Raw genomic sequence first — 57,671 nt, 5'->3', positions numbered from 1 at the left:
ATGCCATCAATATGGTACGCCGTCGGGCTGCGTGGCCAGGCAAAGCAACGGCAATGGAGATAACGCCTGCTCAGCTGGACATGGAGATGATTATGCAGGAACGGGCTCGCGAGTTAGCTGGCGAACAAACACGCTGGATGGATCTGAAACGCTGGGGTAACCTGGTCCAACGGGTTAAGTTGTATAATCCGGATGCATCAGCGAATATCAAAGAATACCACAACCTGCGCCCAATTCCACAAACACAGATTGACCGAACGGAGAAAGGGGCCGATGGCAGTCCAGGGTTTACTCAGAATACAGGGTTTTAGTGCGTGATGAAGGGTAATTAAGGGAAATGACAGTATAAGTACGCTTCCCTTAATTACCCTTCCTAGTAGAAATGACGTCCTTCATGCTTATTCCGGCGACATTGAATCGATCTTTATCCGTTTTAATCAACCCTAAAACAACACTTAACTCCTCTGGAACTTAACGCAGGCTTCCGGAACATTGTCGCGAAAACGTATATGAAAAAATCGTTCATTTTGGGTCTATTGGCCCTTAGCCTGGTCGCTGCCGAAAAGCCACAGGCGCCTAACACGCTGAGTGCGCAGGAGAAGAAAGACGGCTGGAAATTATTATTCGACGGCAAAACAACCAACGGCTGGCGGGGGGCCTACAAAGACGCATTTCCTGCCAAAGGCTGGAACGTTGCCGATGGACTGCTCACCATTCAGAAATCGGACGGATCGGAATCACAAAGCTTTGGCGATATCGTTACCGTTGGCGAATACAGCGATTTCGACCTGATGTTTGATTTTAAGCTGACTGAAGGAGCCAACAGTGGAGTTAAGTATTTTGTGGCAGAGCAAAGTCCAAAACCAAAAGGCTCGGCCTTTGGCCTTGAGTTTCAAGTATTGGACGACGATAAACACCCTGATGCCAAACTGGGTCGGGACGGCAACCGAACCGTTGGGTCATTGTATGATCTGATTCCGGCAAGCGGCAAAAGAGCTAATCCTATTGGCGAATGGAATACAGGACGTGTTATCTCGAAAGGTAAACATGTAGAGCATTGGCTCAATGGGAAGAAAGTAGTAGACTACGAGCGTGGCAGCGAAAAATTCAGGGAATTAGTGGCGATGAGCAAATACAAAGCCCCCGAATACAATGCCAATGGCCGTTTTGGTGAAGCACCCAAGGGACATATCCTCCTGCAAGATCACGGCAATCAGGTATCATTTAGAAATATCAAAATAAAAACTCTTTAACTCAGAAGCGGGCTAACAGCCATTAGACGATCAGGTGAAGCGCCTTTTAATAGTCTAATGTTTCTGCCGCCAGCTTATCATATCGTATGGAAAATCGTCGTGAATTTATAAAAAAATCGGCCCTTGCCGGACTTGGCATGAGCTTTTCAGCGGGTAGCTACGCCCGTATTCTTGGCTCGAACGACCGTGTTCGGGTGGGTATCATCGGTTTTTCCGACCGATTTCGTCAGTCGCTGGCGCCCGCCTTTATGGAGCACGCCAAGGCTCAGAATTTTGCCTTCGTCGGCGTATCGGACATCTGGAGCCGCCGTCGTGATGAAGCCGAACAGTATTTGAAGGGTAAAGGTTGGAACGACGATTCGTTCTTCAAAGCCCGCAACAACGACGAACTCCTCGACCGGAAGGATGTCGATGCTGTTATCATCAGCACCGCCGATTTCCAGCACGCGCTGCATTGTGTAGCCGCCGTTGAATCGGGCCGCGACGCCTATTGCGAAAAGCCCTTTGCCGAATCGCTGGATGATGCCCGGAAAGCCGTTAAAGCCGTCGAAAGCTCAAAGCGGATTGTGCAGGTTGGCTCCCAACGCCGGTCGGCCCCGAACTACCATTCGGCTAACGACTTTATCAAATCAGGAAAGTTTGGGGACATCACCATGGTTGAAATGACCTGGAATGTTAACCAGCCCGGTCGCTGGCGTCGGCCCAAGTTGGTCTCTGAAATCAAGAAGGAAGATACCGACTGGGATCGCTACCAAATGAACCGGCCAAAAACAGCGTGGGACCCACGTAAATACCTGGAGTTCCGGTTGTTTTACCCCTACTCGTCGGGGATTCCAGGTCAGTGGATGTCGCACCAGATTGACACCGTTCACTGGTTCAGTGGATTAGATCATCCCCGCTCTGTTGTCGCGAACGGTGGTATATATAGTTGGAAAGATGGGCGCGTTAATGCGGACACGTTCACCGCTGTATTTGACTATGGCCCGGATAATGACAAAACGAAAGGCTTCCAGGTGCTGTATTCTTCCCGGATGAATAATGAAGCGGGTGGCGTGAAGGAATACTACTACTCGAACGGGGGGATGATTAACCTCGATACGAACAAAATCTCGCCCGAAGGTGGTCTGGAAGCTAAATATGCCAAAGATATGAATATGCAGGCCAACCTTCTGCCAACCATGTCGCTCGGTGAAAGCGCGAAAATGGAAACCTCGGCTAATACCGGTGGTGACCCGATGACCTCGCTCCACATGCTGAATTGGATGAGTTGTGTCCGCAGCCGTAAAGAGCCGAATGCCCCAGCGCGGGTTGGTTTCAACCACTCGGTTGCCAACATCATGGCCACTACGGCCCTGCATACCGGCAAGCGTGTAACCTGGGATTCGACAAAACAGGATATGGTGACTAGCTAGGTTTATGATGTAAGATGTATGATATAGGATGTATTTTGGCACATACATCCTATATCATACATCTTATCTTACCAGCGCTGCACCGACCTGACAACTCAGGCATTTTTTAACGGCGCAGAACTCGTTGTACAGTTCAATAGCCGCCTGCGAATCGAACGCTGTGCGAATCCCTAGCCCAAGGGTTTCCCAGTTTTCGGTCAGGTGGTTTTTTTCTGGAGGCAATTGTTCAAGTAGCGTTATAGCCCGGTCGATGTAAGCGGGTTGCCCCCGGTGATGCGCATAGGCCGCCAGCAATGGAACAACCGTGTTGATTACAATATTTTCAGCCGCCAGTTGACCCAGCGCTGGCGCCCCCTTTTCCGTCTCCTTGCCAAATCGGTAGTGCGTTTGCCAATAATCGGAGGGCGTAATCTGTAAAGATTTAACTAACCGATCCACCTCCGTTGTTCCCACAAAAAGCGAAAACAAACTACCCTGTTTGGTTAATAGACGAGCAAACTGGGCTAACCGGAGCGTCGGAAAATTAGCAGGTCGTAACCGGCCCCATTTCCAGGCATGAGGCATTACTTGCTTGTCGGCAAGGAGGTATTTAGCCGATAGAAACCGGTATTCTCGATGCAAAGCCTCTCCATAATCGTCGGGCTCATCGTCAGGTAACAAACCAGCCGTTCCAAATAGCATCGCTTCGGCTTGCAGCAGTACATCCCGGTGTTTAAGAATGGCTTTCAAGGGCAACGCCCGGCTCAGTTGCGCCATGGGATCTGTATTAATTTTGAAACCCATGTTGGCGGCCAGTACTCGATAAGCCGTCTCCTCCCAATCCCCGTTTGTTTCTTTAACGATTTCCTGAACCCCGACGGCCTTCCGTTCCAATCGCTGCATCATGGCTTTATCCAGCATTGATGTAAGCCGTAGTGGTGATGCAGACTTAAACTGGCTTGCGCAGGGAATAACGTCCGTCGATTCGTTAAGCGCCTGATAGCGAGTCAGTATGGCAGGGTCAGTCAGCGGACCAAGCTCCAGTGTAGGCAATGGCATTCCATCGACCCGATCCACCCGACGGCTATTTATTGCCCGATCATCCTGCCAGACGACGTGTAGGATAACGTTATCGTATGCCCGGTCGTGCTGGTGGCGATGTGCCAACCAATCGGATGTTCGGATATGCATTTCTACAGTACCGACCCATTCTACGTTGGCAATGAGTATGCGGGCATTTATAAAATCCGGTCCGGCATTATGATTTCGAAAGCCCGTGTGTAATACCTGCACCACATCACCATCGGTAGTTGTCAGGTTGGTTTTGGCGAAATACTGGTATTGCCAGATGAAATACAGAAAAGCTTCAGGCACAGAACAATAGCTAATAAGTAACAACAGACACTGATTGGACAAGCAATATAAACACAATCAGCAAAAATGCTACCTAATATCCACATTCATTAGTGATCACCCATACTGGCTATCGTATACTGGACAGGTGTTGAGCCATTTCCTGCTGCAACTGTTTCGCTTCGTCTTTGGCCCGCTCGGCAAAATCGGTTCCACTTGAGGCATACAGAATACTTCTCGACGCATTTACCAGTAACCCACCCGACTTTGTTAACCCCAGACGTGACACATCGTCCAGACTGCCTCCCTGGGCACCCACTCCCGGCACAAGCAGGAAATTATCGGGCGCCAGCTTCCGGATTTGCTCCAGTTCATTCGTCTGAGTGGCCCCTACAACAAACATTAACTGATCGGGGGTTGCCCAGGTCTGGGCCGTACGGATGACCGCTTCAAATAACGCCTGATGACCTAATGGCCCGCGTTGTAGTTGCTGACGCTGGAAATCGGCGCTTCCCGGGTTTGATGTTAGTGCCAGTAAAATAACCCATTTCCCGTCGTAGGCTAAAAAAGGAAGTACAGAATCACTGCCCATATACGGCGCTACCGTAACCGAATCGAAGGATAGGCCAGCCGCTGTTAGATCAAAAAATGTGCGGGCATACAAATCGGATGTATTGCCAATATCGCCCCGTTTGGCATCGGCTATGGTAAAGCAGTTTTCAGGGATGTAGTCCAGTGTTTTTTGAAGACTCTCCCACCCGGCTGGCCCCTGCGCTTCGTAGAACGCAATGTTCGGTTTGTAGGCAACAGCAAGGTCAGCGGTTGCGTCGATGATGGCTTTATTAAAGGTAAAAACGGGATCGGTTTCTGTTCGTAAATGCGAAGGAAGTTTACGAGGGTCAGTATCCAACCCAACACACAAATAAGACTGTTTTTGAAAAATCTGATCGCTTAATTCCGAATAGGTCATGCTCATACGCCCGGCCAGACGCTAAAATGATTCTGCTCAAAAGTACAACTTATGGACCAGTTTCATAAATTTGTCCATAAGAGAACTACCATTACGTAACACACCTGGATTATGCACGTTCGGCAAACAGCCATTGAGGGTTTAATTGAATTAACTCCACGCGTATTTGAAGACGAGCGCGGCCATTTTTTTGAGTCATACAACAAGCCGCTTTTCGTGTCGCTGGGCTTACCAATGGATTTTGTGCAGGACAATCAATCCTTTTCCGTTAAGGGCGTTCTGAGGGGGCTGCATATGCAAAACGAGCCATTTGCACAAGGTAAATTAGTTCGGGTCATTACGGGGCAAGTCCTCGATGTGGCCGTGGATTTACGGCCCGACTCCCCCACCTTTGGGCAGTATGAGGCCTTTTTGCTGGATGCTAAAATTGGCAATATGGCCTACATACCAGAAGGCTTTGCCCATGGCTTCGTTGCCTTAGAAGACAGTATTTTCAGCTATAAATGCACGAATATTTACAATAAAGGAGCCGAGTCAGGCATTATCTGGAATGACCCCGACCTGAATATAAACTGGGGTGTTACCAACCCTATTGTTTCCGAGAAAGATCAGGATTTGAAGCCGCTTCGGGATGTATTTCCACACGTGGTGGTTTAATAAAATGGCGCACAAAGGCTATTGATCAGACAGCCTTTGTGCGTTACTTCTCATACATCTCCTCCAGCACTTTTCGGCCAACCTTCCGGGCCGAAAGCGGATTTTGCCCGGTTACCAGTCGCTCATCAACTTCTATATAAGGCAGAAAGGGAATTAAGCTTTTACTATAGATCGCTTTTTTCTGCCGAAGTAAGTCTTCCAGTAGAAAGGGCACTTCTTCATCCAGCCGGACAAGTTTCTCCTCCATGTTCGAAAAGCCCGTTAGTTGCTTGCTATCAATCAGCAGTGAGCCATCTGATAGTGTTACATTCAGCAAGGCGCTCACTCCGTGACACACAGCAGCCACCATACCTCCCTTTTCATAGATTTGGCGTGTAATCGTCTGTAAAGCCGGATTATTAGGAAAATCCCACATAGTGCCATGGCCGCCAGTGAAGTATATAATCTGGTATGAAGCCGGATTTACGTCGTCGATGCGGATTGAGCTCTCTAGCTTAGCCCGAAAGGTGGGATCATGATACCATTTTTCATTTATAGCATCACGGCGATCAATGCTTTTCTCATCAATAGGCACAGGTCCACCGTTTGGGCTGGCGATGTCGTAGGGCAGGTTGCGGCCTGCCAACTCATCATAAAAATGCGTCGCTTCACTTAACCATAGCCCCGTTTTATGCGGCTTTGTCGGATAATCTGTATGATTCGTGCAAACGATGAGTGCACGGTAGATAGGGTCCATAGCATAAAATGACGTTCGGGCCCATAAGTTCGAGGTTTACCGGCAAACTTCAAACCTTAAGCCATAAACGACATTCGCCAATGCAGAATAGACCCGGCTTGCCAAGCCGCAATCTGATCCGGGCATGAGACCTGTTTTTCATTAATACATAGTGAATAGTTGGCCAGATAATAAAAAGCATACTATTTGTTTGCCAAAATCAGTTATTTACTGGTGAAACCGAATGTATCCTTAGTATATTTGTTAATAAACCGTATACGTACTTAATTTATATGAAAACTATTACTTATAATTCGCTTCAAGCGGAACAAGCCTGGATGATAGTGTCGGATCAGCTTCAGCAACGGAATAATATGTTAGCGAAGAGCATTTCGCATATGGAGCGAAATCCCAGCGATTTGCCGATGGCCAGCCGACTGATTATGTTGCGCTACCATCTTAAAATGAGTTTACGACAACTCACCCAGGAAGCCCGTCAACAGAAGAAAACGACAAAGCAGGATAATCGGCTGGCCGAGCAATGGATGCATGTGCATCAGTTATTTTTTCTGTTGCGGCAAATTGATAGCGAACTTGGCCGGGCCACTATGGAGAATACAATACTCCGCTCATGGCTGGAATCACTTGAAGGACGTGTTTACCGGTCAGCACTGGTGCATTTGAATTAATATAGTTGAGACACATAAAGACAAAAACAAAGCCAGTGGAAATTTCCACTGGCTTTGTTTTTGTCCGGTGCCTATAGCGTTCTATTTCGCACGAACATACGTCAATCGTTTCACCGCAATGGGTGCGCAGCCCGGCACACAGGGCGCAACAGGTTCCTGAATAACTACCGGTTTGTCAACAATCGGTGGATCGATCGTAGGCTTGTCGGTTGGTCCATCCTTGGAAGTTGACAGCCATTCAAACTCTGCCCAGCCATCTATCTTTGGCCCTTCAGGAATCGTTGCAAACACAATTTGTCCGATGCTATGTTCCAGCCAGTTATCATTTCCGCTAAGGTTTATTTCATACGTATGAAACTCCCCGTCATTGATAATTGGAAAATCCATAAACCTATCGCCCGTACCATATATGGTTTGATCTTCGCTTCGGCGCCATCTAAACCGGATTTTGTCATTCTGTGTTTTGAACGCTGCCCGCAGATATAGTTTAGGGTTTGCCCGAGCATTCCAGAAGCCATAAGGTGACGATATAGCGATATTATTCTCCACATCGTTCAGATAAATATGAAGCTTACCGTTGATGGGCAAGCCGGTATCCTGCGCATGACCATAGTACCAGCCTTTCCGGGAAGTGTCGAACCTGTAATTAATATTGGCGGCCAAACGGGGCTTATTATATACATACGAGCGAATCTCGTTCAGGTGCCCGACAATTAACTCATAGTCCCATTCATAAACCATATTGTAATCCAGGATTACCCGATTCGTAGCTGCAATGTAGGAGGCAACCGTGCTGAATTCGTCACCGCCCAGATCACTTCCAAAGTATCCTCTCTTCCACTCGTAGTTATCTTTTACATATAAACCGACCCCATACCCATTGTCATTGACAGAGGCCATCCAGGGCTCTGTTGGAAATACATCGCCAAAGATTGTCGTACTCGGAGGCTGTATACGTTCCAGATGCAGGGATCCATTTGTATATGGCGAATTATCCTTATAAAACCACATATTGTGGTAATCACCATTCAGATAAGCACAGGGAAACTCCTGCTGACGAGCCTCATACTGCGTTTTGTCGGAACGGTTCATGACTACTTTAGCATGAACCTTCACTACATTCCCCTCCAAACGAATCCAGTGTTCAATGGTGGCTTCACCTGGTTCATTGTTTAAGGCGAACTGTTTGGGGATCGTTTTTACGTATAATTGATTCTGCTGCTTTTCGAGCGTGACGACTTGGGATACATTTCCATGCGAATCGCCAGCCTGAATAGGGTCCCAACCAAGATTGGACCAGCCTGTCGTTGATTTCTCTGAATAATTAGCAGGCCCACTATAAAGCGCAATCTGCACTTGACGACCAAGATCGGGATTATTGACCATGTTGTTGGTGCTTACCAGCCCGCCATGATTGTCGAGAAAGGCCAGGTACGTAATAGCACCACCATAGTTAGCGTTGACCCCCACTCTAATCTGTCCGTTCTCTATGGTCTGAAGTCCATCTACCGCTCTTCTTAGCGGGGAATAAACTTTTAAGCCGCTCGTAGTTGGCGTATGAGGCTGCGCATTGAGCAAGCCTGATAAAAGGATACCAGCAACAAAAAATGTATATTTTGACGCAATAAAGTTACAAAACAGGATTCGGGTCATACGAGCAGTACGATTTGGTGTACTTGGTTACCCTCAATCAAATAATATGCCAAAGATAAGTAACGCATTATAAGAGGGCCAATTACGTTGTCAACTGCTTCAGTTATTTCATCAACTGCTTCAAAGCGACATCCGACAAGTTACCGGATTGAATCAGCAATCGATAGCGAAAGGTAACCGATTGTCTCGCCGGTAGCGTGTAGTTCATGGCAGCGGCTTTTCCATTGCTGAAGATAGACGGCCCTAGCGGATTGGCCGCAAATAAGCCATATCCTCTGGCATGCCAGTAGGTCGGATAGCCAATATTATTGGGATTGTCCATTAACACCAGGGATACCGCTTCAGTACCAACCGTGCCGGTGAGCTTCGTCCATGGAGCACGGGTTCCCCAGACCGCATCACCTTCTACTCCCTCGCTGGTGCGGTACATGCCCGTTACCCCGGCATTGTCCAGAACTGGTACTTTCGTAGCAACTCCCTGTGCATCGGTAAAGACTTCTGGTTTGGTAGATGGCTGTTCGAGCTGGCGGGCAAGGCGCAAGGCAATCAGCCCTTCTTTGTTGTCTTTGAAAACTACTTCTTTGTCAGCGGCTTTTAAAGTGGTAATCCGGTCAATAATCCGCTTGTCGGCACCTGCGCCAAACTGATAAGTGGTTGTTTCCTGAAGCATGACCTTGCCGTCTTTGTCGAGCCAGTCGGCGGTAACCACCAGTTCAGCTTTGTCTTTACCACTTTTCATGGATTTTACCCCCGTATGTACAATGGTGCCAAAAGGACCTTTGTGCTCGGGACCTACTTCGATGGAGTTGTTCCAGAAATCATGCCCGTTTACGTCGCCATAGTTGAACCACATACCCACATGGTGCGGGTGGTCAATGCGCTCACCGGGCCGGGGGTCCAGCGGCCAGCCACGGGTTATAAAATTCCCACCAGCAGAAAGAATTGGGTACAGAACGGGTTTCTTCAGAACCGTTGGGCCCGGATAAATATAGGCGGTAAAGGGCTTCCCATCTACGGTGACAGTTACCTTCTTCTGGGCTTCATTGTGTGTAAGCTGAATTTGGTTTGATTGAGCCCAACTCGTCAGCATAGCGCCAACGAATAAACAGGAGAGGAAGAAATAGCGCATTGGATCGTTCGTTAGTCAATTGTATAAACTACGGTCAAAAAGAGGCATCTAATAAAAACAGCCCCAGCCTGAAAAGCCGGGGCTACCTAAATGCTACTGAGTAAAGCAAGACAAAAGCGTACGCCCTTAATTTCCCAGCAAAATTTTGTTCGTTACGTCCTGATCGATCGTTATATATCCCGGATAGTTAACTTGCTTACCCAGCAAATCCAGCGTTGGTTTAATCCGGATTGTCAGTTTAGACGGTTGCGTACCACTGGCGCCCGATAAATTCTGCACCAGTTGCGTAAACGCATCGCGCGTTTTGCTATCCGTCAATAACTGATAAGCGTTGGTGTTCAGGCGAACGGGTACGCGTGTTCGTCCGCCACCGGGCTGCACCTCTATTCGCTGATTCAGAAATCCATTGAACAACTCCTGCCCGGCAAGCAAAATCCGGTATTCCAACTGGTTGATACCAGCCAATTTATTGGTTGGGTTGGTAATATCAATATTCAGACGAGCATCCAGCGGCACATTGCGGGTGAGCAGCCCCGTGGCCAATCGCGGATAACGTGCGGGATTTATGTCTTCCAGCTTCTTCAACTGCCGAACATCGATACCAGCCAGATAAATACTATCGGCTGAAGCAATTGTGTACCGGCAATCACCGAGGGTTTTGGCCTGGGAAATCTGTTTATTAACACTGCACTGGCTGAACAGTAAGGGGAGTGCTACTACGATGAAAGCAAGGCTTTTTTTCATGTCTACCATTTAAATCGTTTACCTATAAACCTTCGACAATGGGTAAAGGGTTTGGTTTAATTAAGTTTAACGAACACCATTTGTGCCCGGTCGGCTTTAGCCACCTTCTTCCGGAAGTCGACCCAGTCGCTATAAGCGGCAGGTAAAAAACGGCCTCCATGCATCGTTATTTGACGAACATAGGTCATCCGGTCACCATTTACCGTCAGTTGCGCCGTATATCGACCGAATTTCGAGTCGATCTCAACTGGCGGTATGGTATATTCGGGGGCGTATCCCTTTGGAATCTGGTACGTAATGGTATCGCTGTCCTCATAATTGTAGTTCGCCCCTAACTCGATAGCCGCCCGACGAGGTTGCAGTTGTGGCGTTGCCTGCGACAAAGCAGACATTAGATTCAAAGGTAGGAAAAGCCTCGTTCCGCTAGCTGTTGCTAAACGGCGAACGGTTAGTCCCAACGTTTCAATAACAACCGGTACGTCCCCGCTCTGTTCCTGATACGTAAACGTATTTAGCTCGAAGGCCGGAATGCGGATGCGTTTAAGAAGCCAGGTACGCTGATCGTCATGACTCAGCCGATGCAGTACGCTGGCATAGTCATCTTGCTGAAGCCCCGTATAGCGTGTTCTCACATCGGCCGTAGCATCGCCCTGTTCGGTCAGGGTAATCGCAATTCGTCGCTGTTGAAGGTTATTTGCTGAATGGTATGCGGGTGTTTTTATCAATTGGCCGCCATCAGGCTGAATAAGGAGTACGTGCCTATTGCCGGTAAAATCGCCAACATAGCCCGCCGGGCTGTGCCCATCGGTACATTCCAGAAAGAGCGTATCACGCTTATCGGGCACACATAGAATGACGTGGTTAAACTGAAAACTCGGAAAATCGACCAGCAAGTCAGGCTCACTATCGCCCGCTCGTACCAGTGCCGGATAAGCCGTAACCCCAATAGCCTTCAGCAAAGCCTGCGTATAGTTCGTGAGCGCTTTACAGTCGCCGTATTTACTGGCAGCTACCTTATCGGCTTCAATGGTTTGCCAGCCACCAATGCCAAGCTGAATGCTGATGTACCGCGTCTGATCCTGTACATATTTATATACTTTTTGCACTTTCCCCAAGGTACTCTTCTCGTTTTTCGTCAATTCCAGCACGCGCTGTCGCAATTCTTCGGGAATACGATCACGACCGGTATTCAGTGTGTGGTAGAATTGGCCCAACTCCTTCCAGGTCGTTAAATGCCCTTTGTAGTCCTGAACATCAAAATCGATGGGAGCCGTATACACAATCGGCAGCTGTTCCCGCGCCGGGGGCGACAATGGTTCAAATTCGACCGCTGGTCGATCCGCCACTTTCCAGACATACGTTTTTCCGCCGTCGGCTAACGAGGTCAACGCAACCGGCGTTGGTATATTCATTTCCTTGTAGCGCAGTGCCAAACCAGGCGGCATAATGATCGTGAACATAGCCTGTTCAACGGCCAGATGCTCCTCGTTCTGTGGTATCCAGGTCGGATAAAACATCAGGTTTCGCTCCGTCGTTTCCACCAGAAAGTCAACGGTGTAAGGGTAAGAAGGCTGTTTCGGAAACGACGCGACTTTGATTCGCTGATCATCGAAGAGATTATAGTCCGTATAGGTGCTATTATCGTCGATATCTCCTTTCTTTAGTTTCTTGATCAATTTGCCATCAGCATCATATAAAGTACCTTCCAGACTGGTCACTTTCGAGAGTTTATCATAGCCGACTACTTTTTTAGCCTGATCGTCGCCCCGCTCATCCAGGATGGTCACTACAGTATGAATCCGTTGAGTAGCCTCCCCCACGGACTTTACCGTAAACGTTGTTTCATGCCTGCGCACTACAGCATGGGCATTTTCTTTCAGGGCAGACGGCAGCGATCCAGACTGGTATTCGATCTGTGCCTGTGCCACCTGGTTTATGAACAGAAGCAGTAAAAGATGTTTTTTCATCACGCGTTTATTTCTTCTCCGCTATATCGATCCGTTTCAAAACAACCTGCTCGGCGTGTTTTGCCACAATCCGGCTGAACAGCTCCCGCAGTGGACCATATTCGTTGGCCAAAAACTGTGTTTTACGTAGTAAAATACGGCTCATCACTTGCAGCTGATTATCCGCATTAACCGCTACCTGATATAAAAAACGGCCGCCGTTTTCGGGTAAAACCATGGAGATCGATTTAGGCATTTCTTTTACCTGAAATCCTTTTGGCAGCGTGTACGTGGCAGAAAACGTCTCATCGATCAGTACTGCAAAGTCAACCGGATAAAGTCGATCAACTTCCTTAAATGGGTTATTGCCATGGGCTTCGGTTAGCATCGGCCGAAAATAAAGGCGATCTCCGGCTCTGCCACAAGCTTCGGGAATGGTAATTGTATACGTTTCATTAAAGGAGCGACTCGTTTCATCGGTCCCCGAAAAGTCTGCTTTTTCAATCTGCCAAGCCGTCCGTTTTTTCTGCACACTCTCCAAATAGTTCGTTTTTCCCTCCACGTTGAACAGCTTCCGACTACGCAACGCACTGTAGCCACCATGCGAAAGAACAAGCGTGCCAGACACGTCGCCATCGCTAGCGAGCGTGTACGAACCGGTATGAACATCAATGTCGCGTTCTACGGGCATCAGTGATATAAAGCGGGACTTCGTTGGATGCACAAGCCGACCGGTTCCGTTCAGACAGTGGACGGGCAACACACCAGGTGCCAGATAAACATCGGTGGCATCAAGCAGCATGTCTTTTCCGCCAACGGACACGTGGGCAACTACATAATTGAATTTCTTCAGTAAAGCATACAGTTCGCTGATGCGGCCGTGGGAGCGAGTGCTGAGAATGACTGGATTAGCGTCAATATCCATCTCCCGAAGCAAGGCGATCAGCATCAGGTTAATATCGGCCGCATCACCTTTCTTTTCATCAAATACTTTTTTGATATTGCGCGACCAAAGCGCAGCTTCCTGATTCCACTTTATGGTCTGACGGATATAGTCATAAGCGGCAGTAATGCGGCCCAGCGTGTCCGGATACTGACTAACCAGCGCTTTTGCTTTGTCGCGCAGGAAAGACGCCCGTTTAAACTGCCCGCCAAAGTCCGCATCGCCAAGCAGGGTTTTATCCATGGCCTCCCAACCCACAGAAATATTAGTGGTTATGGGGACAAGAGCCCCCGGCAACTGATAACTGGCCAGTTCAAACTCAATCTTGGCCATGTAATCGTCGTCAGTGGTAATATATGCTTCGTTGCGAAACGCCGGAACGTTGCCCATTGCAAATCGATAGGCGGATGCTCCTACGGCCCCCTGACCTGGTAACAGGTCTACGGTGGTTGGTTTACGGGTATTGACCGTCATGGGCACATACCCAGTTTGCATTATTTTATAGTAGAAATAATCAGGTATGGTAATGCGGTATTCGCTCCAGTTAACGGGTATACGCTGCTGAAACCGCCACGTTTTAGGATTGTAACTGACACTGAATGGTGTACGCACCGTGTACCGATAGTCAATAATAGAACCCTCCCGCACATTGGGCAGGGTGTACTTTTCTATCCAGAACTGATCCGATGCCCGTTCGGTAAAATGGCCCGTTTTATTCAGTTGGTCAATCGACACATTCCCATCGACAAGATTGTAGGTATAGCCCTCGAAATCGGTAATCATTTCGTGCTGTCCCGTTTTGCCACGGCGGGCTACCAGTTCGATGGTGGCCCGATCATAGGCTGATTTTTTTCGTATCTGCAGCCTGACGTGGTAATGAGATACCAGCCATAAATTGCCGCTGTTATTATCAAAGGTGACCTCACCATAATCGTACAGCGCTACGGCTTCAGCGGTAGAATCTGTGGTGACGTTCAGAAACTGATCGGGGATAATCTGACCGAATTTAATGGCCGGGGCAGGGTCTTTTTCTTTCGCTTTTTGGGCAAACCCAGTGGATAGCCCCATAAAGGCAATGACAACCGTCAGCAGGACGTGCCGGTTAAACAGGAAGGTGAACATATGTGGTGGGTAAATGTACGCTAACAGGGAAGCAATATATTAGTTAAATGATCAATTCACACTATATCATGGACGTATATACATTTTGTGGTAGGCATGCAGACTATCCCCGGATGATTCAGCTACCCATTGGCCTTCTGCTAGGGCTATCAAAATAGTCCCTGAATGTTTTATCTTTGCTCAGTATACACCCACAAGTTTAATGGATAAGCTCACCGCCGACGATCTCGTTTACGGCTACATAAATGGTATTTTCCCTATGGCCGACGCCGACGGTACGCTTTACTGGTACGCGCCAGATCCCCGTGCGATTATTCCGCTGGCTACTTACAAACCAGCCAAATCGCTTCGTCCGGTTCTTAATCGCAATCAATTCGAAGTTCGTATTAATACCGCCTTTAAGGAAGTGATGCATTTCTGTGCGATTCCCCGCTCTGACGATGACAGTGTCTGGATTTCGGAAGAAATTATTGATGCCTACACCGAATTGCACCAGATGGGCCTCGCACACAGCGTAGAAACGTATATAGACGACAGGTTAGTGGGTGGCCTCTATGGCGTGGCGCTGGGCAGTGCTTTTTTTGGTGAATCCATGTTCAATAGGGTGAGTAATGCCTCCAAAGTAGCCTTCCATCACCTGATTCTGATTCTCCGCCAGCAACACTTTACCCTGCTTGATACCCAGTTTATCAACGACAATGTTCGGCGGTACGGGGCCATTGAAATTCCCAAAGCCGACTACCTGAAGCAACTTAAAGCCGCCCTACGCCAAAAAGCTCGTTTTGTGGAACCAGTACCCACGATTAAAAAGAACCCATCCAGGTGAGTAGCGCGGTGATGCGGCATTGGTCCGTATCTTTGCCGCCATGACAAAGCCCGTTCTTGTACTTAAATTTGGTACGGCGTCCATCACTAAACCCAATGGCGAGCCAAACGAACCCGTAATGGTTGACATTGCGCGACAGGTGGCCGCCTTGCATCCCTATTATCGCATTGTGCTGGTATCGTCGGGGGCCGTTGGTGCTGGCAAATCCTTAATTCGCGAATATCGGGGGGATATTACGCAACGAAAAGCCGCAGCCGCGGTTGGCAACTTGCTATTGCTCAATCAGTATTCCCGTTTTTTTTCTATTTATGGCATTTCTATTGCCCAAAGCCTGTGCGAACGGCATCACTTTGCCAATCGGGATCAGTTTCTGCAACTAAAGCAGACGTATGAAGAGCTCTGGGCCAATGACTTGATTCCGATTGCCAACGAAAACGACGTGGTCAGTAACCGCGAACTCAAATTTTCGGATAACGACGAACTGGCCACGCTCATTGCAGTTGGTTTTGGGGCCGAAGCCTTGATGCTTTGTACCTCCGTAGGTGGCTTGCTGGATGCCAACAATCAGATAATCAGGCAGGTTTCCGACTTTGATGAACGTGTATTCGGTGTTGTCCGGACCGATAAATCATCACTGGGATTAGGCGGCATGGCCTCGAAACTAACATTTGCCAAACTGGCAACCCGGATGGGTATTCGGGTCGTTATTTTCGGATTGAGCGAACCGGATAGCATTAGCCGGGCGTTACGCCATGAACTTGGTACTGAATTTACCCCACAGGCTACAGCCCTCTCGGCCCGCAACCGGTGGCTTGGCAGTGGCAGTCTGGCCGTTGGTCGTATTCAGATCGATGCGGGTGCTGTTCGGGCCTTGCAGCAACGACGCAGCCTGCTGGCCGTAGGGGTCAGAACCATCGTTGGCGAATTTGCAACGGGCGAAATGATCGAAATCATTGCCGAAGATCAAACAACGGTGGCCGTAGCCCGCGCCCGGATTTCGTCTGAAACACTGGCGCAACAGCTTAACCAGCAAAACGTTGAGGTTGCCAATGCAAATGATATTGTACTTTTGTAATCATGACACCTATTACACCCCTTCTCCAGGCCACTCAACAGGCCGCAGCCATCGTTCGGCGGCTGAGCCCAGCTCAAAAGACCGACATGCTCAACCGGCTGGCCGATGTACTGGCCGAAAACACCACTGCGATTCTGGCCGAAAATCAGAAAGACCTCGACCGAATGCCGACGTCTGATCCAAAGTATGACCGACTGAAGCTAACGGCAGCCCGCGTGGCCGATCTGTCATCAAGTCTGCGTCAGGTAGCTGTTTTGCCCGACCCAGCGAATGAAGTGCTGTTGGAACGTGGCATTGAGCAGGGTCTTCAGCTTAAGAAAATTACCGTACCACTGGGTGTTGTGGGTGTTATCTATGAAGCGCGTCCGAACGTAACCGTCGATGTGGCATCGGTCTGTTTGCGGTCGGGGAATGCCTGTGTCCTGAAAGGCGGCAAAGAAGCCGACTTTTCCAATCGGTATCTGATTAGCCTTATTCAGGGCGTATTGGTTGAATTTGGCGTACCGAAAGCCGCCGTGACGCTGCTCCCCCCCGATCGTGCGGTTGTCAATGAACTACTGACGGCTACACGCTACGTGGATATTATTATTCCGCGCGGTTCGGAGTCGCTGATCCAGTTCGTCCGCAAAAACTCGCTGGTGCCCACCATCGAAACCGGTGCCGGTGTTTGCCACACCTACGTTGAAGAAAGTGCCGATCTGGATAAAGCCGTTGCCATTGTTGTCAATGCCCGCGTTTCCCGGCCGTCGGTCTGTAACTCACTCGATTGTGTGCTGGTCGATGAAACCATCGCCGACCAGTTTCTGCCCATGCTAACCGCCGACTTTGCCAAATGGAATGTTGAAGTCTTCGCCGATGAAACGGCGTACCCAATCTTTGAAAAAGCGGGTTACACGAATCTACAGCACGCCCAACAGGAAGATTTCGGCCGTGAGTTTTTAGACTATAAATGTGCCGTAAAAGTGGTAACTGGTCTGGACGAAGCGCTTTCCCACCTTCAAACGTATTCTTCGCGCCATTCAGAAGCCATCCTGTCGCAGAATCAGGCACTGATTAATCGGTTTCTGTTCGAAGTGGATGCAGCTGCGGTTTACGCGAATGCCTCCACTCGGTTTACCGACGGCGGGGTATTTGGCCTCGGTGCCGAAATTGGCATCTCTACCCAGAAGCTCCACGCCCGTGGTCCGTTTGCCCTCGAAAAGCTGGTAACCGAAAAATGGATTGTTGTGGGCGACGGTCAAGTACGGTGGTGATTTCCGGTTTATCGCAGCTTTAGTTTGTTAAAGGCAGCCAATAAATACGCATTACTTTGTTGGCTGCCTACTGTCTGCACACTCAAATGTATACTATCCCAATACCAGATAAAAGATATTAACACTATTTATATACCATAGTTATAGTTTACTTAATAGATCATTTACTTTTATCAGAATTTACAACCGACCATTCTGGCTTCATGATAGACACCTTTACCGCCATTTTTGGCGATTTAGCGGATGCGTACGTGAAAGTACACAATCTAATTCCAGATGATAATACGCATCTCTTCAGGATATCTTCGGTAGGACCTTATCTTGATCTACTACCCATGTTATCCATTTTCCAGACTCACGGCGTCACCCTTGATCGTTTCATTGTTGAAGCTACTCCGGAGGGTGTTACCGTAGCGGTGCTGGTTCGCGATAGCTCTCTCACTTAATCGCCCACCAACTTTCGGTCAAGGTGATGTAGCTGAAAAGAAAACCCTTAGTTTAACTCTATGCGCCCCATCACTGTCCAGATTCCGCTCCCCTGTCCCGAACGCTGGGACGATATGCAACCAACCCAACAAGGCCGGTTTTGTGCCAGTTGCCAGAAAACAGTCGTCGATTACACGGCGCTTTCTGACCAGGAATTGGTTAGACGTCTTAGCCGATCTTCCGAAGTAGGCTGCGGGCGTTTTCGGGATGACCAGTTAAACCGGCCATTGGTTCCGTCAACGGTGGGCACTGCTCAGGCCTGGCGTCGGTGGATAGGCCTATTGACAATGAGTTTATTGGGCTGGCAAACGGCCAAAGCGCAACTAAGCCAAAGCAGCAATTCCGCACATGCTGCTTCGGCTCGCTCAACTTCCGTTCAAACTGACTCCAGCACAATCCCAGGGCCTAGTCAAAAGGTCACCGATTCAGATAAAAAATGGACGATCCGTGGACGAGTGATGAGCCTCGATTCGAGTGGAAACCTTGTTCCTGTTCAGGGAGCTAACGTTGCCATTGGACGACTGGCGGATTATCAGCAAACAGAAACAGATAGTGCTGGCCTGTTTGAACTGGACATTCCCTCTCAACTGTTTGTTTCGGAGATGACGGCCAGGGCTTATGCGCCCGACCATATTCCAAAGTCAATTTCATTTAACGCATCACCGTCAATCACGAGCTATGTTCTTGACGATATCATCGTACGTAGGCTAAGCCGATTAAAGTTCGCGTCAATCAGCGGAGGTGTAGTCTGTGTTATCAAGTCACCTTCCCGCTGGCAAAGATTCAAGCGTAGCTTATTTCACTAGCTTTTCTTGCTCCTAATATCCGTACCAGTCTCCCCACCATTTTTGTAAACTCCGCCGAATCTCGGCTTCACGGGCGTTATGGCCGGGATCGTAAAGTCTGCGCCCTTTCAACTCATCAGGCAGAAAGTTTTGGAGCGCAAAGTTGCCTTCGTAGCCGTGCGCATACTGATACTCCTTTCCGTAGCCAATCTCTTTCATCAGCTTCGTAGGGGCGTTTCGTAAGTGCAGGGGAACGGGCAAATGCGCCGTTTGCTCCGCCAGCGCAATGGCTTCATCAATAGCCACATAACTCGCGTTACTCTTAGGCGACGTTGCCAGGTACACCGCCACCTGCGACAGAATAATCCGGCCTTCCGGCATGCCAATCGACCGAATGGCCTGTACGGCTTCCGATGCCATAATCATGGCCGTAGGGTTGGCGTTGCCAATATCTTCCGAAGCCATGATCAGCATACGGCGGGCAATAAAGACCGGATCTTCACCGGCCACGATCATGCGCGCCATCCAGTACAAGGCTGCGTTTGGGTCGGAGCCACGCAGGGACTTAATAAAGGCCGAAATTATGTCATAATGCTGCTCGCCTGATTTATCGTAGCGCGCAATATTCTGTTGGGCAACGGCGGTTACACCCTCGTCGGTAATAATTAACGGATCAGCAGACACGTGCGCCGAAGCCACCAGTTCAAGCAGATTAAGTAATTTACGTCCATCGCCACCAGACAGTCGCAATAACGCATCGTATGATTCGACGGTAATTCGTTTCGACTGGAGGAAGGTATCCTGCGCAATGGCCCGGTCGATAAGCTGAATCAACTCCTCCCGATTAAGCCCTTCCAGCACGTAAACCTGGCAACGGGATAGCAGGGCGCTGTTTACTTCAAAAGAGGGATTTTCTGTCGTAGCGCCGATGAGTGTAATCTGACCTTTTTCGACCGCCCCGAGCAGAGCGTCTTGCTGGCTTTTATTGAATCGGTGGATTTCATCGATGAACACTACCGGCGAAAACAGGCCGCCCGGACGACTTAACACCTCCCGAATTTCCTTAACGCCTGAATTGATAGCGCTTAAGGCAATAAAAGGGCGCTTAACAGCCTCGGCCAGTAACAACGCCAAGGTTGTTTTGCCAACGCCCGGTGGCCCCCACAAAATCATGGATGGTAAACGTCCTGATTCTACGGCTCGCCGGAGGGCACCCGACGGGCCAATGAGTTTGCGCTGTCCAATTACATCATCCAAAACGCGGGGACGAACCCGCTCAGGTAAGGGCGTTGAGTCTGTATTCATTCAGCGAAGTTACCCGAACCACGGAGTCTTTACAAGACATAAACTGGTTATCCATCCGCTACACCGACCTACTGTACAGAAGTGCTTGAGCGGTAATTGGCAGGGTTAAGTTGGACACCGGACAGCGCCCGGAAAATGACAAATAAAAATCCCGATAATTGGCTGGCAGCTATCGGGATTAGAAAAGTCGAGGGTTATACAGCGTCAGAGTGACACATTTTCAAGCGTGACATACCGCTTGAGGTTGCTCATAGCGCCGAAGATCAGGTTATAAACGGATTGGATATTGATTTCCATGAGTGAAGAAATTTCCTCATTACTCATGTTTTGGAAGTACCGCAGGTGAACGGCTTCACGCTGACGGCGGGGAAGTTTGTCGAGCGCCTGATGCAGACAATCCGTCATGTACGAATCTTCTTCATGAGCAATCAACAGGTTTTCGTGCGATGGGTCAGCCCCAGGCAACGTATCGCCAACGCGCCGACCATTGATCATGTCGTCCTGACTAACTAATTTCTGCTCAGCCGTTAAGTGCCGAACCAGCTTGCGTTTGATGGATGCCATCAGGTAAAAACGTACGGAGGTTGTTGGCCCGATGGTCGTACGGTGTTTCCACAATTCAACAAATAGGTCGTGGATGCAATCTTTAATTAAGGCGCGGTCAGTAGCAAAGTGAGCGCAGTAGTGGTAGAGGGTTTGAACATAATTTTGGTACAATCGGGCAAACGCATTTTCATCGCCACCGCGAAACTGATTCCAGAGGGTTTCGTCGTCGGGGCCGGTTTGGGAGCGTGAGCGAGCCATAGTCGGGATGTGAAAGATTAAGGTTAGGAATAGCCTTGAGGAGTGTAAACCTACCCATAAAAAATAGAATTTAAAATAGTTAGCAAATAAAATTTTTTAGTGGGGTCATTTCACTATTTGAAGAGGGGTAAATTCAAACGTTTGCCCATCGAATAATCCTTTATCACTCAACTTTAGCGAAGGAATAACAAGTAACGCCATGAAGGATAGGGTCATAAAAGGAGCCGTCAGGGTACTCGCTAACACGTGCTTGGCAAACTGGTCCAGAGCCGCATATTGATCGGCGACCTCATACCCATCTGCATCGGTCATTAGCCCCGCCACCGGCAGCGGCAGCAACATGGACACGGGCGCCTGTGTGTTATGGCTCGCCCCCACGGCCGACAAGCCACCTTTCGCTTCGATGACCAGATTAACGGCCCGGCAGATACTTTCGTCATCGCAGCCAACGGCTGTAATATTATGCGAATCGTGCCCAACAGACGAGGCAATGGCACCCTGTTTCAGTCCCACATTTTTAATAAAGGCGACGGCCGGGGGCGCATTCTGGTACCGATTAACCACAACCAGTTTCAGGATATCGCGGTCCGTGTCGGGTACTATTTCTCCATTTTCGATTCGGGCCTCCTCCTGTAACTCGTTCGTAATGAGCTGCCCATCCAGCGCTTCTATAACCCGAATAAGTGGCTTGCCTGCCGAAAGATCGACTTCTACGGCAAAGTCAGTCGGTGTTTTGGGCGAGCAGCTAAATTGATTAACGTGTTCACTTCGCCAATCCGGTATAGCCGACTGGCCATTCTGAGCGACGATTTCCCCATTGATTACGGTTTGCTCTACACGTAGTTCCGTCAAATCAGTGACCACAATGTAATCAGCGGGATCGCCCTCACGCAACAGCCCAACCGGCAACCGGTAATGAAGTACCGGATTCAGGCAGGCCGCCCGTAGGGTTTGCCAAAGCGAATGGCCTTTCTTCAACGCTCGTACCACCAACTGATTGATGTGCCCTTGGGCCAGGGTATCGGGGTGTTTATCGTCGGAACAGAACATGATCTGCGTTGGAAACTCGGCCAGCAGCGGGATCAGCGCTTCGAAATTACGGGCCGCGCTCCCCTCCCGAATCAGGATATTCATACCTCGTTGAGCCTTGTCCAAGCCTTCTTCGTACGTAAAACATTCATGGTCGGTGCTGATACCGGCATCCATATACCGCTGTGCGTCGTTGCCGGTCAGGCCGGGGGCATGGCCATCGACAGGCTTGTTGAACGCTTTGGCCAGGGCAATTTTAGCCATCATATCGGGGTCTTCGTGCAACACACCCGGAAAGTTCATGACCTCGGCCAGGTAGCCAATTTCCTTCATGGCCAGTAAAGCTCGCACATCCTGGGCGCTGATCGTCGCGCCGGCAGTCTCGAAGGGAGTGGCCGGAACGCAGGAAGGTGCCCCGAACATAAATTTGAACGGTACCCGACGGGCTTCGTCAACCATGTACTTGACGCCTGCAACGCCTAACACATTTCCAATTTCGTGCGGGTCCGATACGGTTGCTACTGTACCATGAACAACCGCCAGACGCGCAAACTGCGGAGGTGTCAGCAAGGAGCTTTCTACATGGACGTGCGCGTCCACGAATCCGGGCAACACATACGGCTCGCCGGGACGTTCGGCACCCAACCGATCGATCTGGGCGATGCGGCCATTTTCGACCGAAATCGTACCGTAAAAAATTGTCTGATCGAACAGATTCAGGATATTGGCGCTGAGCATGTATTAGATACGAATAAAGAGTTTCCGACGGTACATCCACCGAAGAATAAGGTAAAACAGGCCTAACGTAACCAGACCAACCAACAGTTGCTCGTAGGCAGGCCCGAGCAGCAGAAAGGGCCCTTGTCCCAGATGCGTGTAAAGCGACGTAATTATGAACCGGTCAATCAGATGCACCAGGCAGTAAATGGCAATTGAGTTCATGCCAACAACAATGAGGGGAAAGGCCCAGTCCCGCTTGTTGGCCACATCAATAAGGCTGTAGAAAAGAGCAAGCAACCAGAAACACCAGCCTCCACTGAACAACACCCAGGCGGGGGTCCAGATACGCTTCACGATCGGACAAATACCCGAAATGTGCAGAATCAGGCCAGCGGCTAGGCCAACGCCCCCAGCGATCAGAAATCGCTTTACAATCTCCCGTTGCGTCAGCCCCGACCGTAGCCACCGTCCAGCCACCAGGCCCAGCAACATCGTGCCCAGGGTTGGTATAAAACTGAGTGTGGCATACCCGCCCCCGTTGAAGAGGAACGGTTTTTCCCGGGGAAAAAGATTGAGAAACCAGGTATCAAACGCCCAGGCCAGATTGCTGTTTTTGTTAAAATGAGCCATCAGCCCGCTGTAATGCTCCGGCCAGTCTGCCGGAACGCCAACAGCAGCATACGGAAAATCAGGGCCGGGAGCAGGATAGAGAATAAAGGCCAGCCAATACCCAACCAGAATAGCAGCCAGCGCCATCCAGATGGTTCGGACGTTTGCTTTTCCCAGTAAAAACAGGAAGGGATAGCCAAGGCCAATTTGCGTCAGGGTGTCTTCAAAAGTAAAATTGGTTTGACTGGCGTGCGTTGACCGCAAAAAAATCCCCAGTAGGATCAGGATCAGCGACCGGCGTAATGCCCGCCCAAATTGCGCGGCTGGCGATTGGCCCAATCCGGCCCGGCTGGCCATTGAATACGGCAGCGCCACCCCGACCAGAAACGAGAACGACGGCTGGATCAGGTCGTGCAACGAGCAACCCGCCCAGGCAACATGACTTTGATGATGAGCCAGAAAAGCCCAGAAACCACTCGCAGGAAACGCTTCGTGCAGTTGCTCGAATTGCAGCATCTCGGCTGCCATTAATGTCATCACAAAGCCCCGATAGGCATCCATGGACATCAAACGGTTGGCTGTAAAGCCAGTTTGGGTAGTAGACAACGGTGGGGGCATGATTAAGGTAGGAATTCAAGTATCAAAACTTGGCATTGGCCGTCACATTCGCAATAGAGTTGAACAAAGTTTTTCGTGGAGGTGGTATATTTATGTCCGTTTCGACTTACCGATTTATACCTTATTCATTTTCAGATGCCTGCCCGTGTATTAAAAGTTCATCCTGCCGATAACGTCATTGTTGCGTTGCGTAATCTGGACGCCGGAGAACGAATTGAGTTTGATCATACAACCTACGACTTACCTTATGCCGTTGGCGCCAAGCACAAATTTGTAACCGAAGATCGGCAGCCCGGCGATCCAATTACCATGTATGGCGTGTTAGTTGGCAAAGCTACCCAGGCCATTCGCCGGGGCGAGCCCATCACGACGTTCAACCTGAAACATGACGCCGACCCATACGGCCTTGATAAAAAGCAACCTTATGCCTGGCAGCCACCCAACATTTCGGCCTGGGCGGACCGGACGTTTATGGGGTATCACCGGGCCGATGGCAGCGTCGGGACGCGCAACTATTGGCTGGTTGTGCCCCTGGTGTTCTGCGAAAACCGTAACGTTCTCATTCTGAAAGATGCCTTTGAGCGCGAGTTGGGCTATGCACAACCCGAAACGTACCGGACGCAGGTGCATGAATTACTGAGCCTGTACAAAGCCGGCGAAATGGATATTGCCAAAAAAATGCAGCCTTTCGTCGACGAATCCCAGATTCGCACCATTAACCACCATCCAGACCGGCCTTTCAAACACATCGATGGTATCAAATTTTTGACCCACGAAATGGGTTGTGGTGGCACCCGGCAGGATTCCGGCTATTTGTGTTCGTTATTGGCCGGGTTCATTAACAATCCCAATGTGGCCGGGGCAACAGTGCTTAGCCTGGGTTGTCAGCATTTGCAGGTCGATATGATTTCGGCCGAGATCAAGCGGCAGAATCCGAAGTTTAACAAACCCCTGCTTTTGTTTGAGCAACAGGCGGGTACCGAATATGCGCTGATGTCGCAGGCTGTAAAAGAAACGTTTCTTGGCCTGGTAGAAGTCAATAAACTCGAACGGCAACCCGCCCCGCTCAGCGCCTTGACCGTTGGGTTAAAATGTGGTGGTTCCGACGGCTTTTCCGGCATTTCGGCCAATCCAGCCCTTGGACAATTGTCGGATATTCTGGTGACTCTGGGCGGCAAAACGGTTCTGGCTGAATTTCCAGAGCTCAACGGAGTGGAACAGGAATTGATTAACCGCACCGATGATTCTGCCAAAGCGCAAAAATTCATTACGCTGATGGGCGATTACTCGGCGCAGGCCGAAGCCGCCGGATCGGGCTTTGATATGAACCCCTCGCCGGGTAATATCAAAGACGGCCTCATCACGGATGCCATTAAATCGGCAGGGGCGGCAAAAAAAGGAGGCACCGCACCCGTTGCGGATGTGCTGGACTATGCCGAACCTGCCACAACACCCGGCCTTAATTTACTCTGCACACCGGGCAACGACGTTGAGGCAACAACGGGTATGGCCGGGTCAGGCACCAATGTTATTGTCTTTACAACCGGGCTTGGCACACCGACGGGCAACCCCGTTTGCCCCGTCGTGAAGGTTTCGACCAACACCATTCTCAAAAACCGGATGCCCGATGTGATCGACTTCGACAGCGGTCCCATCATCGATGGCGAACAAAGCATCGAACAAAATGCCCACGCCATGCTGGAGTACATTATCCGGTTGGCATCGGGTGAGGAAATTACCCAGGCCGAACGGCTTGGTCAGGATGATTTCATTCCCTGGAAACGGGGCGTTTCACTATAAATAGGTGAAAGGGCGAATGAGTGAATGAGCGAAAGCCTGATGGCTGTTGCGCGCTCATTCACTCATTCGCTCTTTCACTCATTCACTCTTTTGCTATGTTTTCACTCAAAAATAAAACGGCGCTTGTTACAGGCGGAGCCAGTGGTATTGGGCTGGCAATTTCTCAGGCGTTTGCCCAGGCTGGCGCCAGTGTTCATATTCTGGAAATCAACGGCGATCTGGCCCAACAGGTCGCCAATGACATCACAGCAACCGGCGGTCAGGCGCAGGCGCATACAATTGATGTATCGAACCAGGCGCAGGTAGTTGAACTGATCGGGACAATTGCCCAACAATCGCCCATTCACATTCTGGTCAATAACGCGGGTGTCGCCCACATTGGCAAAGCCGATACGACGGAGGAGGCTGACTTCGACCGGATTTTCCGCATCAACATCAAGGGCGTTTACAATTGCCTGTATGCCACGATTCCTCACTTGAAAGCCAATGGCGGTGGAGTAATTCTGAATATGGCGTCGGTAGCGGCCTCGGTCGGTATTCCTGATCGGTTCGCTTATTCGATGAGCAAAGGGGCCGTGCTGACCATGACATTGTCGGTGGCTAAGGATTATCTAAATGATAATATCCGCTGTAACTGCATTTCGCCCGCGCGGGTCCACACGCCGTTTGTGGATGGTTTTCTGGCAAAAACCTATCCGGGTCAGGAAGCCGAAATGTTTGAGAAACTATCGAAAACCCAGCCCATTGGCCGGATGGCCGAACCCAAGGAAGTTGGCGCATTAGCCCTGTATCTATGCTCCGATGAAGCTGGTTTTACCACCGGCTGCGATTATCCACTGGATGGAGGATTTATTCGGCTGAATAATTAATACGAGTCCAGTTTACTTTTTTGCGGATAGGCCAGGTTTTAGCCAGAATGGTTAAACTTGCGGCTTAATCTGCTTTCCGTTCAAAGAATCCTCTCTCCTGCATGAAACTCTTCCGCTTCGGCTCGCCCGATCACGAACATCCTGGTGTTGTATTACCCACCGGCCAGCATATTGACGTCACCCACTTTGGCGAAGATTATGACGAATCGTTCTTTGCCACCAACGGCCCCGAACGGCTCACCCACTGGCTTTCGGCGCACGCTCCTACTTGCCCTGAAGTGTCGGCCGGCGAACGCTTCGGTCCTTGTGTCAAGCGCCCGTCAAAAATCGTTTGCGTTGGGCTGAACTACGCTAAACATGCAGCAGAAACAAACGCGCCTAGTCCGGCAGAACCTATTTTGTTCTTTAAGTCAACAACAGCGCTTTGCGGACCCAATGACAATGTGGTGATCCCGAAACGGTCCGAAAAAACGGACTGGGAAGTGGAACTGGCCATCATTATTGGCAAACGCGCCAGCTGTGTCGAGCTGGATGATGCGATGGACTACATCGCGGGCTATGCCCTGCACAACGACTACAGCGAACGGGCCTGGCAACTGGAACGGGGCGGCCAATGGGTGAAAGGCAAAAGCGCCGATACCTTCGCGCCCCTGGGGCCTTACCTGGTGACGAAAGAGGACGTACCGAATCCAAACGCGCTGAATCTGTGGCTCAAAATCAATGGAGAAGAGTTGCAGAACTCCAATACGGATGACATGATTTTCAACGTGCCCACGCTGGTCAGTTATATCAGCCAGTTTATGACGCTGCTACCCGGTGATGTTATTTCGACGGGCACACCAGCGGGCGTTGGCCTGGGGCTAAACCCCCAACGCTACCTGAAACCCGGCGATGTGGTTGAGTTAGGGATCGAAGGGCTGGGTGAGCAGAAACAAACAGCCGTTTCTTTTAATTAGGAGTGAAGCATTAAAAAGAAGAATAACTAACCGGCCGTTTTACGCTTCATTTTTAATTCTCCACGCTTCACTCAACAAGTATGACAATCGATGCTCACCAACATTTCTGGCATTTTGATCCGGTGCGGGATAGCTGGATTACGGATGACATGGCTTCCCTTCGGCGGGATTTTCTGCCTGCCGACCTGGAGCCGATTCTGGCTCAAAATGGCATAGACGGCTGTGTGGCTGTTCAGGCGTCGCAATCGGAGGACGAAACGATCTTTCTGGTTCGGATGGCGCAAGCTTACGACATCATTAAGGGTGTAGTTGGCTGGGTCGATTTGCAATCAGCGCAGCTGCCCGAACGCTTACAGGACTTGTCGCAATACAAAGAGATCAAAGGATTTCGGCACGTAGCCCAGGCCGAACCGGATGATTTTCTGACGCGGCCAGCGGTGGTTGAAGGTATTCGCCAGCTTGCCAGTTTTGGCCTGACCTACGACATTCTGATCTACCCAACGCAACTGAAGGCCGCGCTGCATCTGGTGCGATCGGTTCCCAACGTCTCTTTTGTGGTCGACCATTTGGCAAAGCCTTATATCAAGAAACAAGAGATTAGCCGCTGGTCTAATTTTATGGCGGAGATTGCCAAAAACAAACACGTTTCCTGCAAACTCTCGGGCATGGTTACCGAAGGTGACTGGCAGAACTGGAGCAAAAAAGATTTCTTCCCGTATATGGATGTCATCTTCGAGACCTTTGGCCCCGACCGGATTATGTTCGGTTCCGATTGGCCCGTGTGTTTAGTGGCCGCCAATTATACACAAGTTAAAACGCTGGTAGACGAATACGTCAGTAACTGGGGTGAAGAGGTACGGGCAAAAGTTTTCGGCGCGAATGCGGTATCTTTTTACAAATTGACACCATGAAGGGTTGTTACACAGAGACACGTAGGGAGTAAAGGAAATTCAAAGAGGGACAATAAACAATCTCTGTGCATCTCCTTTACTCTCTGTGTAACAACCTTTTCCAATCTCTAATTTATGAATTGTTTCGTTGGCGTTGATGTCGGCACTACCAATATCAAGGCACTGGCTATGCCATCAGACCTAAGCGAGATTCTGGCCCATGCCTCTGCCCCACTTACAACCCTCAGCCCCGAACACGGCTATGCCGAACAGGACCCCGCCGAGATTTGGAGTGCCTTCATTCAGGTCATTACCGAAGTAACCAAAGAACTAACGCAGGGCGGCCATGCCATTACACACGTCGCCTTCTGCACAGCTATGCACAGTTTGCTACCCATGGATGCGGATGGGTCGCCACTAGGCAATGCCATTCTCTGGTCCGACAACCGGGCCGAAGCCCAGGCCACTACCTTACGGAGCACCCAGGCCGATCTCGGAAAAGCGATTTACGCCGAAACGGGGACGCCCCTTCACCCCATGATTCCGCTTTGTAAATTAGCCTGGATGCGCGAAAATGACCCACGGTTATTGCGTCGGACAGCCCATTTCGGGTCCATCAAAGAGTTTTTATGGCATAAATTGACAGGACAATTCGAAGTCGATTTTTCGATAGCTACCGCCACGGGACTTTTCAATGAGAGTAAGCGTGAATGGAGCGAACTGGCCATGAAATTTGCCGGTGTTCGGGCCGATCAGTTATCGACGCCCGTCCCCACAACCCACCAGCGACCTTACCAGCCCCGCCCCGAAACGACCGATACGGGCTTGCCAGCGGACGTTTCGCTGCTCATTGGCGCGTCGGACGGGTGCCTGGCGAACCTCGGTGCGGGCGCCATTAAAAAGGGAACGGCTACCCTCACCATTGGTACCAGTGGGGCCATTCGCCAGACCGTCCGGAAGCCACTTCGCGATCCCGAAGTACGCCTGTTCTGCTACTATCTCGACGAAGGGTATTACGTGGTTGGCGGGCCTACTAACAACGGTGGCAACGTGCTCGAATGGGTAACCGAAAAACTTACTCAGCAGGATACCGAGGCCGTTCTGGCCGAAGCAGCAACGGTGCCTCCCGGCTCTGATGGCCTGTTATTTCTTCCCTACCTTCAGGGCGAACGGGCACCTCTGTGGGACGCTTCGGTTCGGGGTGCTTACCTACACGTAGACTGGCTGCATACGCGGGCTCATTTTGTTCGGGCAGCCCTGGAAGGGGTCTTATTTAACCTTCTCAGCATAAATGAGTTGTTGACCAGCCATACCGGCCCCGCCCGGGTTATCCACGCCAATGGCGGCTTTGCTCAATCGGATTTGTGGGTGCAAATGCTGGCTGATATGGCCGGTATTCCGGTTCGGCTCAACGCCAGTAATGAAAGTGGTTCCATGGGCGCTATTCTGCTCACGATGAAAGCAACCGGCGTGGTAAAAACACTGGATGAAGCTGCCGAGCGCGTGGCTTTTGGCCATACGTTCCAACCCGATCTAGACCGGCACACGACCTACCGAAAAGCTTTTGCTAAGTGGGAGGAAGCCCTCAAAAAGCTATAGTCCATCAGGTGGCGCGGTAAAGAGCATACTCTCTTCGCCATTAGCTCCTAAGCTGATCATACGATCAAAGCGAAGGCCTACTTTTTCGAGCAGGCGAATCGAATACTCATTGGCGGGCAGCGTGATGCCAACGATATGCGTTATTCCCAATACCTCCCGTGCGTAATTCATGACAGCCGTGGCGGCTTCGAATCCGTAACCTTTACCGGCGTAGTCGGGCAGAAAAGCAAACCCAATGTCAGGGTCATTCAGTGTATCGCGCTTAAACAAACCACACAGACCGACAGGCACCCCATTGGTCTTTAGTTTTACCTGGTATGGCCCGAAACCATGCTGCTCATAGCTTCTCAGGGCACCTCCTACAATATAATTTTCTGCATCAGCTAGCGTTCGCACCCTCCGATCACCAATAAACCGAATCCACGAAGGCATATTGAGCAGTTCCAAAATAAATGGAGCATCATCAATAGAAAATTTATCAAGTAGTAACCGCTCCGTCTCAATCATAGTAACCCTCAAGTCATAACAAGAACATATAAGAGACTAGCCCCACTATACATTTACTCTTTATATCTACGAATGCACATATAGTAAATACAGGAAACACACATATAAAAATCAGGCTTTAAGATCAAAAAACAAAAAACTGACTAAAGAGAAAGTATAGAGTCTAATAAATAAACCATTCCGTGTATCAGTCGATTAGCAAACGAATCAGTCCCGTTCTACCATCGGTCTTGGCGCACAGAGCTACCCATAAATATGATCACCAAAATAAAAGTTCTACTAGCCATTCGCCAGGGGCAAATTGGCGGAGGAGAAAGTCATGTGCTCAATTTGGTACATTTTTTAGACAAGGAGCAATTCGAACCCATAGTTCTGTCGTTTACACCCGGCCCGATGGTTGACAGGCTTAGAGAAAGCGGGATAGTCACCTACGTGATCGACAGCAAAAGCCCGGTCAATTTCCAGATGTGGAAACAGGTAAAAGCGTTGTTGCAAAAAGAGAAAATCGACCTGGTACATGCCCATGGCACTCGGGCAAACATGAACATTATCTGGGCAGCCAAACAGTGTAAAATTCCCGTTATCTACACCGTACACGGATGGTCATTTCATTCGGATCAGTCATTTCTGGTACAAACGGCCCGGATCATAGCCGAACGCAAGTTGACCCGCTGGTCTCACTTAACCATCACCGTATCGGATTCGAACCACAAGACGGGCCAGCAACTGATCAAAGGCTTTCAGTCGAGGGTAATTTTTAATGGAATCGATATGACGCGATTTCGTCGGGATCAACCGTTCAACGATATTCGGACGCCCTACAACATACCCGCCAACCATACCGTGGTTGTTTTTATAGCCCGCATGACGTTGCAGAAAGATCCAATTACGATGATTCAGGCGTTCAAGTACGTAGCCGATCGTTATCCGGACATGACGCTACTGATGATTGGCCAGGGTGATCTGGATCAGGCTGTTTCGGATGCTATTGCACAAAATGGGCTTCAAAAACGTGTAGTCCGCGATGATTTCCGACTGGATGTCGCCGATGTACTCAATGCCAGTGATATTTATTGTCTGCCCTCTCACTGGGAAGGCCAGCCCATCGGATTAATTGAAGCCATGGCCATGGGAAAAGCGGTCATTGCTACGCATGTAGATGGATCAAAGGAGTTAGTGCAGGACGGCGTCAATGGGCTTTTGATCGACCCGCAACAACCAAAGCAATTAGCCAGCGCTATAGAACGGCTCCACACGGATCGTAAACTGCATAAAAGACTAGCCGAACAGGCCTATCACCTGAGCCGGGAGCGCTATGATGCCGCCTTCATGGCCGACTATATTGAAGATGCCTACAGAACAACACTATCCGAAACCAAACCCGGCTATTCACGACCATCTCTGTCCCAGACCAGTCCGTTGAAAAAAAAGGATATTTCCCGTTTAGAAACGCAGGAGAGAGCTTTTTGACCGAATCATAGTTGCCGAAACAACGGTGATGGGCTATAGCATAACCTGTTTAAGTTAACCAAAACGACAGTTACCCTTCTGATCAAAAGAGTTATCTTTCCATCCTCAGGAACTAACTTGCTTGAATGAAATCACTAGGGTTATGGCTGTCACTAGGCCTCATTATGTTTTTGAACGTTGGCGCGTTGGTTCGGGCTACAGCGGCCCCGACCGACGAGCCAACAGGCGTTACGTTTTTTAAAGGGTCCTGGAAAGAAGCGCTGGCCGAAGCTAAACGCCAGAACAAACCCATCTTTCTGGATGTCTTTACAAGTTGGTGCCCACCCTGCAAACGCATGGCAAAGGAGGCCTTTCCCAATGCCAAAGTAGGCGCCAAATTCAATGTGCATTTTATAAACTATCAGTTGGATGCCGAAAAGGGGGAAGGCATCGCCATTGCGAAACAATACGCGGTTGCCAGCTACCCAACGGCGTTGTATCTAACGCCAGACGGCGGTCTCATTCACCGGTCGGTAGGCTATGGTGGGGTGAATGCGATGATTGATCAGGCTGATCTCGTCTTAGCCATCCCTCAGCTGAAAATAACCCTCGCCAAAGGAGATAAAGACTTCGCCAATGGCAAACGAGATCCAGACTTCCTGAAACGATACCTGAAAGCCCGGCAAGCGCTCCACCGGCCCACGGCTGATGTGCTGGATGCTTACCTGGACGCCCTGCCGGAATCCGAACGCACAACACCCGAAACCCTATCGTTCGTCGCCGATGCGCTTCAATCATCCGACACAAAGGCGTTTAGCTACCTGATCAAAAACCGACCCTCCCTGTCAACATCCGACCTCACGAAGCAAAGCCTGGCCAGGGCGATCCTAGCGACAACCTACCGTGTTCTGAATAACGAGTTTCAGCAAGCCTGCGCCACCAATGATGAAGCTCTGCTGGAAAAGGTCATTACCAACAGTGAGCGAAATACAGCGTCGGCAAACCCATTCCTTGTACGACAGGATGCCCAAAAACAGGAAGCCGCAAACGACTACCGACTCAGATTCTATAGACAGACCAAAAACTTTGTAAAATATCGGGCAATCGCAGGGCCCATAGCGCAGAATCAACTGATGAGCCAGTCAATCGATACGTTGCAGAGACTCGACTCAATAACCGCTATTCGGATGAAGAGTGCACTGGTTTTCCTGCCCGACTCGCTCAAAAAGATCATACCGATCGCACCGGACAACAAGCCAATGACCAACAGACTTATATCGTGGAAAGTAGCGTATTCGCTTCACGAAATTGCCAGTACGTATTTGGTGATGGGCGCATCCCCCACTGACTGGAATCCGGCCCTAACGTGGGCCGAACGAGCCATCGCTTTGTATCGCACGCCGGAATACGTAACTACCTACGCTGATCTGCTCAAAAAACTCGGTCGGACGGAAGACGCCCTCAACGTACAGAAATAAAGCCAGCGAATTGTTTGTTATACCAGCATACACAGTCAAACTTGTGGCCAGGTTTCGGGCGTAAGACCTGAACAAAACCGCTTAAAACACTCTCAAAGGTCATGAACAACCATTCATTCACCCGTTTCTTCGAGAAGTTCGCTTCCAAAGCCACACAGGCCACAGGCTCCTCCACTGCTTTCCTGCTGGCCCTGGTAACGATTGTTATCTGGGTTGTCACAGGGCCTATTTTTGGTTATTCGGACACATGGCAACTCGTGATCAATACGGGTACGACCATCATCACGTTTCTGATGGTTTTCCTGATTCAGAAATCGCAGAATAAAGATTCCCTGGCGATGCAGATCAAACTCAACGAACTCATTGCAGTAAATACCAAAGCCAGCAATCGCCTGTTGAATGTTGAAGATCTGACGGAAGCCGAACTCCATGCACTTCACCAGTTTTTCGGAAAACTGGCCGCAAGGGCAAAAACGGAAGCGAATTTATTCGAGTCGCACTCGGTCGAAGAAGCAGAAGACATCCACGAAGACAAAATAGAAGCCCTGAAACAAAGGCAGGCTGCCCGCCGTAAAGTGCGGCCCGGCCGGCAACCAGCTTCGGCACATACCCAACAGCAAGCCGGACAACCACGACCCGGCCGAAAAAAGACAGATGGCAAGCACCCGTAGACTGGTAGTTTACCCCTTTCTAAAACAATTTTAACCTCTTTGGCTTTATTATTGTTTTAGTAAGAGAACTACTATTTACCTTACGCAAAAAGCAGGCCTCCGCTATAGCATCGTTAACAGGGCGTTGGCACCCCTCTTTTGCTAGTCTTAACGCATGAATCAGCCCGTTGCTGCTCAATCCACACCGTTAGTACCCACTGAAGAAACGTTACTTCGACGTTCATACGACCAGTTGCAAACCGCCCTAAGCATCGGTATGATTGCTACCTGGTTCTGGGACATCGGCACCGATAAAGTATCCGGTGATTTGAATCTTCTGCGTCTGTTTGGTGTCAATGAACATGACAACGTTGACGGCCTTCCGTTGCGTGCGTTCACAACGTTGATTCACCCGGAGGATCAACAACGTGTGACGAGCCTCATTAACGAAGCTATTCGTTCGGGCAATACTTACGAAGCCGAGTATCGCATCAGCCTCCAGGGCCAGACAAAATGGGTACTTGCCCGTGGCCGTGGCAGTTATTCCACTGATAATCAGCCCATTACTTTATCAGGCGTACTGGTTGATGTTACGGATAGAAAGCAGATTGAGCTACACTCTCAGATCGTTGAAACCAGTTTCCGCTTATCACTTGATGCCGCCCGAATGGGCACCTGGGAGTACCGGCCACTGACTGACGAGTTAATCTGGTCTGATCGGACCAAAGAATTATTCGGTCTCCCGGCATCAGCCTCTGTTGACTACCGTGTTTTTTTGCAGGGAATCCATCCCGACGACCGGGAGGCAACCAACCGGGCCATTCAGGCCGTTCTTCAACCGGATAGTTCGGGGCGCTTTGATTATGAGTATCGTACAATCGGTATAAACGACGGCCAGCTGCGCTGGATTCGGACCAATGGGCAGACGTTCCTTAATGACCAGGGCGTTGTTTATCAGTTCGTCGGTACGGTCATCGACATTACTGCCGACAAAGAAGCCGAAACCCTTCTGAAACAACGCGTTGACGAACAAACGCACACACTAGAGCAACAGGCCCATCAGTTACGCACCACGCTGGATGCCTCGATCAACAGCATCATTGCCATGACCGCCCTGCGTGACGAGACCCATACGATCGTTGATTTTATGATGGATACCGCCAACGCAGCGGTCATAAAAAGCAATTTTATGGCACCCGATCAAATCATTAATCGAAAATTGCTCACGGTCTTTCCCGGCAATAAGGAAAATGGTTTTTTTGATCTGTATGTGCGGGTTGTCGAAACGGGCGAGCCAGAACAAAGCAGCCAGTACTATCGCGATGAGTTTGGTCTTGAAGGATGGTTCGAAGTGTCGGCAGTTAAACAGGACGCTGATGGTGTGGTCGTAACCTACAACAACATTACCGAACGGAAGCAGGCCGAATTAGCCGCCAAACAACAGGAGAAGGAGCTCGAGGAAGCCAACGAAGAGCTTCATCGCTCCAATGAAAGTCTCCAGCAGTTTGCCCATATCGCGTCGCACGACCTGCAGGAGCCCCTCCGACGCATTCAGGCGTTCAGCGACATTCTGCAAAACCAGTTTATGGATAGCCTGTCTGATGGCGAGCGTGATATGGTCCGGCGGATTCAAAAATCGGCCCAGCGAATGCAACTGCTCATTAAAGACTTGCTGTTGTACTCTCAGCTTAGTACGCAACGAGACTCCTTTACGGTTATTTCGCTTACCGATGTGCTGCAGGATGTCACAACCGATCTGGAAATGACCATTGCCGAGAAGCACGCCACTGTCGATTTCTCCTCGCTCCCCAGCGTCTACGGCAATGTATCGCGGCTGCGCCAGCTTTTCCAAAATTTGATTACCAATGCGCTCAAGTTTGGCCGGTCCGATGTACTGCCGCTCATCCAGATTCGTTCTCGTCCGGCAGCCCCCGATGAGCTTCCTCCACGACTAGCCGATCAGGCCGAACAGCCGTTCTGGCTGATTACGGTCGCCGACAATGGCATTGGGTTCGATGAGCGCTACAAAGACCGCATTTTCACGCCATTCCAGCGGCTGCACAATCCGGCGACCTACAGCGGTACCGGTATTGGCCTGGCTATTTGCCAGCGGGTAGCCGAAAGTCATGGAGGGGCCATTGACGTAAGCAGTCAGGACGGGCTGGGCTCAACGTTTAAAGTCTTCCTGCCAGTTATTGTTGGTTAACGTACGGAATGGATAGTCAGCAGGTGTTGGGATGACAAAAGCGAACACTTACCACTCACGTCAATTAAACAACCCGGCTCAATACCGCTGCCCTGTTCGCCAGAAAAATGGATTGATAGACGCTGAATGTTTCGTCAGCCGCAGCCACCACGGCATCGGCGTAGGGGGTACCCTGTTGAGTCAGGAAAGCGCCGAACTTCTTCCAATTGTTCCCTAAAGCCGAACCATACCCCTGGTAAAATCGCCCCTGAGCCACTAAGGGTTTGATCGCTTCATTTTGCTGCAACATTCGTCCGATTACCGATCCGCCCAGCATAGAGCCTTCGCCTACGTAAGCAGCGCCCAACAACGAAACGGGCGACCAGTCTGCAAAAAGTTCGGGCATCGGTACGGGCAGTGCTTGCGGGAGGTGGGCCAGATCGGCCAGCAGCCAGGGTGTTTTCCGACGAACTTCCGGTTCGTAATCGCGAAAAAATTCTTCATTACGATCAATGGCGCTTTCCAGCGCCTGATGAAAAACCAGATGAGTTTGTAAGAGGTGGCTGTATTCGGCAACTGAGAGCGTCCCATTTTTCAGCGCTTTTGTATAAAAAAGTTGCTCAGTCTGCTCATGCAAGGGCCGGGTTTCCTGCCTCAGTCGCTCCAGTAAATTCGTCATTTATAATCGGTTCGAGTATTATTTCCCAGCCAAAAATCACACAGTTTTTCGAGCACGTCGCCCGTTTCCTGGTAGCTTCCGGGTTTCACAACATACGCATTGATACCCGCGTCGTACGCTGATTTAATATCATTTGGGTTGTCGGATGTGCTAAACGCAACGATAGGTATGTGGCGCGTTCGTTCGAGTGCCCGCGCTTGTTCAACGACGTCAAACCCACTGACCCCATCCAGGTTTAGGTCCATCAATACGAGTTTGGGTAAAACAGTCCTCTGCTGCTCATACCGCCCTTTGCCCGTCAAATACTCAATGGCTTCTGATCCACTGCTGATAACGGTGTAGGTGATGGGCCGGTTTAGTTTCCGTATCAGACGGCTGAATATATCCGCGTCGTTCGGATTATCTTCAACATACAGTACATCCACCATGAGCTGTTATTTAGTAGGGTTGACTGGAAACGAAACAAAAAACGTAGTGCCTTGGTTTGGCTCGCTGTGAAACCAGACCTTCCCCTGATGCCGGTTGATGATCCGCTTGACAATAGCCAGCCCGACCCCGGAACCTTCGAAGGTACGGGCATTTTCCAGCCGTTTGAACAAGTCAAACATTTTACCCGCCTGCTTCATATCGAAGCCAATCCCGTTGTCTTCAATAGAATAAATGACTTCGCTGTCGGTTTGCGTACCCTTTATCTGCACCCATCCTTCGACAGCCAGTTGCGTGTATTTAGCCGCGTTGCTAATCAGATTGGTAAACAATTGCAAAGCCATCGTCGGGTCAGCCATGATCGGGGGCGTATCGCCGATGTCGATGCGTAGCGAACGATCTTTCGACGTGACCAGAATTTCCTCCCGGATACCATTCAGCAACTGCCGCATATCGATCGGTTGCGTATCCAGTTCGGAACGGCCCATTCGTGAGTAAAACAGAATGTGGCGAATCAGTCGGCGCATCCGATCGGTGGAATCGATGACTTTCTGAAACAGCGCCTGTGCATCGGGCGAAAAATCTTCGCCATATTCTTCGAGCAGGATTTCGGCATAGCACCGGATAGACGACAAGGGCGTACGCAAATCGTGCGATACGGTATAGCTGAAGGCATCCAATTCTTCGTAAGCCACTTGCAGCCGCTGATTGAGCAGGCGAATTTCATTGGCCTGCCGGGTTACGATCTGCAAAATATCTTCCCGTAGCTTCACCACAACAGACAGTTCCGCTTCGCTCCACGGTTCAGACGTGTTACGTACAATTTCAGTCCAGGCAGCAAAGCTTTTACGCGGGCTAAGTCGGCGTTGCCCCTCCTCATTGACGGTAACGGGCTTGTCGGGGTTGCCAGCCCAGGTAACCTGCTCAACGCGCTCGGGCTTGAACCAGAACAGGTATTCGTTCAATTCGCGCGACAGCACAATGCTCAACAGCCCGGCTCCTACGGCGCGGAACGCTTCGGCAGGTGGATACAGCACTGGCAGTTGGTTGGTTTGCAGAAATGATTCGGTGCCGGTTGTGCCCATCCAGTCGGCCAAGGCCCGAATTTGTTTATCGTCGGGCGTTTTGCCGAGCTGATGTATTTTGTTGTTGAAGATGAGTGCCGCTCCGGTAGCCCCCGTAATATCCAGGGCCGTTATGGGCAGTTTGGTGAGTGCCCGTACCACATCATCGTTAAGAAGCAACTGTTGGTGCAACTCCCGGCCTGTTTGCTGATATTGCTGCAGGTTCGTCAGGTCTTCTTTATCTTTCCGAAACTCCAGGGCCGCCGATAGCAGTTGGCTAACAAACTTGGCGGCCTGCCGGGCCTGGTAATCCACAAAATGTGGCGTGCGGTTATGGCACGAAATGAGCCCCCATAGCTCGCCCCGATAGAGGAGCGACATACTCATGGATGCCTGCACACCCATGTTTTTGAGGTACTCAATATGTACCGGCGATACGGCCCGAAGGACCGAATGCGTTAAGTCGAGCGGCTGGCTGGCGGGCCAGCCAGGCTTGGACAGAATAGGCGACGGCACGCTGCCTGCATCGGCAATTAGCCGGACTAGATTGACTTTATACAACTCTCTGGCCTGCTTCGGAATATCCGACGCCGGGTAATGCAATCCCAGGAAAGGCTCCAGATCGTCTTCCTTTTCTTCAGCGACAACCTGCCCATGCCAGTCATCTCCGAATTGGTAGACCATGACACGGTCGAAACCGATAATCGTTTTAACCCGACGAGCGGTATTCTGAAGCAATTCATCCAGCGTACGACTGGATTGTACTTCTGTGAGTGCCTGCGAAATCAACTGCTGGTTGATTAGCTGGTTCTGATCGTTACCTATCGGCTCCCACTCCAGTATAACGAGTCCTTTATGCTGGTGAACAATCAGGTTCCAGACTTTCCCGTTCAGGATTAAGCGGTGTGGATTCATGGTTTCCCACGAATCATTTCGCTGGCCTACGTTCAGAATTTCAGTTAGGGTGCTGATGGGTAGATGCGTACCAACCAATACCTTATCTATTGACTGGCCCAGCAGTTGGGCAGCGTCGGTACCAACCAGATCGACAATGTTGTCGCTGGCATGAACAACCGAGTAGGTATCGGGCTCAATAGCGATCAGGTAGCCGTAAGACTGAATATGACCAAGTATGTGGATTGGCTCCTGCTCGCAATTTATAAGATCAATCGTTGATGGAATCATTGAAGAACAGCCCGTTGCTATAGCACGTAATCGACAGGGCAGTCAAACGAAAACGCAGAATTGTTAACACTAAATTACACTATAATCATACGTGTTGTTTATAGGGCATAGCTATTCTACCCATTTATATCAGATAGTGTCTAAATAAAAACGATACAACTCGTAAATGTTTATCCAGAAACGCATTTATTTAACTAAATACGCAAAGTAGTTAAGGATGTATAGTTCCACCGACATAGAGGCTATGGGGCGAACAAAGATATAGTGAATGGCAACCGCGTTCCTAATCGCTTTGCGTCCATTGGATTTTATGGTAAACGAGCGCACTGATGTTAGCCAAAACCTATCTGCTTTTCTTCTTTCTGACGGTATCCGCTTCGGCGCAGAAACCAGTGCCGCCCAGTCTGCATGCAAACCCAACGGGCGAATTAGACGCCTACCGCCAGCAACTGGCATTACTTCGGCAGCAGCGTCCGAACCACCACGAACTCCCTAATCTAAACTTTTTTTTGTTCGGAATGGGCGATCGGCTTAAGCTGATTTACCGCAACGGGCGACTACTGAATGCCCTGACCGGCAATATTGAGGAGCAGTGGAAGGTGAAGCAGGAAATCATTGTCCCGCCAGCTTATCTGGTTCACCTGGTGCTGACCGACGGTCAAACGATTCAGATTCTGGAAGATGAAGCGGGCGTATGGCTTCTGCAGTCAAACAAGCGCCCCAAACTAATTCCCGGTACGCGCAGTCGGTTGAACCTACCGCTCTTCTCGACCAACCGGTTTGGTTCAGTGCTGCGGGTATTACATCAGGAAATTCTTATCAATGTCATTCATGGCCGGCCGGTGCCCAATTTTCTGGTTTATCAAAAACCCTCATACCGCGACGCTGCCCTGATGGCGATGGTGTTGCGACAGACCAATAACCTCTCCCTGATTCAGGACTGGATCATGGCCATCCGCGACCCGTTTGACCGGAACAACCACGGCACAGCAGAGGCTGATAATCCGGGCGAGGTGCTGTTTCTGGTTTCCCTGGTATCCGATAGAACGCACCCGGTGGTACAAATGGCGCTGGATTCAGTGAAGCGCTTTGAAAAAGAAGATTATATTATGGGCAAGTCCGATTATGCCGACCACCCTGTTTATCAGACCAAATGGCTCAAATACGGCCTCAAGTCGCTCAACTTACCCGACCCATATCATATTCCCAGACAGTACGACAGCTACTCGTCGTTGTTCTGGTGGGCCTACACGCATGAACATGTAGCGGGCAAGAAATTTGCCGAGAACTTAAACCAGAATTACCCGTGTCTGGTCTGGGCAGAAGACCACTTCTATACCGAGAAACACGGCATGGTCGGTACAATTGACTATCCGTTAAGCTGGGAACAGCAAGCCAGCGACGCCCACTACCCCGGCTTAACGGTGCTTGACAAGGACCTGATCAAGAAAAAAATTGCTTTCCCACACACCTGGCACGCAGCCGAACAGTTTTTACTCTTGATGGATCAGTAAGGCTGATTCGGCGCTTATTTACGTTAAATCAATAAAACTGGGGCTACCTAGATCCAGACAAATCATCCGTTTAGCGGGAACCGCCGATGGTGATGCCCGCTTTAACGCTGAAGTAGGAGTTATTAGCCGTTAACGTGAGCCGGCTGGCCGCGTTAGTGATGTTGGTATCGCTGATTAAGTTGTAGTTCGCTTCAACGTGTACAATCCCGTATTTAACGCCTATTCTACCTAGTCCACCAAAAGCTGTGGTCGCTGGTAACGGGTACGATACAACAGAGCTGGTGCCTGATAATTGGTAGGACTGCTGGCTGGATTGGGCATAGTAAAAACCTGCACCAAGGCCTACATAAGGCTTTAGACCTGTACTTGTATTGAGAACGTAATTTGCCGTTAAAGACGCGGACAGAATAGATTTTGCCTTCGTAGCCAGAGAGATGTTGTTGTCGAGAACCTCCGGACGCTGGATAAGGGCCTGCTCCAAGCGAACGCCAACTTCCAGATTTCTGGATAGCTCATATTGCGGCTCAAGGCTGTAGACAAACCCGGCCTTACTAAGATCGGCATTTGTATTGCCCGGTACATTGGCAGGGGCGGCATAGCCCCCGGCAATGCTCACTTTAAATGGTTTGGCAGGCTTAGTCGACTTAACGGGTGGTTTGGCTTTGGTCAGCGTGTCAGGTTGAGCGGTTTGAGCACTTGCGGCAAACGATACCAGTACGAACAAAAGAGCGAATAACTTACGCATAAGGAAATAAAATTGGGTACTTGTTAATTGGTTTTGCTACGAGTAGACTTCTTACGGCGCAAAGATGGCCATTTTATCCAGGAGCTGTTCTACGAGTCAACAGTTGCTTTCGCTGAGGTTTTTTATCGCGCCAGCGTTTTTTACGAGCAGCAGCCGCCTTTACCCTATACACGACTTCCCCTCGTTCTGTTGCAGTAACCGTTATTCATCCAAGAAAATAATACCCGTTTTGGTTATCCAGGCCCGTGTTGTCGATTCATATTTATCGATCTGATCGCCACCACCCTGCCGACGCGGATCGTTTTCCTGCTGCATCCACTGATCAAGCCGATTTCGTAATTGCCTAATTGTGGACGTATAAGCGGCTTCATTCACCCGATTGCGGATATTGTATGGATCATTCTTCAACACATAAAACTCTTCATCGGGGCGCTTGCCAAAACCCAGGGCAAACAGATTTTTCACAGGCCCTTCCCGCCGATGGTCCATCATGTACACTTTCGTAGGACCACCATCCACATCACCAAAAACAGATGGTGTATTCGGGATGGTTTCGTCACCGGCGGGCATACGGCTCGGGCGAAAATTACGGATGTAGAGATAGTCTTTGGTTCGTATCGCCCGCATCGGGTAGCCAGCGCCATAGTTGAATTCGGGGCGGCACAAACAATGGCGCTCCCGTTCCAGAAATACCTCAGTCCGGTGGCTCGTTTTCTGCCCGCTCAACACAGGAACTAAGCTCATACCATCCAGTTCGGGTCGTTGTTTCACGCCGGCCCAATCCAGAAACGTGGGCATTAAATCGATCAGGTTCACAAATGAATCGTTTCGCTTCGGCCGGAGATCTTTTTTCGAAAAAGAACTTACCAGCAACGGAACGCGCGTACCATAATCATACAGATTAGCCTTGGCATGAGGAAAGGGCATTCCGTTGTCAGAGGCCACCACAATAATTGTGTTTTCCAGCTGCCCTGAGCGTTCAAGCTTTTGAAGTAAATCGCCAATTTCCCTATCCAGGCGTTCTACCTCAGACAGGTAATCGGCCACATCGCCCCGGACGTCAGGTACATCCGGCAGAAACGCAGGCAACCGAATCTTCTGCGGATCAATACCCGACTTCTTACCCGCATCCAGATCAAACGGGCGGTGCGGATCATTGGTACCAAACCAGAAAAAGAACGGCTGATTAGCAGGAAGCTTATCGATAAACGCGTTGAACTCAGCCGTTTTTCCGGCTGGATTTTCCGTATATCCCATTTTACGAAAATCGCCGGGAGCCCACCCTTTTCGATCGAAGGCAACTGCATAGCCTTCTTTTTCCAGTAGTTGCACATAGGTCGGGACACGGTGGTCGAGTCGTCCGCACAGGTTAACGCCTTCACCGAGATTATGCGGGTAGCGACCCGTCAGGATGGCCGCCCGCGACGGTGTGCAGGACGGCGACGCACAATAAGCATTCGTAAAAACGGTGCCATGCTGCGCCAGTTTGGTCAGGTTAGGCGTCCGAATAGTCTGGTCGCCGTAAATGCTGGCATAAGGGTAACTCCAGTCGTCGGCCAGAATGAATAAAATGTTTGGGCGCTGGGCTTTCTGGTTTACCGAAAGTAGACTGGCCGCACCAAGTATTAGCGAACCAATGATCCATAGACTATATTTCATCTTATCGACGTATTATTCAGTCAGCACGGTGCTAACAGGTGTAACCACTCATTTTGCGTAAATAATCAAGGCGAGTCCCAACACGTAAAACAGGCCCATCAGCGTCAGGTAACGACTGGAAGCAGCGGGTGCCCCCCGAAACTCATTCCAGATAAACACACCCCACAAGACGGCCACAATGGTAGCGCCCTGACCCAGTCCATAGCTAATGGCGTAGCCAGCCTCGCCTGAAGCTAACAGGCTCGATGCTAAACCCAGACACCAAACCATGCCCCCCAGCATACCAATTCTATGATTTCGGCGGCTCACATCCCTATAATCAATTTCGCCATCGGCCGGCTTGCTGGCAAACCGACGCAGCACCGGCAAAAACAACGGTGTGCTACTGACAACTCCAATCGCAAACAGAACCAACGCGGTATAGGGCGTTAGCAGGCCCCGCCCTGGCTGGGCAAAATCAGGGGCCATGGCCCGTGCCACGAAGTAGAAAAAGAAACTCATCAGAAAACCACCGACCAGCGAAGCCACAATTCCTCTTGTATTAACAGATGCATCTGTTGTGGCTTTAGATCGGTAGGCTAGGGCACTAAATACAATAGCTAAGAAAATGGCAAAAACGCCCGCCAGCAACAAGCTTAAATTACCTATTGGTGACAAAATATAATTAACGATTACGCCCAGAATCAACGCCAGCCCAATACCAACTGGCATGGCCACCGATAAGCCAGCCAATTCAATACCGACCACAATGAGCATATTGGCAATGTTAAAAACAAACCCTCCGACTAAAGCATAGAGTATGCTTTGCCTATCCGCCTGCTTGACGTCCACCAGAAAAGATCGGCCTTGCGTACCGAAGCTCCCCAATGTAAAAGCCAGTAATAGGCTCAGAATCAGAATACCATATGTATAATCCCGATAAAAAATTGTAGTCGGAACAGATTGGGTCGTCAATTTTTGTGTATTCGCCCAGGAGCCCCAACAGAGCATAGTCACAAAGCAGACGACAACCGCCAGCGGATAGTGGGAGATGATAAACATATATAACTGAGTCTGTTTAGGTTAGGAATAGCTGGCAATCTACAAAATGCTTCTTTGCCGACAAAGGCCGGATTCATTAGAAAACTTGATCAGGGAAAAGGCTACGCGTCATCATTGGTTACCTTTACAACATGAATTACATCTATATCCTCTTTGCGTTTCTGGTTGGGCTAGCCATTACCGTACAGGCCGGTGTGAATGCCAATTTGCGACAGGCCATGGCCAGTCCTATTCTGGCAGCCGCCATTTCATTCGGTTCCGGTTTTGTGGCCCTGCTCCTTCTGTTTGCCGCATCCGGCTCATCGACACCCTCATTCGATGCCATCAAACAGGTAAGCTGGTGGAAATGGATGGGTGGTGTGATGGGAGCCGTCTACATGATCACCGTCATTGTGAGTGTGCAAAAGATTGGAACCGCTAACCTGGTCAGCCTGAGTGTAGCCGGACAGTTGGTAGCCGCTATCATCCTTGACCATTACGGATTGCTTGGTTTTGCCATACACCCGGCCAATGGCTGGCGCCTGCTTGGTGTCATGCTGATTATAACGGGTGTATTGCTGGTGGTAAAAAACTAAGTATCCGGTTTATGGTTTACAGTTTTCGGGCGGCTGGTCAGTTAAACCCGTAGTGACGGACCACCGTAATGACGGACCACCGTAATGACGGACCACCGTAATGACGGACCACCGTAATGACGGACCACCGTAATGACGGACCACCGTAAACGACAAACCGAAAACCAATGATCAATTACCGTTTTTACCCTTCTTTGCTGAATGTCTTCGCCCGGTATGTACGTGGGGGAAACCTATCTGCACAGGAACTGATTGACTCGATTAATCGGGTACCGACACCCACTACCGCAGCGCAGGAACGGGGGGTTTCGTTTGAAGAAGCCGTGGTTAAAGGCACCAACGAAGACCGATTTGACCCGGACGTCATAAAAAAAGTCCGCAAGTTGCTCCCCCGTCCCATTGTCGATACGCAGGTGTATTGCCAATGGGAGATTGATGACGTGCTCTTTTATGGGTACGTCGATCTGATCGGAAAATTCAAGGCGGTCGATTTAAAGACGACGGCTTCTTATCAGGCTGGCCGCTTCCTGCACAACCACCAAAACCTCTATCTGCATGCCCTCAAGCGCAAGGGAATCAAGCTGATGGAATACGTCATAACGGAATTTCAGCCGGGCGGCCCAACCGAAGTGCATGTCGAAAGTTATACACTGACGCACCCAATCGACAGGCAACTGGAAGAAATCCGGTTACTTAAGACCTTTCTGGAAGAACACCGCCCCCTCATTACGGATAAGAAAATCTTTGTCGCACCGGGCGAAGCGGCCGACGCCCGCCGAAAAACGGGATAACTTATGTAGTTTCCGATAAAGCTGGCGCTATTTCGGGCCTGGTTTCGTGTACCTTCGCGCTATGCTTCAGCGCACTCTCCACCTGTATCAACGTGCTTACAAGGGCCTGTCGCCCTCCGTCTGGCTATTGGCGGGTGTGATGCTCATCAACCGTTGTGGCACAATGGTTTTGCCGTTCATGACGCTTTACCTGACGCAGCACCTCCATTATTCCGTTCAGGATGCGGGGATTGTGATGGCCATTTATGGATTGGGTGCTTTTGTCGGAACCTTCCTCGGTGGCCGGCTCACCGACCGATTCGGGTTCTATTACGTTCAGTTATTCAGCCTTTTATTCGGCGGAATGGCGTTACTCGGGCTCCAGTTCGTCACCAATTTTACGGCGCTTTGTGCCAGCGTGTTTGTGTTCACGCTCTTTGGCGACGCCTTTCGACCGGCCAATCAGGCGGCTATTGCCTATTACTCTGATACCGAAACCCGTACGCGCGCTTTCTCCCTCAACCGGCTGGCCATCAACCTCGGCTGGTCTGTTGGTGGGGGCCTGGGCGGCTGGATAGCCGGTGTCAGTTACAATCTTCTTTTCTGGACCGATGGCCTGACCTGTTTAACGGCAGGCGTTGTTCTGTGGATCTGTTTACCCGCGCCGGCCAGCGCCCCGGCAAACAACGATCATCAGGCAGAACCCACCGTTGTTCCGGCAACAAACCAATCACCTTACCGGGATACCTGGTTTATTGCCTTTGTCATTTGTTCCTGCCTCTACCTAATGGCGTTTATGCAGTTATTTTCCATCGTGCCCTTATTTTTTAAAGAGGTCATGCAGATGAAAGAAAGGACGATTGGGAGCCTGATGGCCCTAAACGGCCTGATCATCGTCTGCGTCGAAATGGCGCTGGTCTATAGCCTCGAACAGCAGCAACGCTCAAAAATAAGTTTGATTGTGACAGGGGTTAGTCTGACCGTACTTGCCTATGGCCTGCTCTCCCTGCACCAATGGTTGCCGGTATCCCATATGGCTGTGGCGCTGGTTTTCATTCTGGTCGGCACCTTGAGTGAAATGCTGGCGGTGCCTTTCATTCAGTCGTTCACGGTGGGGCGTTCCAGTCCGGCCACACGTGGGCAATATTTGGCGCTGACCTCCATGAGCGGGGCACTGGCACAAACGCTGTCGCCCGCGCTTGGGTCGCAACTTGTCGCCCATTTTGGTTTTTCAGTACATTGGCTGGCCGTGGCCGGTATTAGCTTGGCGTCGGCGAGTGGCTTTTGGTGGCTGGGTAAATTATCCCGAAAGACAGCACAAACAGCCGTACCCGCAGCCGATTCTGTACGCTAGGGCGTTGTCTCCCCGACTTTCTTTACGAACTTTGCAAGCGAGCAAAAGAGCCAGACGGGCCTGTTCATGCCCCATTCACTCTTTCACTCTTTCACTCTTTCACTCAGTAAGCCTTGAAACTCTGGCAAAAAGAAGGCGTCAGTACCGCCGAACAGATTGAACGCTTCACCGTCGGTCGCGACCGTGAAATGGACTTGTACCTCGCCCCTTTTGATGTACTGGGCAACCTTGCTCACGCACAAATGCTGGAAACCATTGGCCTGCTTTCTGCGGATGAATTGCCGCTTTTGACGGCTGAACTAAGGTCGATTTATCAAACCATTCAGGCCGGGCAGTTTGTGATTGAAGACGGCGTTGAAGATGTACACTCGCAGGTTGAACTACTATTGACACGGGCGCTGGGCGACGTAGGTAAAAAAATTCACTCGGGCCGGTCACGCAATGACCAGGTACTGGTCGATTTAAAACTCTTCACCCGCGACCGGCTGTGGCGCGTTGCGGAAGCCGTTCAGCATGTATTCAATCGGCTGATAAGTCGATCAGAGCAGCACAAAAACGACCTTTTGCCGGGCTACACACATTTGCAGATTGCGATGCCCTCTTCGTTTGGCCTTTGGTTTGGCGCGTATGCCGAAGCGCTTGCCGATGATATGCTGACCCTACAAACGGCTTACCGGCTAGCCAACCGAAATCCACTTGGTTCGGGAGCCGGTTATGGGTCATCGTTTCCCCTCAACCGCACCCTCACCACCGAACTGCTGGGCTTTGAAGGCATGCACGTGAATGTTGTATACGCCCAGATGAGCCGCGGAAAAACGGAGCAGACAGCGCTTACATCGCTGGCGGCTATAGCCGCCACCATTTCCAGAATGGCGATGGATATTTGTCTGTATAACAGTCAGAACTTCGGCTTCCTGCTTCTCCCGGATGCACTCACAACGGGCAGCAGTATTATGCCGCACAAGAAAAACCCGGATGTGGCCGAGCTTCTACGCGCTAAAACCAACCGCATGAAAGCCCTGCCCATGGAAGTGACGCTGGTCATGAGTAACCTGCCATCGGGCTATCATCGCGACATGCAACTGCTGAAAGAAATCCTGATGCCTGCGTTTGACGAAATCATTGATTGCCTGGAAATTACCGACTTCATGCTCGAACACCTTCAGGTAAAATCCAACCTGTTAGACGACCCTAAATACGATTTACTCTTCAGCGTTGAGCGGGTAAACGCGTTGGTATTACAGGGCGTGCCGTTCCGGGAAGCCTACCGAACCGTCGGCAAAGAGATTGCAGAACATACGTATGAACCACCCAGAGCCCTGCACCATACGCACGAAGGGAGCCTTGGCAACCTAGGCAATGAATTGATTCAGAACGCCATGAAACAAGCCCTAGCGGGCTTTGGTGCGGAGAAAGTACAGACAGCAACCCAGCAATTATTGAGTTGAAACGCAATGAGCGAACTACCCGAACAAACACGGAACGACTTACGACGCATTGGTGGCGAATTATCCCGCTTATCGTTTGAGGTATTGACCGTGGTAGGCGTCAGTGATCAGGACGCACCAAGCCAGAAGCGTCTGACTGAAGTCATGGATTCTATCGAGCAGGCCATACAGGGCCTGGCCGAAATCATTACCTACGACCCATCAGACAACGATGACGACTTCCAAGATGATGAGTAAATAATTTAATTGCTGACGCGAATGAGCTGCAAGTATGCGGCTCTACGCTATTCGACCCGGTAAGCCACCAGCGAATTCTTATAGAATGTGGGTATGATCAGCAGCTTCTTGCTGGCCACATAATCAATATCGGCGGCATTAATTTTTTGTTCGCGGGTATCGAGCAGTTGCACTTTGGTGCCATCGGCGTCGACGTGAAAAATCTGGCCGTTCCAATCCGAAACGAAATAATTCCCTTTCCCTTCGGCGACGATACCATCAGTGGCAGCCATACCATCGGCCAGGGTCGTTATTGTTTTAGTCGCTACATCTACAGACCGTAAAGCGCCGATTTTTGTGCTGCCAACCATCAGTTTATCCTTGCCAACGGCCAGCACACCATTGGGTTTGTTTAGTTGTTCGCCTTTCATCCAGACTTCCCATTTCTCATCCTTCAGCCGATAAATCTTGTCATTCTGATTGTCGGACACATACACGGTGCCATCTTTTGCGACAGTCACGTCATTCAGAAAACCGCCTTTCCCAACGGCGTCCCAGGTCTTTTCGGCCTGCCCATTCTCCGTGTTGATGCACACCAACCGGTATACGTCCGTTACGTACAGGCGATTTTTATACAGCCCCATGCCTTTGGGCGCGTTCAGGCCCGATGTCCAGCGCAGGTTCTCAATTTTACCGTCGAGCGTCACTTTGGAAATAAAACCACTGCCATCAAGGTCACCGGGTTTCCCGTCAATATTGGCTACATACAAGGTGTTATTCCCGTCATACAACACCGATTCAGGTATACGTAATGTCGTATCGGTCTCCCAGGCCTTTACCAATTTCATTGGTTTTGGTTTAGTGGGTGGTGTAAGCGCCAGTAAACTTGCACTTACGACTGTTAGTAACAAAAATAGGTTAAAATGTTTCATAATTGCGTTGATTGTCAGATGATTAAAATTTTTCTAAAAAAAATATAGTTGGACCATGCCGGGTCGAAAGTAGCTCCTTGGCGCATCACTAAAAGATAAAATATAATTATTCTAACCGGTTCTGAAATGAGACCTGTTTATGTAAAAACAATCAGATAGGGAGGGTGTTTACAAAACTCGCACATTAACAACACAAGATTATGGAAACTGCTCAACTCCACTCTTTTGACGTGCAAGCGCCAGTTAGCCAGCTCAAAGAAAGCACCCGGGATATGGTTCGGTTGCAACGAGATTACCAACTCTCCGATGAATTGTTCTGGGAAGTCTTTAACGCCCGCGTTCTGCTCAATGAGCAGATAGACATCGACGCATTCATTACTGATTCCAACAGGTCGCCCGCTTACGCATAGCCTATTCCCTGCTCATGCCAACATCCGCCCGACTACCCACGAACAAACGGTAGCCGGGCGAATGCTTTCCCGATCAACTCAGTCGAACGGTAAACAGCGCCTTCGATTTGGCATATACGTAGGCCACGACGACGAGTGTGACTACACCACCGAGCATAACCGAAGGAACCGTGCCCAGTAAGCGAGCCAATAGACCCGACTCAAACGCACCAATTTCATTGGATGAACTAACAAAGATGCCATTTACCGCAGCCACCCGCCCACGCATATGATCGGGGGGGAAGATTTGCAGGATCGTTTGGCGAATGATTACACTAACACTATCGAAAGACCCCGTTAAGGCCAGCATAAGCAGTGAGAGATAGAAATTCGTCGATAGCGAAAAGATAATCGTCGCTATACCAAAACCCGCCACCGAAAGAAGCATATTCCGCCAGGCGTTATGGGTAGGCGGATGCTTTGTCATGTAAGCCATGGTCAACAGGGCTCCAATGGATGGAGCGGCCCGTAAAAACCCTAAGCCTTCGGCACCCACTTTTAAAATATCTTCGGCATAAACGGGTAAAATAGCCACAACGCCCCCAAACAACACCGAAAACAGATCGAGCGAGATCGCGTAGAGGACAATTTGGGTTTTAAAAACAAACCGAAACCCTTCCGTCAGACTTTCCCGCAGACTCAATACCGGCGCATCGGAAACAGGAGTAGGCTTACGTTCAATGAGTGTGATCAGCAAAAAGCAGACAGCCAGAAGAACAATGACCACAATCAGGCTATTATCGAACCCAACCCAACTGTACAGAAAACCGGCCAATCCCGGTCCAACAATAGCCCCCGCCTGCCAGAAAGAACTACTCCACGTGGCGGAGTTGGCGTAAAGCTCGCGGGGGACTAAAAATGGTTTTATTGACGAACTGGCCGGCGAGTAAAACCCTTTTGCCGTACCAATCAACATCAGTACGCCATTAATGGTGGCTAAACGGGCGGTTTGGGATAACCCGGCCGCAACAGATGGTTGAAAAACAAGGTATAAAATGACCGACCCGAGTAAAATAACCAGTAAACTCCAGAGCAGAATCTGTTTTTTATCCCGTCGGTCGGCCAGGTGTCCCCCAAACAAGGATAGCGCAATGAATGGTATTGCTTCGGCGAGGCCAACCAGACCCAGCATTAAGGGATCGTGGGTGAGTTTGTATAACTCGTAACCGAGAATAACTTCCTGAATCAGCAGGGTGGCCGTGATCAGAAAACTGTTCATCACGAAATACCGAAATTCAGGGATGCGGAGCGATGCGAAGGTATCTACTGGAGACTGTTGAGCCATTCTATTGTCGGCGTGTACTATATTTATCGCCTGTGTTTTAGTAATCAACCCAAAACGATGCAATCTCCGTTCCGAACGAGAGTGAAAATTTGCTGCATCAGCAGCCTTAAGGAAGCCCGGTTAGCTACTCGACTGGGTGCCGACGCCCTTGGATTAGTGGGCCGAATGCCCAGCGGACCCGGCGTTGTCGGCGATGAACGAGCTGCCGAAATTGTGGCCGCTACCCCTCCACCACTGGCTACCTTCATGCTGACCAGCGAAACTACTGTTGATGCGATCATCGCCCATCAACTTCGCGTGGGGGCAAATACCATTCAACTCGTCGATGCCGTAGCGCCCGACACCTATGCCCTGCTTCATGCTGCCTTACCGGCCATTAAGGTCGTTCAGGTCATTCATGTGCTCGATGAACGAAACGTTGATGAAGCCCTGGAAGCAGTGCAATTGGGGGCCGATGCGCTGCTGCTTGACTCGGGCAATCCAACGCTGGCTATTAAAGAATTAGGCGGCACAGGACGCGTGCATAACTGGCAAGTAAGTCGTCAGATTGTTGAGCAGTCGTCGGTACCAGTATTTTTGGCGGGGGGCCTGAATCCCGGAAACGTTCGTCAGGCCATTGATTCCGTACAGCCCTTCGGCCTCGACATTTGTAGTGGTGTTCGCACGAATGGTCATCTGGACGAACAAAAACTGGAAGCGTTTATGAACCTGATACGCTAAAAAGCCATTACCAACTGTGATCCAACAAAAACGCCCGCACCAAGTGGCACGGGCGTTCCAAATTCTGCCGAGTGCAATTAAGCAACGACAATTTCTTTCACTAATTTCTCTTCTTTTACCTCAACTTTTGGTAATTCAACGGTGAGGATACCATCGGTATAGCTGGCTTTGATAGCGTCGGCATTTACCGTTTTGGGTAAGCGGAAGCTGCGTTCAAATGAGGTAAAACCAAATTCCTGCCGGGTAAATTTCTCGGTGGTTTCTTCCGTTTTCACTTCTGATTGATAACTGATCGTCAGCTTGTTATTTTCAACGTTGATTTTCAAATCTTCTTTTTTCAGCCCTGGAGCAGCCAATTCAAGCTGGAAACCAGCTTCGGTTTCTTTGACATTTACGGCTGGAACGTTAGGCGTCGTGTTTTGATACCGGTTGATCACAGGACGGCCATAAAAGGGGTTAAAGAAGCTAGGAACGTTATTATATCGAACTAAGGTTGCCATTGTTTTATCTGTTTTAATAGGTTGTTTATCGTCAATCACATACATCCTTAGTCAAATGATGTACCAATTTGGTATTTATAATTAATAATGCCATTATGTCCGAATTATCCAAAAAGAGAATAATACATACTGACAAAATGACCAGTACAAGCCTATGCCCGTCTGACTCATTTGATAAAATGGCTGATTTTCCTTTACAACACAGCGTTTAGGCGATGCCCCTTATAGCATAACTTAGCTAGCTTCATTTTTAACCTAACTTCACTACCCATTCCCGGTAATTGACCTAACCCACTAATAGACTACACTTTAAAGTATTAATAACTTGGTGAACCGGTAACAAACGGCTAATTTTAGCGCGCTTAGCCAAGCGTTTACTCACCATAACTTACTACTCTATTTATGAAGCGACATCTACTGCCGCTGCTCACACTGCTATTGTGTGCCAGTTCCTCCTTGGTTACCCACGCCCAACAATCAGCCATCGAGTTTTTCGATAGTGGGATTACCAAAAGCAAATCGAATGATTTTACCGGAGCATTACAGGCGTTTAGCATGGCGATCACCCTGAATCCTGAAAACTCAGCGAGTTATTACAACCGAGGGCTGGCTAAAGCCAACCTAAAAGATCACCGGGGCGCTATTCTGGATTATGATAAAGCCATTGACCTGAATGGAAAAGATGCGCTGGCTTATTTAAGCCGGGGCGTGAGCAAAAGCCGACAGGACGACCACCGGGGCGCTTTACTGGATTACAGCCGATCCATTGAACTCAATCCCGACGACGCACAAGCCTACTACAACCGGGGCGTCAGCCGTAGTCGTATCGACCAATATCGGGGTGCATTAGCTGATTTCTCTAAAACAATTGAGTTGGAGCCGACGAATGCCCAAGCTTATTATACACGAGCGGTTACCAAGCAAAAACTAGAAGATTATGCGGGTAGCGTCGCCGATTTTACAAAAGTGGTGGACATTACGCCCAAACGGCCACAGGCTTATGCTGGACGCGGGATGTCTAAGGTCGAACTGAATGACTTTGCGGGAGCTGTAGCCGACCTGAACAAGGCGATTGAATTAAGCCCCGACGATGCCGAAGCGTATTTCTACCGGGGCTTTGCCAAAAGCAAACTAGACGATTATAAAGCAGCGCTCGGCGATTATGACCGGGCCATTTCGCTCAAGGGAGATAACTACCGGGCTTATTATGGACGGGGATTTTGCCGAAGTAAACTTGGTGACCAGAAGGGAGCCGTTGCTGATTTTAACCAGGCTATTGACATCAACAATGTGAATGTGGATGCCAAAGTCGTTTACACAGGCCGCATGACGCATGCGATTCTGGATAACCTCCGTAACGTTGTTCAGGAACGTAGTAAAATCAGTGAGTTGGGCAGCGAACGCGCCGAAGCGTATTTTAGCCGGGGTATCAGCAAAAACAAGCAGGGAGAGCCCAAAGCCGCTATTCTTGACCTCAACAAAGCCATTGAACTGAGCCCGGCCTATGCCGAAGCATACTTCAGTCGGGGTATGATCAAGTCGGCCCAAGGCGACCAGAAAGGCGCGCTCACCGATTGCAACAGTGCCATCAAACTAAACCCACGCTATGCTGAGGTGTATTATGTGCGTGGCCTCATCAAACACAGCCTCGGCGACGAGAACGGTGGGTGCCTCGACCTGTCTAAAGCTGGTGAATTAGGCTATACGCCAGCCTACAAAGTGATTAGCGACTACTGTAATTAAGCGCCGAATCGATCTCTATCAGCGCATTCCTGAAGTGGTGGGCTGATAGAGATCGATTCGGCGCTTATCTATCTAAAATCTATTACTCAAACCGCAGGTGCTTAACCGAATCGCCAGACGATTCGAGTTCAAGCAGGGCATCGATACCAATGTCCAGGTGAACATTGACGAACTGACCCGTTACGCGTTTATCACTTTCCTCCGTCTTTACGCCCTCGGGCACCAGTGGATTGTCGGATACCAGCAACAGAGCGCCGTGCGGAATTGAATTGACAAAACCGACGGTAAAAATAGTCGCCGTCTCCATGTCGATAGCCATCGTCCGGATTTCACGCAGGTAATCTTTAAAGTGTTCGTCGTGCTCCCAGATGCGTCGGTTAGTCGTGTACACGGTACCGGTCCAATAGTCCAGTTCGTATCGTTTGATGGTCGATGATACCGCGCGCTGCAACCGGAAGGAGGGCAATGCCGGAATTTCGGGACGCATGTAATCGTTGCTGGTTCCCTCCCCGCGAATGGCTGCAATGGGAAGAACCAGGTCACCAATCTGTGTCTTTTTCAAGCCACCGCATTTACCCAGAAACAACACCGCTTTGGGGTTAACCGCCGAGAGCAGATCCATGACCGTAGCCGCCATAGCGCTACCCATCCCGAAGTTGATAATCGTAATATTGTTGGCGGTCGCTGTTTGCATGGCCCGCCCCATACCAAAAATTTCTACGTCAAACTTCTTAGCGAAGAGCTCGACATAATTGATAAAGTTGGTCAGCAGAATGTATTCGCCAAATTGCTCGATAGGGGTGCCCGTATAGCGAGGCAGCCAGTTTAAAACGATTTCTTCTTTTGTCTTCATTTTTAGTGAGTCAGAATGTAGAAGAACGAACGAGTGAAATCAGAGTTCATAGGCCCCTCCGCCAAAAACGGAGTCTTTCAATCGGTGTCAGAAGATGGATTGATCGTTTTTTATTCAGTCTTTCGCTCTTTCACCCTTTCGCTCTTTGTATATTTGAGGTATGGTTGCGCTGAACCTCCCTTCTTTTGATTGTAAAATTAAACAAGTCGAAGGGAAACCCTACATTTTCGATTCATTACGCCGGAAGTACGTTCGGCTATCGCCCGAGGAGTGGGTTCGGCAACACATTGTCAATCTACTCTTAACACACTACGCCTACCCCAAAGCGCTCATCCGCGCCGAAGGTGGGTTGATTCTCAACCAAACTCAGAAACGCACAGACGTCGTCGTTTTTGACCGGCAGGGGCAGCCGTTTTTAGTTGTTGAGTGCAAGGCTCCGCATATTCCTTTAACCCAGTCGGTATTTGATCAGATTGCCCGTTACAATCACGTCCATAAAGCACCCTATCTGGTCATTTCCAATGGCCTGACTCACTACTGCTGCGGCATCGACCATACGACGGCTGACATTCAGTTTTTAGACGACTTTCCGGCATTTAACTAATGCAAGTGGTGGTGCGGCATACCGACCCCCGGTCCGCGCACCTGCCAATTAATTTAATCTGATTCAGCTAGCAGTTGTGCAGCCATCTTGTCGGTATGCCGCACCACTGCGTTTCATAAAAAAAATCCCTGCCACCGTTGGGTAGCAGGGATTTATATACGTTAGCTTAGCTTAGTTACCTTTAACAAGCTCTCCACTGGCACGGATCGCGATCTCATCACTAACAACGGCAGCAGGAACTGTTCCCAGCGTAAAGTCAGCACGTTTTACTTCACCCGTTACTTTAAAACCAGCTAGGGTTTTCTTGTTTTGTGGGTTGGTAACAGGACCAGTGATCACCGCATCGAGCGTTACAGGCTTCGTAACACCGTGCATGGTCAGGTCGCCCATCAGTTTGTATTTGTTGCCCGATACTTTGCTAATTGACTTGCTTTTGAAGGCCAGCGTTGGGTATTTGGCGGCATCAAAGAAATCAGGGCTTTTCAGGTGGCCATCACGCTTCTCCTGGTTGGTGTTGATGCTACTGACATCGGCGGTCAAGTCGATTTGAGCATCGGTAAAATCAGGTTTCGATGAGGTCATTTTAACATCGAAATTCTGGAATTTACCATCTACTTCAGACAACATCATGTGTGTTACCGTGAAAGCCAGGTTAGAGTGAGCTTTGTCGAGCGTCCAGTTTTGAGCAAAAGCACCTACTGAAGCGAACAGCAGTGCAGCAATCATTGTAACTTTTTTCATTGGTCTGCAGTAAACAAGTGATTAGTAAATACAAGTAAAAAACAAAAACTCTATTAGGAAAATTAAGCACGAAGCCGGTCGAGCAGGTGACTGAGTGCAGTGGCTTCATCAACCGTAAGCTTATGCTGCAATAAGGCATCCCATTCGCTCTGGAGAGAATCCAACTGCTTCAGCAACTCCAGACCCTTCTCCGTAATGACGACATCTACCGCACGTCGGTCACTGGGGCACTCCGTACGCAACACCAGCTTTTTAATAACCAGCTTATCGACTAACCTCGACGCGTTTGACATTTTATCGAGCATTCGCTCCGTAATATCAGACACCTTTATGGGGCTTGGAAACTGGCCCCGCAAAATTCGCAACACATTGTATTGCTGTAGTGTCAACTTAAATGGCTTCAACAGACGCGTCTGACTATCAGCAAGCCAGTTAGTCGTATAGATCAGATTCACAATCACCCGCTGATAGGATGACTTGAATGGCGCGCTTTGTTTAATGTCTGTTTCTATTGACATGGCACAAAGATAGTGTAATTGTATTTAATGTTTCTACATTATATTCAATTATTTTTATCGGTACGGGACAATTTGTGGAGCTGATAAATCAAAATCGCGAAGCTTTAAGGTTGGCACACCTTCAAATGCCTGCCGGAAAGGCAACGTATTGCCCGGAATATTGGGATAATAGGTTAACCTGATCTGAAAACT

The 57,671-nt window shown here is 49.8% G+C and carries 54 protein-coding genes (2 of these 54 only partly in view); 28 read left to right on the top strand and 26 right to left on the bottom strand.

Features of this window, described 5'->3' with window-relative positions; genetic code table 11:
• The 3 genes from SD10_RS05590 to SD10_RS05580 all read left to right on the top strand — a co-directional run.
• Positions 1–311, top strand: partial view of a RagB/SusD family nutrient uptake outer membrane protein gene (locus tag SD10_RS05590; RefSeq protein ID WP_046376059.1) — the 3' portion only. It extends 1,402 nt beyond the left edge of the window; only the last 311 of its 1,713 coding nucleotides appear in the window; its start codon lies beyond the left edge, outside the window; the stop codon is at positions 309–311.
• A gap of 198 nt (positions 312–509) precedes the next feature.
• The gene (locus tag SD10_RS05585) at positions 510–1,253 is read left to right on the top strand and encodes a 3-keto-disaccharide hydrolase (protein WP_046376058.1); all 744 of its coding nucleotides are present in this window, start codon (positions 510–512) and stop codon (positions 1,251–1,253) included.
• A gap of 86 nt (positions 1,254–1,339) precedes the next feature.
• Positions 1,340–2,665: a Gfo/Idh/MocA family protein gene (locus SD10_RS05580; RefSeq protein ID WP_046376057.1), complete on the top strand. Its 1,326-nt coding sequence runs from the start codon at positions 1,340–1,342 to the stop codon at positions 2,663–2,665.
• A 63-nt stretch (positions 2,666–2,728) separates the two neighbouring features.
• On the opposite strand, the gene SD10_RS05575 is transcribed toward SD10_RS05580, so the two are convergent.
• Both SD10_RS05575 and pyrF read right to left on the bottom strand, forming a co-directional pair.
• Positions 2,729–4,018 carry a DUF2851 family protein gene (locus SD10_RS05575; RefSeq protein ID WP_046376056.1) on the bottom strand — a complete coding sequence of 430 codons (1,290 nt, stop codon included), beginning with the start codon at positions 4,016–4,018 and terminating at the stop codon, positions 2,729–2,731.
• Positions 4,019–4,127: 109 nt separating this feature from the next.
• Positions 4,128–4,967: an orotidine-5'-phosphate decarboxylase gene (gene pyrF, locus SD10_RS05570; RefSeq protein WP_046579093.1), complete on the bottom strand. Its 840-nt coding sequence runs from the start codon at positions 4,965–4,967 to the stop codon at positions 4,128–4,130.
• A 111-nt stretch (positions 4,968–5,078) separates the two neighbouring features.
• On the opposite strand from pyrF, the gene rfbC reads away from it, so the two are divergent.
• Complete coding sequence (gene rfbC / locus SD10_RS05565; protein ID WP_046376055.1) at positions 5,079–5,624, top strand: dTDP-4-dehydrorhamnose 3,5-epimerase; 546 nt, start codon at positions 5,079–5,081, stop codon at positions 5,622–5,624.
• Positions 5,625–5,667: 43 nt separating this feature from the next.
• Here rfbC and SD10_RS05560 read toward each other — a convergent pair whose 3' ends face one another.
• A complete protein-coding gene (locus SD10_RS05560; protein WP_046376054.1) occupies positions 5,668–6,360 on the bottom strand; it encodes a type 1 glutamine amidotransferase domain-containing protein in 693 nt (230 codons plus the stop codon).
• Between the two features lie 272 nt (positions 6,361–6,632).
• On the opposite strand from SD10_RS05560, the gene SD10_RS05555 reads away from it, so the two are divergent.
• Positions 6,633–7,028 (top strand): hypothetical protein, encoded by a 396-nt coding sequence (locus tag SD10_RS05555; RefSeq protein WP_046376053.1) that lies wholly within the window; start codon positions 6,633–6,635, stop codon positions 7,026–7,028.
• A gap of 81 nt (positions 7,029–7,109) precedes the next feature.
• Here the strand turns inward: SD10_RS05555 and SD10_RS05550 are convergent, their stop codons facing one another.
• The 5 genes from SD10_RS05550 to SD10_RS05530 form a co-directional block, all read right to left on the bottom strand.
• Complete coding sequence (locus SD10_RS05550; RefSeq protein WP_046376052.1) at positions 7,110–8,681, bottom strand: hypothetical protein; 1,572 nt, start codon at positions 8,679–8,681, stop codon at positions 7,110–7,112.
• 103 nt (positions 8,682–8,784) lie between these two features.
• Positions 8,785–9,810 (bottom strand): DUF6807 domain-containing protein, encoded by a 1,026-nt coding sequence (locus tag SD10_RS05545; RefSeq protein WP_046376051.1) that lies wholly within the window; start codon positions 9,808–9,810, stop codon positions 8,785–8,787.
• A 126-nt stretch (positions 9,811–9,936) separates the two neighbouring features.
• Positions 9,937–10,554, bottom strand: a complete 618-nt coding sequence (locus SD10_RS05540) for a hypothetical protein (RefSeq protein WP_046579091.1) — start codon at positions 10,552–10,554, stop codon at positions 9,937–9,939.
• A gap of 56 nt (positions 10,555–10,610) precedes the next feature.
• The gene (locus SD10_RS05535; protein WP_046376050.1) at positions 10,611–12,521 is read right to left on the bottom strand and encodes a DUF3857 domain-containing protein; all 1,911 of its coding nucleotides are present in this window, start codon (positions 12,519–12,521) and stop codon (positions 10,611–10,613) included.
• A gap of 7 nt (positions 12,522–12,528) precedes the next feature.
• Entirely contained in the window at positions 12,529–14,565 is a 2,037-nt protein-coding gene (locus tag SD10_RS05530; protein WP_046376049.1) for a transglutaminase domain-containing protein, read from the bottom strand.
• Between the two features lie 202 nt (positions 14,566–14,767).
• Here SD10_RS05530 and aat point away from each other — a divergent pair, with 202 nt between their 5' ends.
• From aat to SD10_RS28605, 4 genes are all read left to right on the top strand, one after another.
• Positions 14,768–15,391, top strand: a complete 624-nt coding sequence (gene aat / locus SD10_RS05525; protein ID WP_046376048.1) for a leucyl/phenylalanyl-tRNA--protein transferase — start codon at positions 14,768–14,770, stop codon at positions 15,389–15,391.
• A 40-nt stretch (positions 15,392–15,431) separates the two neighbouring features.
• Positions 15,432–16,466, top strand: coding sequence for a glutamate 5-kinase (gene proB / locus SD10_RS05520; protein WP_046579089.1), 1,035 nt, complete (start codon positions 15,432–15,434; stop codon positions 16,464–16,466).
• Positions 16,467–16,468: 2 nt separating this feature from the next.
• Positions 16,469–17,719 (top strand): glutamate-5-semialdehyde dehydrogenase, encoded by a 1,251-nt coding sequence (locus tag SD10_RS05515; protein WP_046376047.1) that lies wholly within the window; start codon positions 16,469–16,471, stop codon positions 17,717–17,719.
• Between the two features lie 506 nt (positions 17,720–18,225).
• Positions 18,226–19,011, top strand: a complete 786-nt coding sequence (locus tag SD10_RS28605) for a hypothetical protein (protein ID WP_052731083.1) — start codon at positions 18,226–18,228, stop codon at positions 19,009–19,011.
• Positions 19,012–19,023: 12 nt separating this feature from the next.
• On the opposite strand, the gene SD10_RS05500 is transcribed toward SD10_RS28605, so the two are convergent.
• The 4 genes from SD10_RS05500 to SD10_RS05485 all read right to left on the bottom strand — a co-directional run bounded on the left by SD10_RS05500 (position 19,024) and on the right by SD10_RS05485 (position 24,018).
• Complete coding sequence (locus SD10_RS05500; protein WP_046376045.1) at positions 19,024–20,295, bottom strand: replication-associated recombination protein A; 1,272 nt, start codon at positions 20,293–20,295, stop codon at positions 19,024–19,026.
• Positions 20,296–20,499: 204 nt separating this feature from the next.
• Positions 20,500–21,099: an RNA polymerase sigma factor gene (locus SD10_RS05495; RefSeq protein WP_046376044.1), complete on the bottom strand. Its 600-nt coding sequence runs from the start codon at positions 21,097–21,099 to the stop codon at positions 20,500–20,502.
• Between the two features lie 105 nt (positions 21,100–21,204).
• A complete protein-coding gene (gene ade, locus SD10_RS05490; RefSeq protein WP_046376043.1) occupies positions 21,205–22,866 on the bottom strand; it encodes an adenine deaminase in 1,662 nt (553 codons plus the stop codon).
• Positions 22,867–22,869: 3 nt separating this feature from the next.
• Positions 22,870–24,018 (bottom strand): acyltransferase family protein, encoded by a 1,149-nt coding sequence (locus SD10_RS05485; protein WP_046376042.1) that lies wholly within the window; start codon positions 24,016–24,018, stop codon positions 22,870–22,872.
• Between the two features lie 192 nt (positions 24,019–24,210).
• On the opposite strand from SD10_RS05485, the gene SD10_RS05480 reads away from it, so the two are divergent.
• The 5 genes from SD10_RS05480 (at position 24,211) to SD10_RS05460 (ending at position 30,189) form a co-directional block, all read left to right on the top strand.
• Entirely contained in the window at positions 24,211–25,875 is a 1,665-nt protein-coding gene (locus SD10_RS05480) for a UxaA family hydrolase (protein ID WP_046376041.1), read from the top strand.
• Between the two features lie 95 nt (positions 25,876–25,970).
• Positions 25,971–26,744: an SDR family NAD(P)-dependent oxidoreductase gene (locus SD10_RS05475; RefSeq protein ID WP_046376040.1), complete on the top strand. Its 774-nt coding sequence runs from the start codon at positions 25,971–25,973 to the stop codon at positions 26,742–26,744.
• Between the two features lie 101 nt (positions 26,745–26,845).
• On the top strand, positions 26,846–27,700 hold the full coding sequence (locus tag SD10_RS05470; RefSeq protein WP_046376039.1) for a fumarylacetoacetate hydrolase family protein: 855 nt from the start codon (positions 26,846–26,848) through the stop codon (positions 27,698–27,700).
• A gap of 80 nt (positions 27,701–27,780) precedes the next feature.
• Entirely contained in the window at positions 27,781–28,611 is an 831-nt protein-coding gene (locus tag SD10_RS05465; RefSeq protein WP_046376038.1) for an amidohydrolase family protein, read from the top strand.
• Positions 28,612–28,725: 114 nt separating this feature from the next.
• Positions 28,726–30,189 (top strand): gluconokinase, encoded by a 1,464-nt coding sequence (locus SD10_RS05460; protein WP_046376037.1) that lies wholly within the window; start codon positions 28,726–28,728, stop codon positions 30,187–30,189.
• Here the strand turns inward: SD10_RS05460 and SD10_RS05455 are convergent.
• On the bottom strand, positions 30,184–30,696 hold the full coding sequence (locus SD10_RS05455; RefSeq protein ID WP_046376036.1) for a GNAT family N-acetyltransferase: 513 nt from the start codon (positions 30,694–30,696) through the stop codon (positions 30,184–30,186). The two genes, SD10_RS05460 and SD10_RS05455, sit on opposite strands and share 6 nt — an antisense overlap.
• Positions 30,697–30,951: 255 nt before the next feature.
• On the opposite strand from SD10_RS05455, the gene SD10_RS05450 reads away from it, so the two are divergent.
• The 4 genes from SD10_RS05450 to SD10_RS05435 all read left to right on the top strand — a co-directional run bounded on the left by SD10_RS05450 (position 30,952) and on the right by SD10_RS05435 (position 36,479).
• Positions 30,952–32,166, top strand: coding sequence for a glycosyltransferase family 4 protein (locus SD10_RS05450; RefSeq protein WP_052731082.1), 1,215 nt, complete (start codon positions 30,952–30,954; stop codon positions 32,164–32,166).
• 164 nt (positions 32,167–32,330) lie between these two features.
• A complete protein-coding gene (locus SD10_RS05445; protein WP_052731081.1) occupies positions 32,331–33,623 on the top strand; it encodes a thioredoxin family protein in 1,293 nt (430 codons plus the stop codon).
• A 101-nt stretch (positions 33,624–33,724) separates the two neighbouring features.
• Positions 33,725–34,294, top strand: coding sequence for a low affinity iron permease family protein (locus SD10_RS05440; RefSeq protein ID WP_046376035.1), 570 nt, complete (start codon positions 33,725–33,727; stop codon positions 34,292–34,294).
• Between the two features lie 154 nt (positions 34,295–34,448).
• Positions 34,449–36,479 carry a PAS domain-containing sensor histidine kinase gene (locus SD10_RS05435; RefSeq protein WP_046376034.1) on the top strand — a complete coding sequence of 677 codons (2,031 nt, stop codon included), beginning with the start codon at positions 34,449–34,451 and terminating at the stop codon, positions 36,477–36,479.
• Positions 36,480–36,543: 64 nt separating this feature from the next.
• Here SD10_RS05435 and SD10_RS05430 read toward each other — a convergent pair whose 3' ends face one another.
• From SD10_RS05430 to SD10_RS05420, 3 genes are read right to left on the bottom strand one after another with little or no spacing between them, the layout of a single operon-like run.
• Positions 36,544–37,137: a biliverdin-producing heme oxygenase gene (locus SD10_RS05430; protein WP_046376033.1), complete on the bottom strand. Its 594-nt coding sequence runs from the start codon at positions 37,135–37,137 to the stop codon at positions 36,544–36,546.
• The gene (locus tag SD10_RS05425) at positions 37,134–37,565 is read right to left on the bottom strand and encodes a response regulator (protein WP_046376032.1); all 432 of its coding nucleotides are present in this window, start codon (positions 37,563–37,565) and stop codon (positions 37,134–37,136) included. The genes SD10_RS05430 and SD10_RS05425 overlap by 4 nt, the downstream gene beginning before the upstream one ends.
• A gap of 6 nt (positions 37,566–37,571) precedes the next feature.
• Positions 37,572–39,812 (bottom strand): ATP-binding protein, encoded by a 2,241-nt coding sequence (locus SD10_RS05420; RefSeq protein ID WP_046376031.1) that lies wholly within the window; start codon positions 39,810–39,812, stop codon positions 37,572–37,574.
• 329 nt (positions 39,813–40,141) lie between these two features.
• Between SD10_RS05420 and SD10_RS05415 the strand changes: the two genes are divergently transcribed.
• Positions 40,142–41,326 carry a hypothetical protein gene (locus SD10_RS05415; protein WP_046376030.1) on the top strand — a complete coding sequence of 395 codons (1,185 nt, stop codon included), beginning with the start codon at positions 40,142–40,144 and terminating at the stop codon, positions 41,324–41,326.
• A gap of 70 nt (positions 41,327–41,396) precedes the next feature.
• Here the strand turns inward: SD10_RS05415 and SD10_RS05410 are convergent, their stop codons facing one another.
• The 3 genes from SD10_RS05410 to SD10_RS05400 form a co-directional block, all read right to left on the bottom strand.
• Positions 41,397–42,071, bottom strand: a complete 675-nt coding sequence (locus SD10_RS05410) for a porin family protein (RefSeq protein ID WP_046376029.1) — start codon at positions 42,069–42,071, stop codon at positions 41,397–41,399.
• Positions 42,072–42,272: 201 nt separating this feature from the next.
• Positions 42,273–43,730 (bottom strand): sulfatase family protein, encoded by a 1,458-nt coding sequence (locus tag SD10_RS05405; RefSeq protein WP_046376028.1) that lies wholly within the window; start codon positions 43,728–43,730, stop codon positions 42,273–42,275.
• A gap of 48 nt (positions 43,731–43,778) precedes the next feature.
• Positions 43,779–44,771: a GRP family sugar transporter gene (locus tag SD10_RS05400; RefSeq protein ID WP_046376027.1), complete on the bottom strand. Its 993-nt coding sequence runs from the start codon at positions 44,769–44,771 to the stop codon at positions 43,779–43,781.
• Positions 44,772–44,902: 131 nt separating this feature from the next.
• Between SD10_RS05400 and SD10_RS05395 the strand changes: the two genes are divergently transcribed.
• The 5 genes from SD10_RS05395 to SD10_RS05375 all read left to right on the top strand — a co-directional run bounded on the left by SD10_RS05395 (position 44,903) and on the right by SD10_RS05375 (position 49,155).
• Positions 44,903–45,346 carry a DMT family transporter gene (locus SD10_RS05395; RefSeq protein WP_046376026.1) on the top strand — a complete coding sequence of 148 codons (444 nt, stop codon included), beginning with the start codon at positions 44,903–44,905 and terminating at the stop codon, positions 45,344–45,346.
• Between the two features lie 167 nt (positions 45,347–45,513).
• Positions 45,514–46,137 carry a hypothetical protein gene (locus SD10_RS05390; RefSeq protein ID WP_046376025.1) on the top strand — a complete coding sequence of 208 codons (624 nt, stop codon included), beginning with the start codon at positions 45,514–45,516 and terminating at the stop codon, positions 46,135–46,137.
• Positions 46,138–46,198: 61 nt separating this feature from the next.
• The gene (locus SD10_RS05385) at positions 46,199–47,470 is read left to right on the top strand and encodes an MFS transporter (protein ID WP_046376024.1); all 1,272 of its coding nucleotides are present in this window, start codon (positions 46,199–46,201) and stop codon (positions 47,468–47,470) included.
• A 113-nt stretch (positions 47,471–47,583) separates the two neighbouring features.
• Positions 47,584–48,918 (top strand): argininosuccinate lyase, encoded by a 1,335-nt coding sequence (gene argH, locus SD10_RS05380; protein WP_046376023.1) that lies wholly within the window; start codon positions 47,584–47,586, stop codon positions 48,916–48,918.
• A 6-nt stretch (positions 48,919–48,924) separates the two neighbouring features.
• Positions 48,925–49,155: a hypothetical protein gene (locus tag SD10_RS05375; protein WP_046376022.1), complete on the top strand. Its 231-nt coding sequence runs from the start codon at positions 48,925–48,927 to the stop codon at positions 49,153–49,155.
• Between the two features lie 47 nt (positions 49,156–49,202).
• On the opposite strand, the gene SD10_RS05370 is transcribed toward SD10_RS05375, so the two are convergent.
• Positions 49,203–50,066, bottom strand: coding sequence for an SMP-30/gluconolactonase/LRE family protein (locus tag SD10_RS05370; protein WP_046376021.1), 864 nt, complete (start codon positions 50,064–50,066; stop codon positions 49,203–49,205).
• Between the two features lie 200 nt (positions 50,067–50,266).
• Here SD10_RS05370 and SD10_RS05365 point away from each other — a divergent pair, with 200 nt between their 5' ends.
• Positions 50,267–50,476: a hypothetical protein gene (locus SD10_RS05365; RefSeq protein WP_046376020.1), complete on the top strand. Its 210-nt coding sequence runs from the start codon at positions 50,267–50,269 to the stop codon at positions 50,474–50,476.
• A 73-nt stretch (positions 50,477–50,549) separates the two neighbouring features.
• On the opposite strand, the gene SD10_RS05360 is transcribed toward SD10_RS05365, so the two are convergent.
• The gene (locus SD10_RS05360; protein ID WP_046376019.1) at positions 50,550–51,800 is read right to left on the bottom strand and encodes an MFS transporter; all 1,251 of its coding nucleotides are present in this window, start codon (positions 51,798–51,800) and stop codon (positions 50,550–50,552) included.
• Between the two features lie 57 nt (positions 51,801–51,857).
• Here SD10_RS05360 and SD10_RS05355 point away from each other — a divergent pair, with 57 nt between their 5' ends.
• Positions 51,858–52,520, top strand: a complete 663-nt coding sequence (locus tag SD10_RS05355; protein ID WP_046376018.1) for a phosphoribosylanthranilate isomerase — start codon at positions 51,858–51,860, stop codon at positions 52,518–52,520.
• A 77-nt stretch (positions 52,521–52,597) separates the two neighbouring features.
• Here the strand turns inward: SD10_RS05355 and SD10_RS05350 are convergent, their stop codons facing one another.
• Positions 52,598–53,020 carry an Hsp20/alpha crystallin family protein gene (locus tag SD10_RS05350; protein WP_046579081.1) on the bottom strand — a complete coding sequence of 141 codons (423 nt, stop codon included), beginning with the start codon at positions 53,018–53,020 and terminating at the stop codon, positions 52,598–52,600.
• Positions 53,021–53,422: 402 nt separating this feature from the next.
• Between SD10_RS05350 and SD10_RS05345 the strand changes: the two genes are divergently transcribed.
• Positions 53,423–54,763 (top strand): tetratricopeptide repeat protein, encoded by a 1,341-nt coding sequence (locus tag SD10_RS05345; RefSeq protein WP_046376017.1) that lies wholly within the window; start codon positions 53,423–53,425, stop codon positions 54,761–54,763.
• Positions 54,764–54,845: 82 nt separating this feature from the next.
• Here the strand turns inward: SD10_RS05345 and SD10_RS05340 are convergent, their stop codons facing one another.
• On the bottom strand, positions 54,846–55,616 hold the full coding sequence (locus tag SD10_RS05340; protein WP_046376016.1) for an AMP nucleosidase: 771 nt from the start codon (positions 55,614–55,616) through the stop codon (positions 54,846–54,848).
• 160 nt (positions 55,617–55,776) lie between these two features.
• Here SD10_RS05340 and SD10_RS05335 point away from each other — a divergent pair, with 160 nt between their 5' ends.
• Entirely contained in the window at positions 55,777–56,220 is a 444-nt protein-coding gene (locus SD10_RS05335) for a type I restriction enzyme HsdR N-terminal domain-containing protein (RefSeq protein ID WP_046376015.1), read from the top strand.
• 171 nt (positions 56,221–56,391) lie between these two features.
• Here SD10_RS05335 and SD10_RS05330 read toward each other — a convergent pair whose 3' ends face one another.
• The 3 genes from SD10_RS05330 to SD10_RS05320 form a co-directional block, all read right to left on the bottom strand.
• On the bottom strand, positions 56,392–56,961 hold the full coding sequence (locus SD10_RS05330; protein WP_046376014.1) for a YceI family protein: 570 nt from the start codon (positions 56,959–56,961) through the stop codon (positions 56,392–56,394).
• A gap of 62 nt (positions 56,962–57,023) precedes the next feature.
• The gene (locus SD10_RS05325) at positions 57,024–57,479 is read right to left on the bottom strand and encodes a MarR family winged helix-turn-helix transcriptional regulator (protein ID WP_046376013.1); all 456 of its coding nucleotides are present in this window, start codon (positions 57,477–57,479) and stop codon (positions 57,024–57,026) included.
• Between the two features lie 54 nt (positions 57,480–57,533).
• Positions 57,534–57,671: the 3' portion of a hypothetical protein gene (locus tag SD10_RS05320; protein WP_046376012.1), read on the bottom strand. Its footprint extends 1,893 nt past the window's final position; 138 of the gene's 2,031 nt are visible here — the last part of the coding sequence; its start codon lies beyond the right edge, outside the window — the gene reads right to left on this strand; its stop codon occupies positions 57,534–57,536.

Origin of the sequence: Spirosoma radiotolerans (assembly GCF_000974425.1) — a bacterium.
Classification (GTDB): Bacteria; Bacteroidota; Bacteroidia; order Cytophagales; family Spirosomataceae; genus Spirosoma; species Spirosoma radiotolerans.
This window is presented reverse-complemented; position numbering and strand designations above follow the sequence as displayed.

Excerpts from the sequence above, each read along its gene's own strand:
- SD10_RS05530 (WP_046376049.1), bottom strand. The coding sequence starts at position 14,565 with ATGTTCACCTTCCTGTTTAACCGGCACGTCCTGCTGACGGTTGTCATT.
- SD10_RS05405 (WP_046376028.1), bottom strand. The coding sequence starts at position 43,730 with ATGAAATATAGTCTATGGATCATTGGTTCGCTAATACTTGGTGCGGCC.
- SD10_RS05545 (WP_046376051.1), bottom strand. The coding sequence starts at position 9,810 with ATGCGCTATTTCTTCCTCTCCTGTTTATTCGTTGGCGCTATGCTGACG.
- SD10_RS05365 (WP_046376020.1), top strand. The coding sequence starts at position 50,267 with ATGGAAACTGCTCAACTCCACTCTTTTGACGTGCAAGCGCCAGTTAGC.
- SD10_RS05585 (WP_046376058.1), top strand. The coding sequence starts at position 510 with ATGAAAAAATCGTTCATTTTGGGTCTATTGGCCCTTAGCCTGGTCGCT.
- SD10_RS05560 (WP_046376054.1), bottom strand. The coding sequence starts at position 6,360 with ATGGACCCTATCTACCGTGCACTCATCGTTTGCACGAATCATACAGAT.
- SD10_RS28605 (WP_052731083.1), top strand. The coding sequence starts at position 18,226 with ATGCGCCCCATCACTGTCCAGATTCCGCTCCCCTGTCCCGAACGCTGG.
- SD10_RS05460 (WP_046376037.1), top strand. The coding sequence starts at position 28,726 with ATGAATTGTTTCGTTGGCGTTGATGTCGGCACTACCAATATCAAGGCA.
- SD10_RS05455 (WP_046376036.1), bottom strand. The coding sequence starts at position 30,696 with ATGATTGAGACGGAGCGGTTACTACTTGATAAATTTTCTATTGATGAT.
- SD10_RS05340 (WP_046376016.1), bottom strand. The coding sequence starts at position 55,616 with ATGAAGACAAAAGAAGAAATCGTTTTAAACTGGCTGCCTCGCTATACG.
- SD10_RS05540 (WP_046579091.1), bottom strand. The coding sequence starts at position 10,554 with ATGAAAAAAAGCCTTGCTTTCATCGTAGTAGCACTCCCCTTACTGTTC.
- proB (WP_046579089.1), top strand. The coding sequence starts at position 15,432 with ATGACAAAGCCCGTTCTTGTACTTAAATTTGGTACGGCGTCCATCACT.
- SD10_RS05450 (WP_052731082.1), top strand. The coding sequence starts at position 30,952 with ATGATCACCAAAATAAAAGTTCTACTAGCCATTCGCCAGGGGCAAATT.
- SD10_RS05470 (WP_046376039.1), top strand. The coding sequence starts at position 26,846 with ATGAAACTCTTCCGCTTCGGCTCGCCCGATCACGAACATCCTGGTGTT.
- SD10_RS05350 (WP_046579081.1), bottom strand. The coding sequence starts at position 53,020 with ATGGCAACCTTAGTTCGATATAATAACGTTCCTAGCTTCTTTAACCCC.
- SD10_RS05335 (WP_046376015.1), top strand. The coding sequence starts at position 55,777 with ATGGTTGCGCTGAACCTCCCTTCTTTTGATTGTAAAATTAAACAAGTC.
- SD10_RS05375 (WP_046376022.1), top strand. The coding sequence starts at position 48,925 with ATGAGCGAACTACCCGAACAAACACGGAACGACTTACGACGCATTGGT.
- SD10_RS05500 (WP_046376045.1), bottom strand. The coding sequence starts at position 20,295 with ATGAATACAGACTCAACGCCCTTACCTGAGCGGGTTCGTCCCCGCGTT.
- SD10_RS05440 (WP_046376035.1), top strand. The coding sequence starts at position 33,725 with ATGAACAACCATTCATTCACCCGTTTCTTCGAGAAGTTCGCTTCCAAA.
- SD10_RS05485 (WP_046376042.1), bottom strand. The coding sequence starts at position 24,018 with ATGGATGCCTATCGGGGCTTTGTGATGACATTAATGGCAGCCGAGATG.
- SD10_RS05480 (WP_046376041.1), top strand. The coding sequence starts at position 24,211 with ATGCCTGCCCGTGTATTAAAAGTTCATCCTGCCGATAACGTCATTGTT.
- SD10_RS05495 (WP_046376044.1), bottom strand. The coding sequence starts at position 21,099 with ATGGCTCGCTCACGCTCCCAAACCGGCCCCGACGACGAAACCCTCTGG.
- pyrF (WP_046579093.1), bottom strand. The coding sequence starts at position 4,967 with ATGACCTATTCGGAATTAAGCGATCAGATTTTTCAAAAACAGTCTTAT.
- SD10_RS05550 (WP_046376052.1), bottom strand. The coding sequence starts at position 8,681 with ATGACCCGAATCCTGTTTTGTAACTTTATTGCGTCAAAATATACATTT.
- SD10_RS05370 (WP_046376021.1), bottom strand. The coding sequence starts at position 50,066 with ATGAAACATTTTAACCTATTTTTGTTACTAACAGTCGTAAGTGCAAGT.
- SD10_RS05445 (WP_052731081.1), top strand. The coding sequence starts at position 32,331 with ATGTTTTTGAACGTTGGCGCGTTGGTTCGGGCTACAGCGGCCCCGACC.
- SD10_RS05555 (WP_046376053.1), top strand. The coding sequence starts at position 6,633 with ATGAAAACTATTACTTATAATTCGCTTCAAGCGGAACAAGCCTGGATG.
- SD10_RS05415 (WP_046376030.1), top strand. The coding sequence starts at position 40,142 with ATGTTAGCCAAAACCTATCTGCTTTTCTTCTTTCTGACGGTATCCGCT.
- ade (WP_046376043.1), bottom strand. The coding sequence starts at position 22,866 with ATGCTCAGCGCCAATATCCTGAATCTGTTCGATCAGACAATTTTTTAC.
- SD10_RS05425 (WP_046376032.1), bottom strand. The coding sequence starts at position 37,565 with ATGGTGGATGTACTGTATGTTGAAGATAATCCGAACGACGCGGATATA.
- SD10_RS05325 (WP_046376013.1), bottom strand. The coding sequence starts at position 57,479 with ATGTCAATAGAAACAGACATTAAACAAAGCGCGCCATTCAAGTCATCC.
- SD10_RS05395 (WP_046376026.1), top strand. The coding sequence starts at position 44,903 with ATGAATTACATCTATATCCTCTTTGCGTTTCTGGTTGGGCTAGCCATT.
- SD10_RS05580 (WP_046376057.1), top strand. The coding sequence starts at position 1,340 with ATGGAAAATCGTCGTGAATTTATAAAAAAATCGGCCCTTGCCGGACTT.
- rfbC (WP_046376055.1), top strand. The coding sequence starts at position 5,079 with ATGCACGTTCGGCAAACAGCCATTGAGGGTTTAATTGAATTAACTCCA.
- SD10_RS05410 (WP_046376029.1), bottom strand. The coding sequence starts at position 42,071 with ATGCGTAAGTTATTCGCTCTTTTGTTCGTACTGGTATCGTTTGCCGCA.
- SD10_RS05435 (WP_046376034.1), top strand. The coding sequence starts at position 34,449 with ATGAATCAGCCCGTTGCTGCTCAATCCACACCGTTAGTACCCACTGAA.
- SD10_RS05475 (WP_046376040.1), top strand. The coding sequence starts at position 25,971 with ATGTTTTCACTCAAAAATAAAACGGCGCTTGTTACAGGCGGAGCCAGT.
- SD10_RS05515 (WP_046376047.1), top strand. The coding sequence starts at position 16,469 with ATGACACCTATTACACCCCTTCTCCAGGCCACTCAACAGGCCGCAGCC.
- aat (WP_046376048.1), top strand. The coding sequence starts at position 14,768 with ATGGATAAGCTCACCGCCGACGATCTCGTTTACGGCTACATAAATGGT.
- SD10_RS05400 (WP_046376027.1), bottom strand. The coding sequence starts at position 44,771 with ATGTTTATCATCTCCCACTATCCGCTGGCGGTTGTCGTCTGCTTTGTG.
- SD10_RS05345 (WP_046376017.1), top strand. The coding sequence starts at position 53,423 with ATGAAGCGACATCTACTGCCGCTGCTCACACTGCTATTGTGTGCCAGT.
- SD10_RS05430 (WP_046376033.1), bottom strand. The coding sequence starts at position 37,137 with ATGACGAATTTACTGGAGCGACTGAGGCAGGAAACCCGGCCCTTGCAT.
- SD10_RS05330 (WP_046376014.1), bottom strand. The coding sequence starts at position 56,961 with ATGAAAAAAGTTACAATGATTGCTGCACTGCTGTTCGCTTCAGTAGGT.
- SD10_RS05535 (WP_046376050.1), bottom strand. The coding sequence starts at position 12,521 with ATGAAAAAACATCTTTTACTGCTTCTGTTCATAAACCAGGTGGCACAG.
- SD10_RS05385 (WP_046376024.1), top strand. The coding sequence starts at position 46,199 with ATGCTTCAGCGCACTCTCCACCTGTATCAACGTGCTTACAAGGGCCTG.
- SD10_RS05420 (WP_046376031.1), bottom strand. The coding sequence starts at position 39,812 with ATGATTCCATCAACGATTGATCTTATAAATTGCGAGCAGGAGCCAATC.
- SD10_RS05465 (WP_046376038.1), top strand. The coding sequence starts at position 27,781 with ATGACAATCGATGCTCACCAACATTTCTGGCATTTTGATCCGGTGCGG.
- SD10_RS05355 (WP_046376018.1), top strand. The coding sequence starts at position 51,858 with ATGCAATCTCCGTTCCGAACGAGAGTGAAAATTTGCTGCATCAGCAGC.
- SD10_RS05390 (WP_046376025.1), top strand. The coding sequence starts at position 45,514 with ATGATCAATTACCGTTTTTACCCTTCTTTGCTGAATGTCTTCGCCCGG.
- SD10_RS05360 (WP_046376019.1), bottom strand. The coding sequence starts at position 51,800 with ATGGCTCAACAGTCTCCAGTAGATACCTTCGCATCGCTCCGCATCCCT.